This window comes from Jannaschia pohangensis (assembly GCF_900113875.1).
Lineage (GTDB): Bacteria > Pseudomonadota > Alphaproteobacteria > Rhodobacterales > Rhodobacteraceae > Jannaschia > Jannaschia pohangensis.
Genome location: NZ_FORA01000002.1, coordinates 495567 through 550679 on the forward strand (window position 1 = coordinate 495567; position 55113 = coordinate 550679).

58 protein-coding genes (2 of these 58 running past the window's edge) are annotated in these 55113 nt (G+C 66.2%); 36 read left to right on the forward strand and 22 right to left on the reverse strand.

The genetic code is table 11. The annotated features are described in order from the left end of the window. Positions 1–1295: the 3' portion of a serine hydroxymethyltransferase gene (locus BM002_RS09470; RefSeq protein ID WP_092779817.1), read on the forward strand. The gene continues 7 nt to the left of window position 1, outside the view; the window shows 1295 of its 1302 coding nt (coding positions 8–1302); its start codon lies beyond the left edge, outside the window; its stop codon occupies positions 1293–1295. A 13-nt stretch (positions 1296–1308) separates the two neighbouring features. Beyond that, positions 1309–2328, forward strand: coding sequence for an aldo/keto reductase (locus BM002_RS09475; protein ID WP_092779819.1), 1020 nt, complete (start codon positions 1309–1311; stop codon positions 2326–2328). A gap of 5 nt (positions 2329–2333) precedes the next feature. Here BM002_RS09475 and glpD read toward each other — a convergent pair whose 3' ends face one another. After that, the gene (gene glpD, locus BM002_RS09480; RefSeq protein WP_092779821.1) at positions 2334–3893 is read right to left on the reverse strand and encodes a glycerol-3-phosphate dehydrogenase; all 1560 of its coding nucleotides are present in this window, start codon (positions 3891–3893) and stop codon (positions 2334–2336) included. A 75-nt stretch (positions 3894–3968) separates the two neighbouring features. After that, positions 3969–4754 (reverse strand): phytanoyl-CoA dioxygenase family protein, encoded by a 786-nt coding sequence (locus tag BM002_RS09485; protein WP_425431839.1) that lies wholly within the window; start codon positions 4752–4754, stop codon positions 3969–3971. Positions 4755–4883: 129 nt separating this feature from the next. Here BM002_RS09485 and BM002_RS09490 point away from each other — a divergent pair, with 129 nt between their 5' ends. From BM002_RS09490 to BM002_RS09510, 5 genes are all read left to right on the forward strand, one after another. Continuing rightward, positions 4884–5342: a (2Fe-2S)-binding protein gene (locus BM002_RS09490; protein WP_092779823.1), complete on the forward strand. Its 459-nt coding sequence runs from the start codon at positions 4884–4886 to the stop codon at positions 5340–5342. Beyond that, entirely contained in the window at positions 5342–7576 is a 2235-nt protein-coding gene (locus BM002_RS09495; RefSeq protein ID WP_092779825.1) for a xanthine dehydrogenase family protein molybdopterin-binding subunit, read from the forward strand. The genes BM002_RS09490 and BM002_RS09495 overlap by 1 nt, the downstream gene beginning before the upstream one ends. Beyond that, entirely contained in the window at positions 7573–8097 is a 525-nt protein-coding gene (locus BM002_RS09500; protein ID WP_092779827.1) for a hypothetical protein, read from the forward strand. Before BM002_RS09495 ends, BM002_RS09500 begins: the two co-directional genes overlap by 4 nt. Next, complete coding sequence (gene gph, locus BM002_RS09505; protein WP_175484855.1) at positions 8094–8765, forward strand: phosphoglycolate phosphatase; 672 nt, start codon at positions 8094–8096, stop codon at positions 8763–8765. The genes BM002_RS09500 and gph overlap by 4 nt, the downstream gene beginning before the upstream one ends. A 68-nt stretch (positions 8766–8833) precedes the next feature. Next, on the forward strand, positions 8834–9337 hold the full coding sequence (locus tag BM002_RS09510; RefSeq protein ID WP_245749190.1) for an NUDIX hydrolase: 504 nt from the start codon (positions 8834–8836) through the stop codon (positions 9335–9337). A gap of 49 nt (positions 9338–9386) precedes the next feature. On the opposite strand, the gene BM002_RS19295 is transcribed toward BM002_RS09510, so the two are convergent. The 3 genes from BM002_RS19295 to BM002_RS09520 form a co-directional block, all read right to left on the reverse strand. After that, entirely contained in the window at positions 9387–9524 is a 138-nt protein-coding gene (locus BM002_RS19295) for a hypothetical protein (protein ID WP_175484856.1), read from the reverse strand. An 89-nt stretch (positions 9525–9613) separates the two neighbouring features. After that, a complete protein-coding gene (locus BM002_RS09515) occupies positions 9614–10420 on the reverse strand; it encodes a protein-disulfide reductase DsbD domain-containing protein (RefSeq protein ID WP_092779833.1) in 807 nt (268 codons plus the stop codon). A 58-nt stretch (positions 10421–10478) separates the two neighbouring features. Further along, positions 10479–11468 (reverse strand): L-threonylcarbamoyladenylate synthase, encoded by a 990-nt coding sequence (locus BM002_RS09520; RefSeq protein WP_092779835.1) that lies wholly within the window; start codon positions 11466–11468, stop codon positions 10479–10481. Between the two features lie 75 nt (positions 11469–11543). Here BM002_RS09520 and BM002_RS09525 point away from each other — a divergent pair, with 75 nt between their 5' ends. Genes BM002_RS09525 through BM002_RS09545 form a run of 5 tightly spaced genes read left to right on the forward strand, consistent with a single transcriptional unit; the run spans position 11544 to position 15627 of the window. After that, on the forward strand, positions 11544–13214 hold the full coding sequence (locus BM002_RS09525) for an acyl-CoA dehydrogenase family protein (RefSeq protein WP_092779837.1): 1671 nt from the start codon (positions 11544–11546) through the stop codon (positions 13212–13214). Between the two features lie 10 nt (positions 13215–13224). Beyond that, positions 13225–14277 carry an MBL fold metallo-hydrolase gene (locus tag BM002_RS09530; RefSeq protein ID WP_092779839.1) on the forward strand — a complete coding sequence of 351 codons (1053 nt, stop codon included), beginning with the start codon at positions 13225–13227 and terminating at the stop codon, positions 14275–14277. Between the two features lie 47 nt (positions 14278–14324). After that, positions 14325–14801, forward strand: coding sequence for a hypothetical protein (locus BM002_RS09535; protein ID WP_092779841.1), 477 nt, complete (start codon positions 14325–14327; stop codon positions 14799–14801). A 58-nt stretch (positions 14802–14859) separates the two neighbouring features. Continuing rightward, positions 14860–14997: an aa3-type cytochrome c oxidase subunit IV gene (locus BM002_RS09540; protein WP_092779843.1), complete on the forward strand. Its 138-nt coding sequence runs from the start codon at positions 14860–14862 to the stop codon at positions 14995–14997. A gap of 6 nt (positions 14998–15003) precedes the next feature. Next, complete coding sequence (locus BM002_RS09545; RefSeq protein WP_092779845.1) at positions 15004–15627, forward strand: hypothetical protein; 624 nt, start codon at positions 15004–15006, stop codon at positions 15625–15627. Between the two features lie 466 nt (positions 15628–16093). Here the strand turns inward: BM002_RS09545 and rpsU are convergent, their stop codons facing one another. Continuing rightward, positions 16094–16300 (reverse strand): 30S ribosomal protein S21, encoded by a 207-nt coding sequence (gene rpsU / locus BM002_RS09550; RefSeq protein ID WP_092779846.1) that lies wholly within the window; start codon positions 16298–16300, stop codon positions 16094–16096. 122 nt (positions 16301–16422) lie between these two features. Here rpsU and BM002_RS09555 point away from each other — a divergent pair, with 122 nt between their 5' ends. Continuing rightward, positions 16423–17118, forward strand: a complete 696-nt coding sequence (locus tag BM002_RS09555) for a COQ9 family protein (protein ID WP_092779848.1) — start codon at positions 16423–16425, stop codon at positions 17116–17118. On the opposite strand, the gene BM002_RS09560 is transcribed toward BM002_RS09555, so the two are convergent. Continuing rightward, positions 17115–17444, reverse strand: coding sequence for a hypothetical protein (locus BM002_RS09560; protein WP_092779850.1), 330 nt, complete (start codon positions 17442–17444; stop codon positions 17115–17117). The genes BM002_RS09555 and BM002_RS09560 overlap by 4 nt on opposite strands. 98 nt (positions 17445–17542) lie before the next feature. Here BM002_RS09560 and BM002_RS09565 point away from each other — a divergent pair, with 98 nt between their 5' ends. The 3 genes from BM002_RS09565 to BM002_RS09580 all read left to right on the forward strand — a co-directional run bounded on the left by BM002_RS09565 (position 17543) and on the right by BM002_RS09580 (position 21496). Next, complete coding sequence (locus BM002_RS09565) at positions 17543–18529, forward strand: NAD(P)H-quinone oxidoreductase (protein WP_092780568.1); 987 nt, start codon at positions 17543–17545, stop codon at positions 18527–18529. Positions 18530–18630: 101 nt separating this feature from the next. Continuing rightward, a complete protein-coding gene (locus BM002_RS09575; RefSeq protein WP_175484857.1) occupies positions 18631–19689 on the forward strand; it encodes a phosphatase PAP2 family protein in 1059 nt (352 codons plus the stop codon). Next, positions 19682–21496, forward strand: coding sequence for a S8/S53 family peptidase (locus BM002_RS09580; RefSeq protein WP_092779856.1), 1815 nt, complete (start codon positions 19682–19684; stop codon positions 21494–21496). The genes BM002_RS09575 and BM002_RS09580 overlap by 8 nt, the downstream gene beginning before the upstream one ends. Here BM002_RS09580 and BM002_RS09585 read toward each other — a convergent pair. Then, positions 21457–23085 (reverse strand): AfsR/SARP family transcriptional regulator, encoded by a 1629-nt coding sequence (locus tag BM002_RS09585; protein WP_139212326.1) that lies wholly within the window; start codon positions 23083–23085, stop codon positions 21457–21459. The genes BM002_RS09580 and BM002_RS09585 overlap by 40 nt on opposite strands. 140 nt (positions 23086–23225) lie before the next feature. On the opposite strand from BM002_RS09585, the gene BM002_RS09590 reads away from it, so the two are divergent. Next, positions 23226–24581 (forward strand): peroxidase family protein, encoded by a 1356-nt coding sequence (locus BM002_RS09590; RefSeq protein ID WP_092779860.1) that lies wholly within the window; start codon positions 23226–23228, stop codon positions 24579–24581. A 131-nt stretch (positions 24582–24712) separates the two neighbouring features. Continuing rightward, the gene (locus BM002_RS09595) at positions 24713–25858 is read left to right on the forward strand and encodes an alpha-hydroxy acid oxidase (RefSeq protein ID WP_092779862.1); all 1146 of its coding nucleotides are present in this window, start codon (positions 24713–24715) and stop codon (positions 25856–25858) included. On the opposite strand, the gene glpK is transcribed toward BM002_RS09595, so the two are convergent. The 4 genes from glpK to BM002_RS09615 form a co-directional block, all read right to left on the reverse strand. Further along, positions 25842–27320 carry a glycerol kinase GlpK gene (gene glpK / locus BM002_RS09600; RefSeq protein WP_092779864.1) on the reverse strand — a complete coding sequence of 493 codons (1479 nt, stop codon included), beginning with the start codon at positions 27318–27320 and terminating at the stop codon, positions 25842–25844. The two genes, BM002_RS09595 and glpK, sit on opposite strands and share 17 nt — an antisense overlap. Positions 27321–27474: 154 nt before the next feature. Then, on the reverse strand, positions 27475–27870 hold the full coding sequence (locus BM002_RS09605; protein ID WP_217641165.1) for a hypothetical protein: 396 nt from the start codon (positions 27868–27870) through the stop codon (positions 27475–27477). A gap of 5 nt (positions 27871–27875) precedes the next feature. Beyond that, a complete protein-coding gene (locus tag BM002_RS09610; protein ID WP_092779868.1) occupies positions 27876–28649 on the reverse strand; it encodes an FG-GAP repeat domain-containing protein in 774 nt (257 codons plus the stop codon). Next, positions 28649–28972 (reverse strand): 2Fe-2S iron-sulfur cluster-binding protein, encoded by a 324-nt coding sequence (locus BM002_RS09615; protein ID WP_092779870.1) that lies wholly within the window; start codon positions 28970–28972, stop codon positions 28649–28651. Before BM002_RS09615 ends, BM002_RS09610 begins: the two co-directional genes overlap by 1 nt. A 206-nt stretch (positions 28973–29178) precedes the next feature. On the opposite strand from BM002_RS09615, the gene BM002_RS09620 reads away from it, so the two are divergent. After that, positions 29179–29610, forward strand: a complete 432-nt coding sequence (locus tag BM002_RS09620; RefSeq protein ID WP_245749191.1) for a peptidoglycan-binding domain-containing protein — start codon at positions 29179–29181, stop codon at positions 29608–29610. After that, the gene (locus BM002_RS09625) at positions 29607–30326 is read left to right on the forward strand and encodes a heparan-alpha-glucosaminide N-acetyltransferase (protein WP_092779874.1); all 720 of its coding nucleotides are present in this window, start codon (positions 29607–29609) and stop codon (positions 30324–30326) included. The genes BM002_RS09620 and BM002_RS09625 overlap by 4 nt, the downstream gene beginning before the upstream one ends. A 62-nt stretch (positions 30327–30388) precedes the next feature. Here the strand turns inward: BM002_RS09625 and BM002_RS09630 are convergent, their stop codons facing one another. From BM002_RS09630 to BM002_RS09655, 6 genes are all read right to left on the reverse strand, one after another. Next, the gene (locus BM002_RS09630) at positions 30389–31831 is read right to left on the reverse strand and encodes a Do family serine endopeptidase (protein ID WP_245749192.1); all 1443 of its coding nucleotides are present in this window, start codon (positions 31829–31831) and stop codon (positions 30389–30391) included. 275 nt (positions 31832–32106) lie between these two features. Then, positions 32107–32979, reverse strand: coding sequence for a protease modulator HflC (gene hflC, locus BM002_RS09635; RefSeq protein ID WP_092779878.1), 873 nt, complete (start codon positions 32977–32979; stop codon positions 32107–32109). Further along, positions 32979–34157 carry an FtsH protease activity modulator HflK gene (gene hflK, locus BM002_RS09640; RefSeq protein WP_092779880.1) on the reverse strand — a complete coding sequence of 393 codons (1179 nt, stop codon included), beginning with the start codon at positions 34155–34157 and terminating at the stop codon, positions 32979–32981. Before hflK ends, hflC begins: the two co-directional genes overlap by 1 nt. 65 nt (positions 34158–34222) lie before the next feature. Next, positions 34223–35581, reverse strand: a complete 1359-nt coding sequence (gorA, locus tag BM002_RS09645) for a glutathione-disulfide reductase (RefSeq protein ID WP_092779882.1) — start codon at positions 35579–35581, stop codon at positions 34223–34225. 91 nt (positions 35582–35672) lie between these two features. Then, positions 35673–36461 carry a ribose-5-phosphate isomerase RpiA gene (gene rpiA, locus BM002_RS09650; protein WP_092779884.1) on the reverse strand — a complete coding sequence of 263 codons (789 nt, stop codon included), beginning with the start codon at positions 36459–36461 and terminating at the stop codon, positions 35673–35675. Positions 36462–36491: 30 nt separating this feature from the next. Continuing rightward, positions 36492–37283 carry a thiamine diphosphokinase gene (locus tag BM002_RS09655; RefSeq protein WP_245749193.1) on the reverse strand — a complete coding sequence of 264 codons (792 nt, stop codon included), beginning with the start codon at positions 37281–37283 and terminating at the stop codon, positions 36492–36494. Between the two features lie 24 nt (positions 37284–37307). On the opposite strand from BM002_RS09655, the gene BM002_RS19300 reads away from it, so the two are divergent. After that, positions 37308–39419, forward strand: a complete 2112-nt coding sequence (locus BM002_RS19300) for a hypothetical protein (RefSeq protein ID WP_245749194.1) — start codon at positions 37308–37310, stop codon at positions 39417–39419. Positions 39420–39519: 100 nt separating this feature from the next. Here BM002_RS19300 and BM002_RS09670 read toward each other — a convergent pair whose 3' ends face one another. Next, a complete protein-coding gene (locus BM002_RS09670) occupies positions 39520–39759 on the reverse strand; it encodes a DUF2842 domain-containing protein (RefSeq protein WP_092779890.1) in 240 nt (79 codons plus the stop codon). A gap of 14 nt (positions 39760–39773) precedes the next feature. Continuing rightward, positions 39774–41066, reverse strand: coding sequence for an adenylosuccinate synthase (locus BM002_RS09675; RefSeq protein WP_092779892.1), 1293 nt, complete (start codon positions 41064–41066; stop codon positions 39774–39776). Positions 41067–41262: 196 nt separating this feature from the next. Between BM002_RS09675 and secG the strand changes: the two genes are divergently transcribed. The 3 genes from secG to BM002_RS09690 all read left to right on the forward strand — a co-directional run bounded on the left by secG (position 41263) and on the right by BM002_RS09690 (position 44287). After that, on the forward strand, positions 41263–41622 hold the full coding sequence (gene secG, locus BM002_RS09680) for a preprotein translocase subunit SecG (protein ID WP_092779894.1): 360 nt from the start codon (positions 41263–41265) through the stop codon (positions 41620–41622). A gap of 161 nt (positions 41623–41783) precedes the next feature. Further along, positions 41784–43430, forward strand: a complete 1647-nt coding sequence (locus BM002_RS09685) for a CTP synthase (protein ID WP_092779896.1) — start codon at positions 41784–41786, stop codon at positions 43428–43430. After that, positions 43430–44287 carry a PhzF family phenazine biosynthesis protein gene (locus tag BM002_RS09690; RefSeq protein ID WP_092779898.1) on the forward strand — a complete coding sequence of 286 codons (858 nt, stop codon included), beginning with the start codon at positions 43430–43432 and terminating at the stop codon, positions 44285–44287. The genes BM002_RS09685 and BM002_RS09690 overlap by 1 nt, the downstream gene beginning before the upstream one ends. On the opposite strand, the gene BM002_RS09695 is transcribed toward BM002_RS09690, so the two are convergent. Continuing rightward, complete coding sequence (locus BM002_RS09695; RefSeq protein WP_092779900.1) at positions 44271–45056, reverse strand: MipA/OmpV family protein; 786 nt, start codon at positions 45054–45056, stop codon at positions 44271–44273. The two genes, BM002_RS09690 and BM002_RS09695, sit on opposite strands and share 17 nt — an antisense overlap. Positions 45057–45170: 114 nt before the next feature. Between BM002_RS09695 and BM002_RS09700 the strand changes: the two genes are divergently transcribed. The 9 genes from BM002_RS09700 to BM002_RS09740 all read left to right on the forward strand — a co-directional run bounded on the left by BM002_RS09700 (position 45171) and on the right by BM002_RS09740 (position 52156). After that, positions 45171–45944, forward strand: a complete 774-nt coding sequence (locus tag BM002_RS09700; protein ID WP_092779902.1) for a 23S rRNA (adenine(2030)-N(6))-methyltransferase RlmJ — start codon at positions 45171–45173, stop codon at positions 45942–45944. Between the two features lie 16 nt (positions 45945–45960). Then, positions 45961–46254 (forward strand): DUF1330 domain-containing protein, encoded by a 294-nt coding sequence (locus BM002_RS09705; RefSeq protein ID WP_092780574.1) that lies wholly within the window; start codon positions 45961–45963, stop codon positions 46252–46254. 24 nt (positions 46255–46278) lie between these two features. After that, complete coding sequence (locus BM002_RS09710; RefSeq protein WP_092779904.1) at positions 46279–46719, forward strand: tellurite resistance TerB family protein; 441 nt, start codon at positions 46279–46281, stop codon at positions 46717–46719. After that, positions 46716–47414 carry a PhnD/SsuA/transferrin family substrate-binding protein gene (locus BM002_RS09715; protein WP_092779906.1) on the forward strand — a complete coding sequence of 233 codons (699 nt, stop codon included), beginning with the start codon at positions 46716–46718 and terminating at the stop codon, positions 47412–47414. Before BM002_RS09710 ends, BM002_RS09715 begins: the two co-directional genes overlap by 4 nt. 96 nt (positions 47415–47510) lie before the next feature. Beyond that, positions 47511–48263 carry an ABC transporter ATP-binding protein gene (locus BM002_RS09720; RefSeq protein WP_425431841.1) on the forward strand — a complete coding sequence of 251 codons (753 nt, stop codon included), beginning with the start codon at positions 47511–47513 and terminating at the stop codon, positions 48261–48263. A gap of 53 nt (positions 48264–48316) precedes the next feature. Continuing rightward, complete coding sequence (locus BM002_RS09725) at positions 48317–49048, forward strand: transporter substrate-binding domain-containing protein (protein ID WP_092779908.1); 732 nt, start codon at positions 48317–48319, stop codon at positions 49046–49048. Positions 49049–49125: 77 nt separating this feature from the next. After that, a complete protein-coding gene (locus tag BM002_RS09730; RefSeq protein WP_092779910.1) occupies positions 49126–50007 on the forward strand; it encodes an ABC transporter permease in 882 nt (293 codons plus the stop codon). Continuing rightward, entirely contained in the window at positions 50004–50810 is an 807-nt protein-coding gene (locus tag BM002_RS09735; protein WP_092779912.1) for an ABC transporter permease, read from the forward strand. Before BM002_RS09730 ends, BM002_RS09735 begins: the two co-directional genes overlap by 4 nt. Continuing rightward, positions 50807–52156 carry a glutamine synthetase family protein gene (locus tag BM002_RS09740; RefSeq protein ID WP_092779914.1) on the forward strand — a complete coding sequence of 450 codons (1350 nt, stop codon included), beginning with the start codon at positions 50807–50809 and terminating at the stop codon, positions 52154–52156. The genes BM002_RS09735 and BM002_RS09740 overlap by 4 nt, the downstream gene beginning before the upstream one ends. Before the next feature lie 10 nt (positions 52157–52166). Here the strand turns inward: BM002_RS09740 and BM002_RS09745 are convergent, their stop codons facing one another. Next, positions 52167–52604 carry a CAP domain-containing protein gene (locus tag BM002_RS09745; RefSeq protein ID WP_092779916.1) on the reverse strand — a complete coding sequence of 146 codons (438 nt, stop codon included), beginning with the start codon at positions 52602–52604 and terminating at the stop codon, positions 52167–52169. Between the two features lie 132 nt (positions 52605–52736). Here BM002_RS09745 and BM002_RS09750 point away from each other — a divergent pair, with 132 nt between their 5' ends. The 3 genes in view from BM002_RS09750 to BM002_RS09760 are tightly spaced (each overlapping or abutting the next) and all read left to right on the forward strand, a layout consistent with a single transcriptional unit that may run on beyond the window. Further along, positions 52737–53435 carry a type 1 glutamine amidotransferase gene (locus BM002_RS09750; RefSeq protein ID WP_092779918.1) on the forward strand — a complete coding sequence of 233 codons (699 nt, stop codon included), beginning with the start codon at positions 52737–52739 and terminating at the stop codon, positions 53433–53435. Next, positions 53422–54783 (forward strand): glutamine synthetase family protein, encoded by a 1362-nt coding sequence (locus tag BM002_RS09755; protein WP_092779920.1) that lies wholly within the window; start codon positions 53422–53424, stop codon positions 54781–54783. The genes BM002_RS09750 and BM002_RS09755 overlap by 14 nt, the downstream gene beginning before the upstream one ends. After that, a protein-coding gene (locus tag BM002_RS09760; protein WP_092779922.1) for an NAD(P)/FAD-dependent oxidoreductase crosses the window boundary here: on the forward strand, positions 54780–55113 show its beginning. Its footprint extends 941 nt past the window's final position; 334 of the gene's 1275 nt are visible here — the first part of the coding sequence; it begins with the start codon at positions 54780–54782; the stop codon falls past the right edge of the window. The genes BM002_RS09755 and BM002_RS09760 overlap by 4 nt, the downstream gene beginning before the upstream one ends.

Genomic DNA, 55113 nt, shown 5'->3' on the forward strand with positions numbered 1-55113 from the left:
ACCTCGCCCCCCGCCCGTGGCTCCCCGCCCCGGTCCAGAGCCGCATCGACGCCATCCCCCTGCCCGCCGATCCCGCCACGCGGATCGAGGCACTGGCCCGGGCCGCGACCATCACGCATGACGTCACCGCCTTCAACCTGAACCCGGCGACCAACGTGATGAATCCCCGGGCCGAAGCGCTCTTGGCCTCGGGCATCGGGACGCGCCCATCGCTTGGCTATCCGGGCGAGAAATACGAGATGGGCCTGACCGAGATCGAGGAGATCGAGACCATCGCCGCGCGGCTGGCCTGCGATGTCTTCGACGCGACCCATGCGGAATTGCGCGTGCCGTCGGGGGCGATGGCGAACCTGATGGCCTTCATGGCGCTGGCCCGGCCCGGCGATGCAATCATCGCACCCCCGGCCAGCATCGGGGGCCACGTCACCCACCACGACGCGGGCTGCGCCGGGCTCTTCGGGCTGACCATCCACCCCGCCCCTGTCGATGCCGACGGCTATACCGTCGATGTGGCGGCGCTGGCCGATCTGGCGGCGCGCGTCCGGCCCCGGATCATCACGCTTGGCCAGTCGCTGAACCTCTTTGCCCATCCGGTGGCCGAGGTGCGGGCCATCGCCGATGCCGTCGGCGCGCATCTGATGTTCGACGCGGCCCATCTGTGCGGCATGATCGCGGGGCGCGTCTGGGACAACCCGCTGACCCAGGGCGCGCATCTGATGACGATGAGCACCTACAAATCGCTCGGCGGCCCGGCCGGCGGTCTCATCGTGACCCGGGATGCAGAGGTGGCCGAACGGCTCGAGGCCGTCGCCTTTCCGGGGCTCACCGCCAATTTCGACGCGGCAAAGACGGCGGCCCTGGGCGTGACCCTCCAGGATTGGCGCGTCTGTGGCCGCGACTATGCCCGCGCGATGGTGGACCTGTCGCAGGCATTGGCCCGGGCCGCAGTGAACGAAGGGCTGCCGGTCTTTGCCGCAGACCGGGGCGCGACCCACAGCCACCAGTTCGCGATCGAGGCGCGAAACTTCGGCGGCGGTCAGGCCATGGCCCGGCGGCTGGAGGTGGCGGGATTCCTGACCTGCGGCATCGGCCTGCCCCTGCCCGAGGTTGCGGGCGACATGAACGGGTTGCGTATCGGCACGCCGGAACTTGCTCGCCGGGGCGTGACGCCCGCCGATGCACCTGCCATCATGGCGCTGATCGCGCGGGCTTTGCGCGACGACCCGGCCAGTGTTGCCGCCGACACGGCGCGCCTGCGGGCGGGGTTCAAGGACCTGCTGTATACGGCACCCTGAAAGGACCGGCACCATGAAGACGCGGCATTGGGATCGTCTCGGAACCGGCGGTCTGACCCTGACGGAATTGGGGTTCGGCACCGCGCCCCTGGGCAACCTCTACCGCGCCATCACCGACGACGAGGCCCATGCCATCCTGGAGGCGGCCTGGGCGGGTGGTGTGCGGTATTTCGATACGGCCCCGCTCTATGGGTTCGGCCTGTCGGAGACGCGGCTGAACCGGTTCCTGCGGGGCAAGCCACGTGACGAATATGTCCTGTCGACCAAGATCGGTCGCCTGCTGACCCCCGCGACGGCGACCACCCGGGACGGCATCGGCAAGTGGTTCGACGTGCCCAACCGGCGCGAGGTCTATGACTTCAGCCATGACGGTGTCCTGCGGTCGGTCGAGGCCAGTCTGGAACGCCTGGGTGTGGACCGGGTCGACATGCTCTTTGCCCATGACATCGACGTGCCCAACCAAGGGAGCCGCGCCAATGTGAACGCAAAGGTCGATCAGTTGATGGCCGGGGGCTATCACGCGTTGGAGCGGATGCGCAGCGAAGGCGTCATCACGGCCTTCGGGGCGGGCGTGAACGAATGGGAAGTCTGCGAGCAACTTCTGGGGCGCGGCGATTTCGACATGTTCCTGCTGGCCGGGCGCTATACCTTACTCGAGCAGACGGCGCTGACGTCGTTCCTGCCGCTCTGCGAGGCACGCGGCGTGGGCATCATCAGCGGCGGGCCCTACAATTCGGGTATCCTGGCCACCGGGCCGGTCGAGGAGTCGTATTACAATTACGACCTTGCCCCTGCGCCCATTCGGGAAAAGGTGGCGCGGATCGAGGCGATCTGCACGGCCCATGACACGCGACTGGTCGATGCGGCCTTTGCCTTCCCGCTGCTGCACCCGGCCACGCTGTCGGTCATTCCGGGCGGTCAGGCGATGGCGGAGATGACGGGCAACCTGCGGGCCGCGGGCGCCGCGATCCCCGCCGAACTCTGGGCCGAATTGAAGGCAGAAGGGTTGATCCGGGCCGACGCGCCGACCTAAGGGGGTCAGGCGGCGGCCTGATGGCCCGCCATGAAATCGTCGAGCGCGGCCACCTGCGCCGTCGTCACTCGCAGGCCCAGTTTGGTGCGCCGCCACAGGATGTCTTGCGCCGTACGGGCCCATTCCTGCTCCATCAGCCAGATCACCTCTGCTTCGGTCAGGGTCGCGCCGAAATCGCGGCCCAGATCCTCGGCCGATGTCGCATCGCCCAGAACCAGATCCGCCTCGGTCCCGTAGGCCCGGACCAGCCGAAGCGCCCAATGGTCGGTCAGGAAGGGGTAGGCCGCCTTCAGCTTCACCACCTGCGCCTTCTGTCCATCGACCGGAAAATCGCCACCCGGCAGGGGCGCGTCATGGGTCCAGGGGCCGGATTTGGTGGGCAGATAGGTCTCGATCTTGTCCATCGCGTGACCGGCCAGCTTGCGGAATGTCGTGATCTTGCCACCGAAGATATTCAGAAGCGGCGCGCCCCCGTCGGCATCGACCTTGAGCACGTAATCCCGCGTCGCCGCCGTCGCCGATTTGGCCCCGTCGTCATAAAGCGGGCGCACGCCTGAATACGTCCAGACCACATCCTCGGGCGTCAGGTCGCGCTTGAAATAGCCGTTCGCGAAATCGAGCAGGTAATCCCGTTCCTCGGGCGTGCAGACCGGTTTCTGGTCGGGGTCGTGGTGTTCGGCATCGGTCGTGCCGATCAGGGTGAAGTCGTATTCATAGGGGATCGCAAAGATGATCCGCCCGTCGCTGCCCTGGAAGAAATAGCATTTGTCGTGATCGAAAAGCCGCTTCGTCACGATGTGCGAGCCGCGCACCAGCCGGACGCCCTCGCGGGCGTTGGAGCGCACGACCCCGCGAATGATCTCGCCCACCCAGGGGCCGCCGGCATTCACCAGCATCTTGGCGCGCACCTGCCCGCTGCGTTCCCCGTCCAGCGTGATCACCCACTCGTCGCCGTCCCGCTCCGCGCTGACGACGCGGGTGCGGGCCGAGACATCGGCGCCGCGATTGACCGCATCCCGCGCGTTCAGGATGACGAGGCGCGAATCCTCGACCCAACCGTCGGAGTATTCGAAGGCCTTGACGAACCGATCCTCCAGCGGTGCGCCCTCGGGCGTACCCACAAGGGAGATGGTGCGCGTGCCCGGCATGATCGTGGATTTCGCGAGGGTGTCGTAGGCCAGCAGACCCAATCGGATCAGCCAGTCGGGCCGCCGCCCCTTGAGCCAGGGCATGACCTTGCCCAAGAGGTTCGACGTGGGCGTGCCGCCCTCGAACCGCATGTCGGACGACAGCGGCAGGACGAAGCGCAAAGGCCAGCTGATGTGCGGCATGTTGCGGATCAGGACGTCGCGTTCGCGCAACGCCTCCCGCACGAGGCGCACTTCCCAATATTCGAGATAGCGCAAACCGCCGTGAAACAGCTTGGTCGAGGAGGAAGAGGTCGCCCCGCCGAAGTCGCCCATCTCGGCCAGTCCGACGGTCAAGCCCCGGCCCGCGGCATCGCGCGCGATGCCGCAGCCATTGATGCCGCCACCGATCACGAAGAGATCATAGGACTCGCGCATTGGCCCCCCAAACGAAAACTAACGCACATTTACGCTTTCCTTTTGACGCGATCAAGGAAAACTGCGGCGCCGGGATCAGGGCCAGACCTGCGGGAACCAATCATCGCGCAACCGGTCGCCGGGGTGCATCCCGTGGCCGGGAAACGGCGGTGACGTGGGGCCGGGGCGCGATGTGAACCGCGCATCATCGCCGAGGTATCGCAGCGAAAACGCACGGCGACGGGCCTGCGCCGTATTGCCGCGCGCGCCGTGCAACGTGTCGAACGAAAAGGCCACGGCATCGCCCGGCTCCATCGCCCATTCCAGGACCGTCATCCCCTCGGCGTCCGGGTCGGGCACCGGGCGGTAGTCGCCGGGAAAGAAGGCATCCTCCGACAGCCAGCGCGTCGGCAGGACCGGGCGGTCCCAGAGGTGCGACCCCGCCACGAGGCGCAGCGTCGCCTCTCTGACCGGATCGAGGGGGACCCAGAAGCTGACGGTCTGACGGCCCGCGACGAAGTAATAGGGGGCATCCTGATGCCAGGGCGTCGCCCGGCTGGTCCCCGGCTCCTTGACCAGCACGTGATCGTGGAACAGCTGCACGCCCTTGGACTGCATCAATCGGGCGGCCGTCCCGGCGATCTTCGGGTCGCGAGCCGCCGCCTCGAACGCGGGGATCCGCTGCCAGTTGACGTAATCGTCAAAGAAGCGCCCCGCCTCGCCCGCCCTGGTGTTCTCGGCGGCATGGGGCCCGGGCTCGGCCATGTTGCGGGCCACCCCGTCGCGCAATGCCTCCACATGGTCGGCAAAGAGGCCGCGGATCACCACGGCCCCGTCGCGGGCGAAGTCTTCGGTCGGAATGTGTTCCATGTCCTGAACCATGCCGCAGCACACAGTATCCGTCCACCGCTTCCGGAACAGCGCCGTGCCGCGACGAAAAGTGAACCAGACGGTTTGCCCCGGCGCGCCACAGGTCTATCGTCAGCAACGAACCAGCAGCAGGATGCAACGATGCGGATCACAGTCGACGGAACCCCCCATGAGCTGGATATCGAAGCGGACATGCCGCTTTTGTGGCTGCTGCGCGACGAATTGGGGATTCACGGGCCGAAATACGGCTGTGGCATCGCGCAATGCGGGGCCTGCACCGTGCATCTGGACGGTCTGGCCGTCCGGTCCTGCCAGATCACGGCGGGCGAAGCCGACGGCGCCGAGATCACCACGATCGAGGGACTTGGCACGCCCGAGGCCCTCCACCCCGTCCAGCAGGCCTGGATCGAGGAACAGGTGGCGCAATGCGGCTACTGCCAGTCGGGCCAGATCATGCAGGCGGCGAGCCTTCTGGTGCTGAACCCGAACCCCACCGACGACGAGATCGACGCGGCCATGTCGGGGAACCTTTGCCGCTGTGCGAGTTACCCGCGCATCCGCGCCGCGATCCGCCGCGCCATCCAGGCGGAGGGCGCGTGATGGGCCGCCTCAAGACAATCGCCCGCCGCACATTCCTGATCGGCTCTGCCGCTGTTGCGGGGGGCGTGGCCTTCGGCATCTATGCCTACCGCAAGCCGGTCGAAAACCCGCTGCTGGCCGATCTGCCCCCGGGCGCCGCGACGCTGAACCCCTATGTCCTGATCGACGCGGAGGGGGTGACGCTGATCACGCCGCGCGCCGATGTGGGCCAGGGGGCGGTGTCGATCCAGACCTATCTTCTGGCCGAGGAGCTGGACGTGGACCCCGCGACCATCCGCACCGATTTCGGCCCCGCCTCGGGGGCCTATTACAACGGCAAGGTCGCCGCCGAGGGGATGCCGCTGGCCGCCTGGGACGACGGCCTGGTCGCCCGCACGGGGCGCGGAGCCGGGGACGTGATCGCCAAGTTCCTGGGCCTGCACCTGACGGGCGGGTCGACCACCGTCCCCGACAGCTATGACAAGCTGCGCGCGGCGGGGGCCTCGGCCCGCGAGACCCTGAAGGAAGCGGCGGCGCAGCGCCTTGGCGTGGACCGCACTGCGCTTCGCACCGAAGACGGCGCGGTTATCGCGCCCGATGGCACGCGGATCACCTATGCCGACCTCGCGACCGAGGCCGCGACCCTCGATCCGGTCGAGGCCGCGCTGCGCGACCCCGCCGACTGGCGTTGGCTGGGCAAGCCGATGCGACGCACCGATATCGTGGCGAAATCCACGGGGACATTCCGCTATGGCGGCGACCTCGTGTTCGACGGGATGCTGCATGCGACCGTGGTCACCAACCCGGTCATGGGCGCGGGCCTCACCTCCATGGACACGGGCGCAGCGCTGGCGATGCGCGGCGTGGCCGCCGTTCTGCCGGTGACCGACGGGTTTGCGGTTCTGGCCGACAACACCTGGCGCGCGATGAAGGCCGCCCGCGCCGTCGTTCCGGTCTGGGGCACGGCCACGACGCATGCGGCCACCACCGACGAGATGTGGCAGGCCCATGCCGACGCCATGACCGAGGCCAACCGCGACAGCCGCTTTGCCGACGATGGCGATGTGGATGCCGCGCCCGGAACGCCGCTGGCCGCAGACTACCGCGCGCCCTTCCTGCATCACGCGCCGCTGGAGCCGGCCAACGCCACGGTGACCTATACCGCCGAGCGCACCGACATCTGGACGGCGACCCAGATCCCGACCTTCATCCGCGATGCGGTCGCGGGCATCACCGGGCAGGATGCGGATCAGGTGCATCTTCACAACCTGGCGTCGGGGGGCAGTTTCGGGCACCGGCTGGAGGACATCTGGGTCCGCCAGACGGCCGAGATCGCGATGCAGCGCCCCGGCACGCCGATCCGCATGACCTGGTCGCGCGAACAGGACATGGCCCACGGCTTCCTGCGGCCCATGGCGCTGGCCCGGGGGCGCGGCACGGTCGACGCCGGTCAGGTCCGCAGCTTCGATCTGTCGATTGCGGCCCATTCCGTGGGCGAGAGCCAGCTTGGCCGTCAGGGCCTGCCCGCCGCCGGACCCGACGTCGCCATCGTCGCCGCAGCCTGGGATGCGCCCTATGCGCTGCCCGACCGGCGGGTGACCGGCTACCGCGTGCCCGCCGGGGTGGGGGTCAGTTCGTGGCGCTCGGTCGGGGCGTCGCACAACGGCTTTTTCCACGAAAGCCTGATGGACGAGTTGATCCATGCCGCCGGGGCCGACCCGGTCGAGGAACGCCTGCGCCTGATCCACCACGCGCCCACGCGACAAGTGCTCGAGACGGTGGCAGATATGGCGTCATGGGATGGGCCCCTGGGCGACGGGCGCGGGCGCGGTGTGGCCGTCACCTTCGCTTTCGGTGTGCCCTGCGCCCAGGTCATCGAAGTCTCGCAGACCGACGCAGGCCTGCGCCTTGACCGGCTGTGGCTGGCGGCCGAAGTGGGCCGCGTCCTCGATCCCGTCAATATCGAGAGCCAGCTTTCGGGCGGTGCCCTCTTCGGTCTGGGCCATGCCATAGGGGCGGAAATCACCTTTGCCGACCACCGACCCGAGCAGTCGAATTTTCACGACTACGACAGCTTGCGTCTCTGGCAGGTGCCGCAGGTGGAGGTGCGGGCCCTTGGCACCACGGGCGAGATTCGCGGCGCGGGCGAGCCGGGGTTGCCCGCAGCGGCCCCCGCGCTGGCCAATGCCATCTTCGCGGCCACTGGCACCCGGTTGCGCGAGATGCCCTTCGCCAAGACGATGGTCTTCGCATGATCCGCGCCGCAGCCCTTCTGCTGGCGCTGGCCGGCCCCGCCGCAGCCCAGGATTTCGCCCCCGTCTATGACGTGCTCAGCCACCCGCGCTGTGCGAATTGCCATGTGGACGAAGCGGGCATCCCGCTTTGGTCGAACGACGACGGCACGACCCGGCCCCACGGCATGAATGTGCAGGCGGGCGAAAGCCGGATGGGGATCGAGACGCTGCCCTGCGCCACCTGCCACGGGACGCAGAACAATCCGCTGCCCGGCGGCGCACCCGGAGCGCCCGACTGGGCCCTGCCGCCCGCGGAGATGGTCTGGGCCGCGCGCTCCGCCCGCGAGATCTGCGAACAGCTGAAGGATCCGGAGCGCAACGGCGGCCGCACCCTGGAGGAGGTGGCCGATCACGTGGTGCACGATCCGCTGGTCCTTTGGGGCTGGACCCCCGGACCGGGTCGCGACCCGGCGCCCGGCACACCGGAAGAGACCGCCGCCGCGATCCTGGCCTGGGCCGAGGCGGGGTCGACCTGCCCTTGACCCGACCATCGCCCGCGCCCTTCGACGCCGTGGTCTTCGATCTGGACGGCACGCTCATCGACAGTGCGCCGGGGATGCGCGCTGCCGCCTGCGCCATGCTGGCCGATCTGGACCTGCCGCAGCCCGACCTCGCCACCGTGATCGGCTTCGTCGGGAACGGCGCGCCCAAACTGGTGGAGCGGTGCCTGCTGTGGGCCGGGGCCGTGCCCGAGGCGCATCCGGGGGCCTTGGAAGACTTCCTCGACCACTACACGCGCGATCCGCTGTCGGGGACCACGGTCTATGACGGGGCGCGTGACCTGTTGGCGGCTTTGGCGGCGCGGGGCACGCGCCTTGGGCTTTGCACCAACAAGCCGGAGGTGCCGACCCGCGCGATCCTGGATGCCTTCGACCTTGGCCCCTTCGCCAGCGTGGTCGGCGGAGATACCCTGCCGAAGCGCAAACCCGACCCCGCGCCGCTGCTGCGAGTGATCTCCGATCTGGGCGTCACGGCGGTGGCGACGCTCTATGTCGGGGACAGCATCACCGACTGGCTGACTGCCCGCGCCGCCGGAGTTCGATATGTCCATGTCGACGGCGGCTATCAAACCGGGCCGATCCCCGACTTCGAACCCTGGCTGCATGTGGCCAACCTGCGGGAGGCTTTGGAGTTTCTTTACCGACCCTGAATAGCTTTGTTTGCCAGCGAATCAGTTGTGTGGCATTGTCTCGCAGGCGAGCAAGTCAAAGATAAAAGATGTCGGCACCGATCCAATGGTGCCACGAAGGTAGCGAGATGCCAGAGGCAAAACAGCAAATTGCCGCCCTGCCCCTTCGGTGGGGCGCGGATGACAAGGTCGAGGTCCTGATGGTGACGTCCCGCGACACCGGTCGCTGGATCGTTCCGAAGGGGTGGACGATGAAGGGGGTGAAGCCCTGGGCCGCCGCCGCCATCGAAGCCATGGAGGAAGCGGGCGTCAAAGGTCACATCGCCCGCGAAGTCTTTGGAACCTACACCTACCGCAAGAAGCTGGACGACGGGCAATCGCTGCCCTGCGTCGTGCGCGTCTATCCGATGATCGTCGAGAAAGAGAAATCCGACTGGAAGGAACGCAAGGAACGGACCCGCAAGTGGTTTTCCCTGCGCAAGGCCGCCAAGCTGGTCAATGAGCCGGGCCTGTCGGAGATGCTGACGGAGTTGAGCGTCAAGCCGAAGAAAGCGCCTGTGGCCGGGCCGATGCTGCGACGCGCGGAGTCCTGAACCTCAGACTTCCGTGTCTGATTTGGGGTGAACGGCAGAGCCGGTTCGATCAGCGGGGACGACGGGGATCGTTGCGCACCGGGATCGGGATCGCGTCAGGCTGCGGCGCCAAAGAGCCGAGCAGGTCCGACAGTTTATCCGTCGCCTTGTCCCAGAGCTTTTCCAGAGTGCCGCGCTTGCCAGCCATTCAACCTCTCCTCATCTGATCTACAAGGTGGCGCGAACAGGCCTTGGCTTCAAGCCCAACAGTGCAAGATCGCGACAATTTGCCGAACTTCATCCCGTACAGCCCTCGATTTCGACGGCGCCACCAGTGCCGATCACGGTGATGCGGACCTGCGAGCGGTCCAGCGCAAAGCCCCCGCCCCCCGCGGCGATCAACTCGGATGTCGCGCGAAGTTCGCTGCCACGGCGGCTGACAACCGCATCGGTGACCCAGACCGAGGCATTCGGAACCTCGAACACCACGGCCTCGTTGCGACCTTGGGACGGCAGATCGATCTGGCTGGTCATGGCAAAACCGTTGTCGATGGGGCGCAGGTTGCAGCGCGCAGTGGCGTTCACGCGGCGCGGCCTGTCGGCGAGTGCTGCCTCGATGGTGAGATCGGGCGCGCCAGCCGCAGGCAGGTCGGCGCTTATCTCTACCTGGGCCGGAAGGCAGATATCGGCGCAGACGCCGATGCTCAGCTGACCGCGCAGTCCAATCGGGCCCGACCCCTGGGCCGGGATCAACAGGGGCAGGATGAAATCCCGATCGTAGCCGATCGACAACGCACCTTCGGTGCCGAACACCTTGGGCGTGGGCCATGCGGGCGTCACGGAGCGCAGGTTGCGCGACCCGCGCCAATCCATCTGCGGCGCGATGCCGACCGACCCGGCACTGCGCCAATAGGTCTTCCATCCCGGTTGCAGACGGACCCTGAGGGCGGCGACATGCACGCCGTCCGCGCGCCGCCAACCCGGCATCACCTCGAACTGGATCACCTCGGAGACCGAGGTCCATTGCGCCCGGACCGGCTGGGGGAAAGCGAAGCAGATGGCGGCGATGGCCAGAAAGGCCCATGCGGGAAAGCGGATTTTCATGCCCGACTGCTATCGCGCCCGAAGCGCCGGGGGAAATCACACCTGCGGCAGAGAGACGTTATTTCGCGGGCCGTGGCGCTGCGGCCCGGCGCAGGCGGTCGTTGATGGCACGACCCAGACCAACCTCGGGGATGGGGGCCACATCGATTCGCTGCTTGCCCGCCGTCCGGGCCAGCGCATCGGCGCGGTGCAGGACATCGAACAATCGCGCCGCCGCCGTCACCGGATCGCCATCTTCCGACAGGCTGACGTCGCCCGCAATTGCGCCGAACCCGATCATAAACGCGTCCGGGTCGGGGGTTGCAACGTTCAGGCGCACCGGCAGGTCGGGCGCGTAATGCGACGACAGTTGCCCGGGGGCCTGCACCTTGCCGGGGGTGGTATCGCGGGCCAAAGCGCCGGTGATCCGCTCGATCGCCTCGGTGGCAAGACCGCCTTCGCGCAGCAACGTCGGGGGATCGCTGCGCAGGATCGTCGATTCGAGGCCTACGCCACAGGGGCCGCCATCCAGCACGGCGTCCACACGGTCGCCCAGACCGGCGATTACGTGCGCGGCCCGCGTCGGCGACACGCGGCCCGATGGATTGGCCGAAGGTGCCGCGACCGGACGACCGACCGCCTGCAACAGGCGCTGCGCCAGCGGGGCGGCGGGCACGCGGATCGCCACGGTGTCCAGACCCGCCGTCACCAAGGGCGACAGGCCATGCCCGTCGCGCAGCGGCAGGACCAGCGTCAGGGGGCCGGGCCAGAACGCCTGGGCCAGGGCCTCGGCCATCGGATCGAACCGCGCCAGCACGCAGGCGGCGGCGACATCGGTCACATGGACGATCAGCGGGTTGAACGACGGGCGCCCCTTGGCGGCGAAGATGCGGGCCACGGCCACACCGTCCGTCGCATCGGCGCCGAGGCCATAGACCGTCTCGGTCGGGAAGGCGACAAGTCCGCCACGCCGCAGGATATCGGCCGCCGCATCGACATCGTCGGCGGAAAGGGCTTCGGACTGGCTCCCGGACGACGGGTTGTGACGTTGTGTTTCAGTTGATGCCATGGGGGGGCTGGCCCTAGGTTCGCGTTAAGCTCTTCGTCGCTATATTGCAGCTGTACCCCGAATGGGAGGTTTCCGATGCCCTACCGCGCCCCAGTTTCCGAAATCCGGTTCGTGCTCGATCACGTGGTCGGCTTTGATCGCGTCGCCGCAACCGAAGCTTTCGCCGAAGCCACACCCGAAACGGTCGAGGCCATCCTGACCGAGGCCGGCCGCATGTGCGAAGAGGTGCTGGCCCCGATCAACCGGGCGGGCGACCTGCATCCCGCGCATCTGGAAAACGGCGTGGTCCGCACCTCGCCCGGATATGCCGAAGGCTTTGCCGCGATTGCCGAAGGAGGCTGGATCGGCATGTCCGCCGACCCCGAACACGGCGGCATGGGCCTGCCCATCACGCTGACCATGGCCGTGAACGAGATGATCGGATCGGCCTGCCTCGCGCTGCAACTCAATCCCCTGATGACCCAGGGCCAGATCGAGGCGCTGGAGGCCCATGCCTCCGACGAGATGAAGGCGCTCTATATCCCCAAGCTGATTTCCGGCGAATGGTGCGGCACCATGAACCTGACCGAACCGCAGGCCGGGTCGGACGTGGGCGCGCTGCGCACCAAGGCGGAACCGAAGGGGGACGGCACCTATGCGGTGACAGGCCAGAAGATCTACATCTCCTGGGGCGATAACGATTTTTCCGAGAATATCTGCCACCTGGTTCTGGCGCGGCTGCCCGATGCCGGGCCGGGCACCAAGGGGATCAGCCTGTTCATGGTGCCCAAGCGCCTGCCCGATGCCGAGGGCAATGCAGGCGTCGCCAACAGCCTGAAGGTCGTATCGCTGGAGCATAAACTGGGCCTGCACGGCTCGCCCACGGCGGTGATGCAATACGACGGCGCGACCGGCTGGCTGGTCGGTGAGCCGCATCGGGGCATGGCCGCCATGTTCACCATGATGAACAACGCCCGCCTCGGTGTCGGCATCCAGGGTCTGGGCGTGGCCGAGGCGGCGATGCAGCACGCCGTGGGCTATGCCCTCGATCGCAAGCAGGGCAAGACCCCGATGGGCGAGGGCACGATCCTCGACCACGCCGATGTGCGCCGCATGGTCCTGTCGATGAAGGCCGAGACTTTTGCCGCGCGGGCCATCGCGATGGATTGCGCCGTCTCGATCGACATGGCGAAGGCGACGGGTGACGCTGGCTGGACGGCGCGCGGCGCGTTCCTGACCCCGATCGCCAAGGCCTATGGCACCGACATCGGGATCAAGGTCGCGGGCGACGGCATTCAGGTGCACGGCGGCATGGGCTTCGTGGAGGAGACGGGCGCCGCCCAATACCTGCGCGACGTGCGGGTCACGGCGATCTACGAGGGCACCAACGGCATTCAGGCGATGGATCTTGTCGGGCGCAAGCTGATGGACGGCGGAGCCGCCGCCTTCGCCCTTCTGGACGAGGTGGCGGCCCTGGGCGACGCCGAGCTGTCCGCCGCCGCCGGTGACCTTCGCGCGCTGACCGAATGGCTACTGACGCAGGACATGCAGGACCGTTTCGCCGGCGCCACGTCCTATCTGGCGGCCTTCGCACGCGTTCTGGGCACCCACGCCCATCTCAAGGGCGCCGCCGCCGATCCGGCCCGCGCGCCGCTCGCCCGCTTCGCCAAGAGCCAGATGCTGCCCGAGGCGCTGGCCGAAATGGCCAAGGCCCGTGCGGGCGCCGAGGGTCTCTATGCCGTGGCGACCGAGGTGATTGCCGCGTAGGGCGGCAGTCATGAAGGACCTCGACATCCCCGACGGCTATGCCGGCCTCGATTTCCCATGGGCGGACGCCCCGGCCGAGGGAGACGTGGTCGAGGTCGCCGACGACATCCTGTGGGCGCGCCTGCCGCTGCCGATGGCGCTGGACCATGTGAACATCTACTTCCTGCGCGAAGACGATGGTTGGGCGATGGTCGATACCGGGTTCGACACGAAGCGCACCCGCGCCATCCTCGACATCCTGCGCGCCGGTCCCTTGGGCGGCCTGCCGATCCGCCGTCTGTTTGTCACCCATCACCACCCGGACCATGTCGGCCTTGCGGGCTGGCTCCAGGGGCAGGGGGCCGAACTTCTGATGACGCGGACGGCCTGGCTCATGGCGCGGATGCTGACGCTGGATGAACAGCCGCGGCCCACGCCCGAGACGCTGGCCTTCTGTCGTCGGTGGGGCATGGACGCGGAGGTTCTGGCCAAGCGCGCCAACGAGCGGCCCTTCAACTTCGCCGATATCGTGGCCCCGATGCCGACCGGCTATACCCGCGTGACCGAGGGCGAGGAGATCGAACTTGGCGGTCGGCGCTGGCACGTCGCGCGCGGGGATGGCCATGCGCCGGAACACGCCGTCCTGTTCGAGGTGGGGGGCAATCTGGTCCTGGGGGGCGATCAATTGCTGCCCGGGATTTCGCCCAACCTCGGGCTTTACCCGACCGAAGCCAATGGCGACCCCGTGGGCGACTGGCTGGCGGCCTGCGCGCGTCTGACCCCGCTGGCGCGCCCGGACCAACTGGTGCTGCCCGGACACAAGACGCCCTATCGCGGATTGCCGACGCGGCTTGCGTCCTTGCGTCAGAACCACGTGGCCGCGCTGAACCGCCTGCACGACCATCTGGCCACGCCGCGCACCGGGGGCGAGTGTTTTGCCCCGCTCTTCAAGCGCGATGTCGGCGGCGATCTCTATGGCCTCGCGTTTTTCGAGGCGATTGCCCACCTGCAACATCTGTATCGGACCGGGCGCGCGGTGCGCGAAACCCGCGACGACGGCGTCTGGGTTTTTCGCGCGACCTGAGGTGGCGCGGTGTTGCACGACCCGCGCCCTGCCGCCAAGGTGCGCCCATGATGGAGAACCACACCACCGCCGACGCCATGGAGGCCGCCGCCCTGCCCCGCTGCGCCGAGTTGCGCGCCGACGGGTTGGACCATGCCGTCCCCGTCCCCGAGGCCATCGCGAAAAAGCAGAAACAGCTCAGCCCCGCCGAATGGGCCTATCAACGCGTCATCCTCTACCTCAAGGCCTTCGAGGAGAGCCTTGACGCCGAGCACGAGGCCGCCATGGGCTTTACCGGCGTGGCGGGCGGGCTGATGCGGATCGAAGGGATCGGATTTCACGCGCCGGACATCGTGACGTTTTCCGGCACGGACGAGAACGGGCTGCGCACCCAGTCCATCCAGCACGTCAGCCAGTTGAATGTCGTCCTCCGGGCCATTCCGCGCGCACCGGATCAACCGGAACCGCAGCGGATCGGGTTCCGGCTGGCCCGGGCGCTTGAGGAATCCGAAAATGCCGATGATGTCGCGGCCCCAGACACGTGACATGCTCCCCGCCATGAGCTAGACGACCGCCCAAAGCGATTACACCAGGAGACGAGACATGGCCGAAGAGCACAAGCATGGCAGCATGGACACCAGCGCGCAGGAAAAGACCTTTGCGGGCTTCATGAGCGTCACCAAGTGGACGGTGATCGCCATCCTCGCGATCCTCGTTTTCCTCGCCATCTTCCGGACCTGATCCAACATGATCCGTGCCGTCGTTTTCACGCTCCTGCTGTCTGTGCTCGGGGCCTGCGGAGCAGACTCTGTCTACGCGCCAATCGAAGAAGTGAACCGCCGCGCCTATCAGGCACCCGGTCCGACGACACTGACCCTGATGACGGCGATCAACAACCGGTCGGGGGCAGGCGGGCATTCGGCCCTGATGGTGTCGGGCAGCCAGCGGGTCATCTTTGACCCCGCGGGCACCTGGTGGCATCCGACCGCGCCGGAGCGCGGCGACGTGATCTATGGCATCACGCCACAGATCCTCGATTTCTACATCGATTACCACGCGCGCCCGACCTACCATATGGTCATGCAGGAGATCGACGTCTCTCCCGCGGTGGCGGAACGGGTGATCCAGTTGATGCAGGCACACGGACCCGCCAACAAGGCGACCTGCGGCCAGTCGGTGACCGGCATCCTGCAGGAGGCGGGGTTCACCTCGATCCGCCGCGCCTGGTATCCCGACCGCATCATGAAGAATTTTGCCCAGCTGCCCGGCGTCCGCGAGCGCAAGATCTTTGACGACACGGTCGACGAACACTCGCCCGAGCGCCCCGGCGTGCGCGCCGTCACCGATGACGGGATCGTCTTCGGCAACTGAGAAGGCCGGTCCCGTCAGGAAGGAGCTGTTCGCCTACGGCATCGTCGACTCATCTCCGCAATGGCGAAACGCGTCGGGTTCGACACGAGCCAGTCGATCGCTTGGAAACAAGGCAACCCGGGCAAGAAGGCCGCGACCAGACTCGCGCGCATTCGGATTGCCTTGCCACCTTGACCAAGGCGTCCCGTAGCGGATGGCGCGCCGATCTCGACGGGTCGCGCTTCCGGGCCATTCTCGTTCTGGCCGAATACGTCGTCTCACCCGAGTACTGATGCGCGGCAATGAAGCCTTGCCGGAGGCGACCCGTCAATTGCTGGCGACCATCACGCTCCACTCCCGGGTTTCCATCTACGTCGCGCGGATCGCCGAGGCTTGGCCCAACCCAAACACATGGTCCCAAACGAAAACCCCCGGCCGCATCTCTGCGACCGGGGGCTGATTCCTTGGCAAACGCTGCCGGGGTGACTTACATCATCCCTTCGCGCTGAGCCTTCTTGCGAGCGAGCTTGCGAGCACGGCGGACGGCCTCGGCCTTCTGGCGTGCTTTCTTCTCGGAGGGCTTCTCGAAATGCTGCTTGAGCTTCATTTCACGGAAGACGCCTTCTCGTTGCAACTTCTTCTTCAGAGCCCGGAGGGCCTGTTCGACGTTGTTGTCACGAACGCTAACCTGCATGTGGTTTTCACCACCTTTCTAAGTTTGTGTGGGGTCCGATAAATCGGTGCAGGAAGTGGCGCTATACCCAAGCGCCCCTATATTGTCCAGTATCCCGATCCCCTGACCCCGGAGGCCCAGACATGCCCGACCTCAAAGATCGCCTGATCGACGCCGCCCTGCCCCATGTCGCCTTCGACGGCTGGTCCGAGGCCGCGTTCCGCGCCGCCGTCACCGACGCCCAGGTCACACCCGCACAGGCGCGCGCCGCCTTCCCGCGCGGGGCGGTGGACATGGCACTGGCCTTTCACCGTCGGGGCGACGACGCCATGATGGAAAAGGTCCGGACGACCGACATGTCCGAGTTCCGGTATCGCGACAAGGTCGCCCATGCCGTGCGCCTGCGCCTCGAGGTGGCGGGCGAACACCGGGAGGCGGTGCGCCGTGGCATGACGCTGTTCGCGCTGCCGATGCACGCCGCCGACGGCCTGCGCGCCCTCTGGGGCACCGCCGATGCCATCTGGGACGCTTTGGGCGACCGCAGCCGGGACGTGAACTGGTACACCAAACGCGCGACGCTGTCCGGGGTCTATTCCTCGACCGTGCTGTTCTGGCTTGGCGACCAATCCGACGGGTCGCGCGACACCTGGGATTTCCTCGACCGGCGGATCGACAACGTCATGCAGATCGAGAAGGCCAAGGCTTCGGCCCGCAAATCGCCCCTGTTCCAGAAGCTGATGACCGGGCCGAACATGCTGCTCGACCGTATCAAGGCACCGGCCAAGCCCCCGCGCGGCGACCTGCCGGGGTTGTGGCGCACGCCGTCGTCCGACGCCTAACGGGCCAGCGTCCACAGCGTGACGGCATGGACGGCCACCACTCCGAGGTTGGCCATGACCACCGGATGCCCGATCCCCAGAAGCGGCACGGTCAGCAGTTTGTAGACCACCTGCACCACGAGAAGTCCGGGGATAAGCGCGGCCCCGCCACCCCAGACCATAAGCACGGCGCTGAGCCCCGCAATGGCCAGGTAGACCGCCACGAGGATGCGGCGCGCCGCCGCGTCGGGCCCGAACGCGTCGGCCATGCCCGGGCTGTTCGACAGCAGGCCGACCAACACGGGGACCAGCACGACGATATTCACGATCAGGGATATCTTTTCCATGATCGGCTTACGTTCCGGACCGGGAAACGGATCTCACTGCCTTGGAATCCCTGCGCGGCCTGATACCCATGGGCCATGCGACTTGCCGGAGCCTGCCCATGCCCCTTCCCGATACCATGCGCGCCATCGAAATCCGCGAACCCGGTGGCCCCGACGTTCTGGTCGAGACACGGCGCCCGGTCCCGACGCCCGGTCCGGGCCAGATCCTGATCGCGGTCGACCATGCCGGGGTGAACCGCCCCGACGCGCTGCAACGCGCGGGCGCCTATGATCCGCCCAAGGGGGCCAGCGACCTGCCCGGACTGGAGTGTTCCGGCACGGTCGTCGCGACCGGTCCGGGGGTCAGCCGTTGGCATGCGGGCGACAAGGTTTGCGCGCTGCTGCCCGGGGGCGGCTATGCCGAATATGCCACCTGCCCGGCGGATCACGCGCTGCGCATCCCCAAGGGCCTGTCGATGGTCGAGGCGGCAGCCCTGCCCGAGACCTATTTCACCGTCTGGACCAATGTCTTCGATCGCGGCGGCCTGCGCGCGGGCGAGAGGTTTCTGGTCCACGGCGGCAGCAGCGGCATCGGCACGACGGCGATTCAGCTTGCCCGCGCGCGCGGGGCCCGCGTCTTCGCGACGGCGGGGTCCGAGGCGAAGGTCAAGGCCTGCGTCGATCTCGGGGCCGAAGGGATCAATTATCGCGACGCCGACTTTGTCGAGGTCCTGCGCGCGGCGGGCGGCGCCAACCTGATCCTCGACATGGTGGGGGGCGACTACCTCCCCCGCAATGTCCGCGCACTAACCGACGACGGACGGCTGGTCCAGATCGCCTTCCTTCAGGGGCCCAAGGTCGAATTGAATTTCGCCCAGGTGATGATGCGTCGCCTGACGATCACCGGATCGACCCTGCGGCCCCGAACCGACCTCGCCAAGGCCCGGATCGCCCAATCCCTGCGCGACGAGGTTTGGCCCCTGCTCGATGCGGGGACCGTCGCTCCGGTCATGGATCAGACGTTCGACCTTCGGGACGCCGCCCAGGCCCACGCCCGGATGGAAGCCGGGGATCACATCGGAAAGATCACGCTTCGGGTGCGCTGACGACGACCTGCGTGATTTCTGCGTGAAGGGGTGCTGGCCCGCCGGGGGAACCCGTCCCCCAGTGCTAGCCTCGGGTCGCAAGGACCCTGGGGGAAGACGTCATGCCATTCGCGAACAACTCGAACAATTCCAATAACTCGAACAACTCCAATAATTCCAACAACTCCAACAACTCCAACAACTCGAACAACTCCAATAATTCCAACAACTCGAACAACTCGAACAACTCCAACAACTCCGGCGGAGAGCTCGGCCATGCCGGTCAGGGAACGTCGACGCAGCTCAGTATCGCGCTGGACAACACCGCCGTCTCCCTGTCGCTGCCACTCGATCCCGTTTCCCTGGCCGACGTCCCCCGCATTTCTGCCGAGACGAAACTTCGCCGCCTGAACGGACGCCACCTTCGCGCCCTTCTGGTGAGCGAGCTTTCCGCCGGTCTCGACATGGTCGAACGTGACGGGGCTGCCGTTCTGACCGAAGACGGCACGGACCGCGTCAGCCTCGTCTCGCCCTTCGCCAATGGGACCGACCCGGCGGTGCAGCTGCGACAGGTGCATGATGCCAAGTGGATTCGCGGGGACCGGATGGCCGAGATTCTGGAACAGCAAACCGATCAGCTCAGCTTTCTGGCCCTGGCCTATCCCATCGGCACCGGCACCCATCCCTGGTTGATGACCCTGCTGGATGCGGTCCATGGCGCGATCCAGGGGCTGGAGATCAAGGCCAAGTTCATCCTGTCGGTGCCCCGGCCCGCGGATCTGTCGCCGGTCATCAACCCGATCATCCAGACGCCCGCCCATTCCGCCACCCCGAGCGGCCACGCCACCGAGTCCTTCGGCCTGGCCATGGCGATGGAGAGCCTCATCTTCGGCGGCCCCAATCAGGAGCTGCGCGCCATTGCCGCCCGCATCGCCGACAACCGCGTGATCGCCGGGGTCCATTATCCCGCCGATGGCGTCGAAGGGCGCAAACTGGCCGAGGCGCTGGCCCCCATCTTCGCGGCGCGAATGGGCCTGTCGCATCCTGCGTCGGGCAGCGTCGGCTCGCTCGCCGATGACCGCCGTCTGGCCCGGACCCAGACGCCCCCGACGGGCACCGGCCCTTTGCACACCGCCGTGCGTCTGGCGCTTGCGGAAATCGGTCAGGCCGCCGATGCCTGAGTTCACCGCCGCCGATGTCGGCTCGGATCTGCCCGACAATTTCCTGCCCCTTGCCTTGTCGATCCTTGGCCGGGCGGCAACCCATGACGCCCTGCCCCTGATTGTCGAGGACGGCGCAGGCGGCCTTTCCGTGCACAGCATCGCGGGCCCCGACCTGCTGCCCGGCGGCGGTTTTGCCGACCGTCTTGCGAACTTGCGCGGGTCCGATGCCGATGGCAGCCTGCGCCGCGTGTTCCTTGGCCCGACCCTCAGAGAACGCTGCAACCTCGCACTGCCGGCCCTCCGCCCCGGAAAACCGGCGAAACACGGCAAGCATGACGCCTGCATCGGCGTGATCGACACCGGCATCGCCTTCTGGAACCCGGCGTTCCGCGACCGCGGTGCCAAGGGGTTCTCGGGCTTTGGCGCATTATCCTTTGCGGGCACGGACGGCGCGTCGCCTCTCCAGACCCTGTCACTCGAGGACTTGTCGCGCATGACCCGGCGCGGTGACCGCCCCGGCGGCGATCTGCGCAACCGCGCGGAACTGGGGCACCTCTTTGCCGACTGTGTCCACGCCCCCTATCGGGGCGGCCCACCCTTGCTCGTGCCGTCGGACTTTGCCCACGGCACCGCCATGGCCGCCCTTGCCGGCCGCGCGGCCGGCCCCGATGCCCCGCTCTTCGGGTTGGAACTTCCGGCCGCCGTCGTGGCCGATGCCAGCGGCGAGACCCTCAAGGGCCTTCTCGACCTCGCCGTGCGCAGCATGGTGGCGATGATCGCAGGCAGCGGCCCCGAATACACCGACCGCCCCATCGTGATCCTTCTGTCCTTCGCCTTTCTCGGGGGGCCACACGACGGCGCGCGCCCGATCCACAAGGCACTTGAACAGACCCTTGCAAGCTTTGCCGCCCAGGGCCTCGACGTGCGGATCGTGGTGCCCATGGGCAACCACCTGAACGACCGCGCCCATGCCAGGATCGCGCCGGATGCGCCCGACCCCGCCCTGACATGGCGGTTGATGCCCGACGACCATTCCCCCAATTCGGTGGAGCTTGTGCATCGCGACGCCTTTCCGACCCTGACGCTGACCACCCCGGGCGGCCTCCGCGTCACCCGTCCCGACGATGACGGGGCCGAACTGCACCTGCTGACCACCGATGGGCAGGTCATCGGGGCCAGCTGGACGCGCGATCTGGGGAACGGATGGTATGGCACGCGGATCAGCCTTGCGCCCACCACCCCGGCCGAGGGGTTCGCGGCCACCGCCGATGCCGGACCCTGGAAGATCGAGCTGGCCTCCCGCGATGAGGTTCAGGCCTGGATTCTCCGCGACGACACCGTGGTCGGCACCCGGCGCATCCCGCCCCGGCGTCAATCCGTCTTCGAAGACCCGGCCTACCGCGCCGAGGATGCGCCCGGCCATCCCGGCACCGACGACTCCGGTCATCCTGACAGCAAGATCCGCCGTCTGGGAACCGCATCGATTCTGGCCACCGGACGGTCCGAACGCCTCATCGCCGTGGGCAGCCATTGGTCCCCGCGCTGGCCCGCCGACCCCGATGACCGCAGTCGGCCCAGTCCCTATTCGGGCCGCCACCTCCCCGACGATCCCGAGCGTGGCCCGGCGATCGAGATCGTGGATTCGCCGCGCCCCTTCGAAGGCCAACTGGTCGTCGCAAACGGCACGCGGCGGCTCTTCCGGGTGTCGGGCACATCCGTAGCCGCCGCTCTGCATGCCGGTCGCCTGGCGCGCAAGTCGCCGGTCCGTAACGGCAAGGACACCGATCAGGCGGCGGTCGGAGGCAAGGCCAGGTCGCGCAAATAGCCGGTGCGATGAAGGGTCTGCGCCGGATAGTCCGGCCGACCCAGATCGCTCAGCTTGAACCCCGGCTCACGCAGGACCAGTTCGGCGGCGTATCGCTCCGACGTCGCCTGCTGGCCCGCGATCCGGTTCAGGGCCGTCAGATAGCGCAGGGCGGGGCGATAGTGCCGGTTGCCCGCATGGGCCGCCCGGGCCGCCGCCTCGGCCCCGGGCAGATCTTCGACACCCAGGGACGTCAGGCACAGCTGCATGTCCCAGCAATAGGCATGGGGCAGGCCTTCCGCCGTCTGGCGCGCCCGGATCGCAAGGTGATGGGCCTCGGCAAAGGCCCCCTCGAACAGCCGCGCCTGCGACAGCGCATGAAGACCGTAGGGGTTCTGATCGCAGGCCTTCACGCTCGCCTCGGCCAGATGGCGACCCCGGTCGATGTCCTGGCTCAGCTTGATCTCCACTTGCGCGGCAAGCGCCAAGGCCAGCGGATTGTCGGGGATCAGCACAAGCGCCTCGTCGGCGATGTCGCGCGTCTCCACGATCAGCCCCGTGGCCGTCTCGCCGAATTCCAGCGCGCGGGTAAGCCGGGCGAAGGCCTGCCAAGCCAGGGCGACACCCGCCCCCTCGCCCCCGGCCAGCTGTGACAGTTCTGTCTCGGCCAGGTCCAGATCCTCGCGCCGCGCCGTGAACAGCCGCCGGGCCGCCCGCTGCAACGTGATATAGGCCGAGCGATGCGCCAGACGGTAGCTTTCGAACCGGCTCGCGATCCCGGCAAGGGCGGCACTGACAAAGGCGGCCACGTCGCTGCCCTGATAGATCACCCGGAAATCCATAGGCAGCTCCAGCCGCCCGGACCACAGGAACATCCGCGACCGATCCGCAAAGGCCCGCAGATGGACGTGCCAATGACCACCCGCGACGACAGTCGACAGTTCGATCCGCAGGAACGCTCCGGCGGCGGCGATCCGCGGACTTGGGGGGTCGCGGCCGATATGAACCTCGACGTTGCCCTCGGCCATCAGCCGCGTGGACAGCGTGTCAGTCAGGAAGGACGTCAGGAACACCTCTTCGGAGTCAGACGATTCCGTCAGCGGCACGATGGACACCAGGGTCGCATCCGAGCCGCCGGTGTTGTGGATCGCAGGGACACCGGGGGCAACTCGCGTGGGTGCCGGTCGCGGTGCATCCGCCTGGCGCAGATCGCGCAACCAGTCGTCGAATTCCGGATCAGGCACATCCAGCCCCTCCAGAAGCACCAGATCATCACCGACGCTCTCCGGAGACTCGACCGCAAAGGTCCGCGTGAGCCACACGTCATAGCGGTCACTGGCAAGCCCATCGGCCAAGGGCCCAAGTGTCTTGCGCAGATCACAGAGCGCGCGGCGAAGGCTGGTGGCCGCCTGTTCGGGCGCACGATCCGACCAGAGCTTGTCCTTCAGCCACACCCGAGACCGGCGATGATCGGGCGACAGGGCCAGAAGGGCCAGAAGACCCCGTTCCTTGCGGCGGCGCGGCGTCAGGTCCGTGCCGTCCGTCTGCGTGACGGAAAAGCGGCCCCGCACCATGATCCGGGCCAGCGCGCCAGAATCGGGTCTTTTCAAGATCATGACTGCCCCCACCGTCGTTGACGTCAAGGTAACAGAGACATGCCAAGGGACCAAACACAACCGTCGGGCGGCTCACGCTGGAATCACGCTCGTCGCGCAAGGGTGACGTGGGGTGATTCGATTTCGAGGGTTCGATGCTTTTCTTCACTGGCCACGGCGTGCCGGGCCAACGGTTCGGCAAGGTTGATCCGAATGATGGGGTCGCGGCCACCGGCCTGGCGTCGGACGCAGGGCGCCGCCTGATCGCCACGGCCTGCGGATTTGCCAGCGAACACAGCGCGCCGGATCCCATGGAGGCGAACTTCGGGCCCCTCGATTTCGCCTTTCCGGACGCGCCTGTCGCGGCGCGGTCGCCGGACAAGACGGCAGCACCCGCCCCGCGCAGCGATCAGACCGGCTTCGGGCGCTTCGTCGCCAATGACATCCTCGCCATGACCGGCAGGTGCGCCAATGTGCCGCTGTTCGACGGTACCGACGCCGACCCCCTGCCCCGCGCCGAGGTGGTCCGACTGGTGGCGAACCTGCGGACAGGCGCGCTCGACCTCGACAGTGTCTACGGCGGGGCCGCGCTCACCGGGTCCTTCGGTCAAGAGATGATCGACAAGCTGCGCTGTCCCCGCGACCGGGCAAAGCTGGCCATGGGCTGCGATGCGGGCCGTCTCGACCTTCTGCGTCTGTCCCATCTGGTGGACCCCGCTCGGCCCCGCATCGACGCGGCCAAGCTGACGACGCTTCCCGCCGATCTGCGGGCGATGTTCCTGCGCGACGACGGCAGCCTGCAACACGACCGCGCCATCATCGCCGATGCCCGCAACGCCAATGACCCGGATCTGGCCCGCCTCCACCTCGCCTTTGCGCGGCTGCACAACCGCATCGTCGATCACGCGGACCCGTCCGAGACCGACCGCGAGGCGCTGTTCGACCAGACCCGCGACCGCGTCCGCTGGACCTACCAATGGCTGGTCGCGAACGCCTATCTGCCCGCGGTCTGCGACCCGGCCATCCTTGCGCGGGTGCAGGCCGGGGACACCGCGTTCTTCGGGGCGTTCCACGCGCGCGCCTCGCTGGGTGACGCCCGCCGAATGCCTCTGCCCCTTGAATTCACGCTGGCCGCGTTTCGCGACGGCCTGCCCGCATACGCGCCGAAGATCGCCCGCAGGTTCAACCTGCCCTCCGCCCAGGGCTGCCTCGACAGCCTGGCGCAATCCGGCACCACCCTCCCACGGCTCGACCCGGGCCAGATCCCCGAAGCAGCACCCCTGTCCACCTATATCGCCCATGAGGCCGCGATCCTGGGCCAGGGCACACGGCTCGGCCCCCTTGGCTCCTACCTCGTGGCCGAGGTCCTTCTGGGCCTGGTCGCGCGCGGCTTCGACACCTACGCCAACCGCCCCCACAGCGAACCCTGGCACCCGCGCGACATCGGGTTGCCGTCCGAGATGCCGGTGGACAGCCTGCCCGCGCTGATGCGCGTGGCGGGTCTGACCTGACTCGGCAGGGTCGTCGCCCTCTCCTCCCCCTCTCTCTCCCCGAGGGGGCGGCGACCCGAAATTCCCGACCGCACCCGACCGCCGCGCTTTGGCGTCTGGACAGACGGGGCCGCAACGTGCCTCCTGCGGGGATGGATCTCGACGTCACACATCCCGCCCTCTCCGACCTGCGTGCCCGCGCCAAACGCCGGATGCCGCATTTCGCCTTCGAATACCTCGACAGCGGGACGGGCCGCGAACTGGGCGTGTCGCAAAACCGCGCGGCGCTCGACGCGGTGCGCTTCCGCCCGGCCGTACTGCGGGGCGACATCACGCCCGACTTGACGCGCAGCACCCTGGGCCACAGCCATCCCGTCCCCTTCGGGATCGCGCCCATCGGCCTTGCGGGCATTCTCTGGCCCGATGCCGAACGCCACGTGGCCCGCGCCGCCGCCCGCCACCGCATCCCCTACGGTCAGAGCACCGTGGCCGCCGCCGCCCCCGAAGATACCGGCCCCATCGTCGGCGACCTGGGCTGGTTCCAGCACTACCCCGTCAACGACCCCGAGATTCGCCGCGACATGCTGGCCCGGATCAAGGCCTCGGGTTGGCGCGTTCTGACGGTCACCGTCGACGTGCCGGGCGAAAGCCGCCGGGAGCGCCAGCGCCGCGCCCATGTCTCCATGCCGCCGGTGATGACACCTCGGATCATCGCCTCGATCCTGTCGTCACCTGCCTGGGCGCTTGGCATGGCGCAAAAGGGGATGCCGCAGATGGTCTTCCCCGGCAGCTACATCAAGGCCGAGACGGGGGCCGACCATTTCACCCACGCGGGCCGCGTCATCCGCGCCTTCCCCGACTGGGACTATATCGCCGCCCTGCGCGCCGACTGGGACGGCCCGCTGGTCGTCAAGGGCGTGCAGGATCCGGGCGATGTCGACCGCCTGATCGACATGGGCGTCGATGCCATCTGGGTGTCGAACCATTCCGGGCGGCAATTCGAAGGCGGTCCCGCCGCGCTCGACGCGCTGCCGCCGGTGGTCGAACAGGTCGCGGGCCGGGTGCCGGTCTATTATTGCTCGGGGATCGCGGGCGGCCTCGACATCCTGCGGGCACTGGCGCTCGGGGCCGACTTCGTCTTTCTGGGCAAGGCCTGGTATTTTGCGCTCGCCGCCTTCGGGCCGCGCGGCCTCGACCACCTGATGCACATCCTGACCGCCGACATGACGGCGAACATGACGCAGATCGGGGCCAGCTCCCTCGACGATCTGGCGGGCCGCCTTATCCCTGCCGGGTAAGGGTCCGGCGCACGGCGTCCTGCCACCCGGCATAGCGGGTGTCGCGGTCCTTGGGCTCCATCTTCGGCTCGAACCGCTGTTCCAGCGCCCAGGACCGGGAAAATTCCGCTTGCCCCGGATAGACTCCGGCCCGCATTCCGGCCAGCCAGGCCGCGCCCAGGGCCGTCGTCTCCAGCACCTTCGGGCGGTCCACCGGCGCGCCCAGAATGTCCGACAGGAACTGCATCGACCAATCCGACGCGCTCATCCCGCCGTCGACCCGCAGGACCGTCTCGCCAAGATCGCCCACATCGGCCTTCATCGCCTCGAGCAGGTCGCGCGTCTGGTAGCCGACACTCTCCAGCGCCGCCCGCGCGAATTCGGCCGGCCCCGATCCGCGTGTCAGGCCAAAGATCGCGCCGCGCGCGTCCGGGTCCCAGTGCGGCGCGCCAAGCCCGGTGAACGCGGGCACGAGGTAAAGCCTTTGCTGCGGGTCCGCCTTGTCGGCAAGCGGCTGCGTGTCCGACGCCTGCCCGATGATGCCCAACCCGTCGCGCAGCCATTGCACCACCGCGCCCGCGATGAAGATCGACCCTTCCAACGCATAGGTCGGCTTGCCGTCCAGCTGATAGGCGATCGTGCCCAGCAACCGATGGGTCGAGGTGACGGGCGTGTCGCCGGTGTTCAAAAGGGCAAAACACCCCGTCCCATAGGTCGACTTCAGCATCCCCTTGTCGAAACAGGCCTGCCCCACGGTCGCCGCCTGCTGATCCCCGGCGACGCCCAGGATGGGGATCTCCGGCCCCAGAAGGTCGGTCGTGCCGAACTCCGCCGCGCAATCGCGCACCTCGGGCAGCATCTCCATCGGGATGTCGAAGAGACCGCAGATCTCCGCGTCCCACTGCCCCTCGTGAATGTTGTAGAGCATCGTGCGCGCCGCATTCGTCGCGTCGGTCACATGTGCCCGCCCGCCGGTCAGCTTCCAGATTAGATAGCTGTCGACCGTCCCGAACATCAGCTTGCCCGCCCTGGCCCGCGCCCGCGCGCCCTCCACATTCTCCAGGATCCAGCGCAGCTTCGTCCCCGAGAAATACGGGTCCATAAGCAGACCTGTCTTCGCGGTCAGCATCTCCTCCTGCGGCTTCATCCCACGGCAGAAGGCGGCGGTGCGCCGATCCTGCCAGACGATGGCGCGGTGCACCGCCTCGCCCGTGTCGCGGTCCCAGACCAGCGTCGTTTCCCGCTGGTTGGTGATGCCGATGGCGGCGATGTCCTTTGGGTCCACCCCGGTCCTGGCGACCACGTCGCGGCAGGTTTCGGCCACGGTCCGCCACAGGTCGTCCGCCTCATGCTCGACCCATCCGCTATCGGGGAAATGCTGGGTGAACTCCTGCTGCGACGTGGCGACGATCCGAAGGTCCGCGTCGAACAGGATCGCCCGGCTGGACGTCGTGCCTTGGTCGATGGCGAGAATATGGGTCATGGGGTCCTCCGCTCTGTCGCCCTCCGGTTTGGCGGATCGTGTCGGCGCGGGCAAGCGGGCGGCGGCCCGGGGTCGAAATCACGTCGGACGCAGATCACCCGTTGGTCACCCGTTCCGAATACATGGAATCCCGGGCCATTTTGGCCCCGCGCCGTCAGGACAGGGGAACGATCTCGCACTCGGCATCTGCGGGTTCCGCGTCGCGCATCAGCTGCACTTCGCCCGTCAAGGTCGAGCGATAGCCGACGTCCGGCCCCTCCTTGAAAGGGAGCCAGCAATGCGCGACCGACGGTTCATCTTCATAGCGAAAACAGAGTGTTGGCCCTTCGACATAGACGTCGCCGCGCACGCATTTTCCATTTTCGTCCCGCCATTGGCTCTGGCTGCGCGACAGGAATCGCTCATAGCCCACGACCGCCCCGGTTCGCCGGTCGACGAAGGCCATGGTCCGCCCCTCGATCCGCCCCAGAAGAACCTCGGGCGTAATCGGCCGCTCCTGCGCCCAAACCGCCCCCCCACTGGCCAAAAGGCCCATCAGGATTGCCGCCAAGCCTCTCATGGGAAAGAACAATTCATCGCCTCCTGCATCGCGGTCGGGGTATTGGTGCCAAGGCGTCTGGCCTTGATTTCGCGCCCGTCAAAGCGCAGGGCCAGCACCTCGGTCCAGTCGGCCGAAGCCAGGATCATCTCGGGCCCGCCATCGCAGGTCCGCAAGCCGCCATGGATGATCTCATCCCCGATCCGGTGGTTGGTCACCCCCGACGCCGCCGCCACCTCGGTCAGGGCGCCGTCCGAAAATCTCCATATTCGCAAGGTCTTGGCCAGGTGCGGACGGTCGACAAAGGCAATCTCCACGGCCCCGTCCCCATCCAGATCGGCCCAGGCCGCAGGCGCCAGCCACCGGTTGCGCCGCCCGATATAGGGCGTTTCGGCCAGCACGGTCAGACGATCCTCCGGCCCCTCGGCGTAAACCACCAACTGCGCCCCCTGCGTCACGCTGGAGCGCACGGCGATCACCTCGGGGATGCCGTCCCCCGTCACGTCCACCAGGCGTGGTGCCGTATCCTCGAACACATGTCCGTCGCCCGCCGCAACGCTGAACACGCCGCAACTGTTGGCGCTACGGGGTGACGCCACCACAAGGGTCAGGGCATCGGGGATATTCCCCATGATCCCATGGCCATAGATGTCGGTCGGATCCCGGTACCAGGCCGCCTGATCCCCGCTCTGCGTCATGCTCCCGGCAATCGCCTGCGTCTCGGGCGACACCCGACAGGCCTGCGCCCCGGTGGCCGCAAGGACACAGACAAGAGCCGCGCGCAGGATCATCAGATCTGCTTTTCGGGCATCCGCACCACAAGGCCGTCGAGCGCGTCCGACACCTTCAACTGGCACGTCAGCCGCGAGGTGGTCGGGTCGGCCTCATAGGCGAAGTCGAGCATGTCCTCTTCCATGGCGTCCTTGGCCGGAAGCTTGTCGACCCAGGCCGGGTCCACATAGACGTGGCAGGTCGAGCAGGCGCAGGCCCCGCCGCAATCCGCTTCGATCCCGGGGATGTTGTTGTCGCGCGCGCCTTCCATCACGGTCAGGCCGGTCGGGACGTCGACGACATGTTCGGTGCCGCCGTATTCGATGTAGGTGATCTTCGCCATTGGACCCTCTGATTGTCTGTCCTCCGGGTTAGCGGCGCGGTGGCCGCTGCGCAACATTCCACGGGCAGATAAGAGCCGAAGTCGCGGCACGACCCTGCGGGACGTTTCGCCGCACAGGCCAGATCGGTTAGGGTATCGCGGACGGGCGGGCCCCAAGACCGCGCCCCGGATTGAGGCCGATGCTGCGAACCGCATTCCCATGGTTGATGCTTGCCGCCACCGCGGCCTGTGTTCCCGCGTCCGGCCCGGCGGTCGGGCGTGCCGATAGCCCGGTGAACGCGCAGCCGGGGCTCTGCTATGCCTTGGGCAGCCGGATCTCCCCTGCGCTCGACCTCACCCCCGAAAGCCCCGATGCGCCGCCGCCCCTTGTCCGGACCAGCGATTTGGAGGAGAGCCCCGAATACTGGTTCGAGACGCCCTGCGCGCTGCGGGCGGGCAGCCGTGATTTCATCGAACAGATCCAGCGCGCCCTGGCCGCGCGGGACTTCTACGACGGCGAGATCACGGGCATCTATGACACCGCGACCCGGGCGGCCGTCGCGGCCTATCAGTCCGAACAAGGGTTGGAGAGCGCGACCCTGTCGACCGAGTCCGCCAAGGCCCTCGGCCTTGTGGCCTTGGGGCGAGACGGCGTTTGACCCATCGGCTGATCGCCCTCGACTGGCTTCGGACCGCCGCCTTCGTCGCCATGGCGGTCTTCCACTTCGGACGCGATTTCGAGGTTCTGGGACTGGTGCCGCCGGGGACGACCTTCGGCGGCCTCTGGGATCTGTCGGCGCGGACCATCGCGTCGAGTTTCATTTTTCTGGCCGGCTTCTCGATCTGGCTGGCCCATGGCAAACGCTTTCGCCCCCGGTCCTTCGGCAAACGCCTGGGGCTGTTGGCCGTGGCGGCCGGCGGGGTCAGCTTGGCCACGTATTTCGCGGTGCCGGGGGCCTGGGTCCGCTTCGGCATTCTGCATTCCATCGCCCTGAGCAGCGTCTTCGCCCTCATGTTCCTGCGCGCCCCGTGGTGGTCGACCGCGCTGGCCGCCGCAGCGGTGCTCTGGGTCGGGCCCCAGTTGCGCGCGCCGACCTTCGACGGCGTCTGGTGGCTGTGGTCCGGGTTGGGCACCTCGACGCCCGCGATGATCGACTATGAACCGATGGTCCCCTGGCTGGCCCCTTGCCTTGCTGGCCTCGCCTTCGGACAGGCGGGCGGCGCGCGACTTCTCGACTGGGGGCCTGCGGTGCCGGGCCCGGTGGCGCGGGCATTGGCTTGGCCCGGCCAACATGCGCTGAGCCTCTACCTGCTGCACCAGCCGATCCTGATCGGGCTGATCCTGGCGGGGGCCTGGATTTCGCAACGCATTTGACTGCAGGCCGAAACGAAACGGGCGCCACGAAGGGCGCCCGGTTCTTCATTCAAGGGATCGCGTCACTCCGTGTCGAGCGGCAGCGCCACGAAACGGGCGTCGCCACCACGCCGGATCAGCAGCAGGAACGATTTCTGGCCCGCGGCCTTGGCCTCTTCGACGCGCTCTTCGAATTCGGCGATCGTCGAGACGCTGACCTGTCCGGCCTCCTCGATCAGATCGCCGGTCCGCAGGCCCTTCTGATAGGCCTCCGAGCTTTCGTCGATGTCCGACACCACAAGGCCCGTGGCATTGTCGTCGAGACCAAGCTGGCCGCGCAGCTCATCGGTGAGCGTCGAGACCGTCAGGCCGAGGAGCGTGCTGTCGGAGGGTTCGTCCGACGGGGACTCGGAGGATGCGGGAACCGCGCGCTCCGCGTCTTCGCGGCGCCCCAGGGTCACCAGCAGGGTCTGTGTCGCGCCATCGCGGAAAATCACCACGCGAACGGCCTTTTCGACGGGCGCATTGCCGACTGTGCGGACCAGTTGGTCGCTGTCGCCGATTTCGGTGCCGTCGAAGGTCAGGATGACGTCGCGCGGCTCGATCCCGGCGTCCTTGGCGGGACCATCGGGAACATCGGTCACAAGCGCACCGCGCGCCCGCTCCAGCCCCAGGGCCTCGGCCAGTTCCTGATCGACGTCCTGGATCCGCACGCCGAGCCAGCCGCGGCGGGTTTCGCCGAATTCCTGCAACTGGTCGACGACGCGGGTCACGACATTCGACGACATGGCAAAGCCGATGCCGATGGATCCGCCGTTGGGCGACAGGATGGCCGTATTCACGCCGATGACTTCGCCGTCCATGTTGAACAGCGGCCCGCCCGAGTTGCCCCGGTTGATGGCCGCGTCGGTCTGGATGTAGTCGTCATAGACGCCCTGCAGTTCCCGCTGGCGGGCCGACACGATGCCCGCGCTGACCGAGAATCCCTGACCCAGGGGGTTGCCCATGGCCATGACCCAATCGCCGGTGCGCACGACTTCGCTGTCGCCGAAGGGGACGAAGGGCAGCGGCTCGTCGGTTTCGACCTTGAGGACGGCGATGTCGGTGTTCGGATCGGTGCCGATCAGTTCGGCGGGCAATTCCTCGCCCGAGAAGAATTCGATCAGGATTTCGTCGGCGTTTTCGATCACGTGGTTGTTGGTGACGATATAGCCGTCTTCGGAGATGACGAAGCCGGACCCGAGGGCAGAGCCGCGACGGGTCGGCGGTTGCGGCGCGCCGTCAGGACCGCGATTGCGGTTGCGGAATTCGTCGAAGAAATCCTCGAGCGGGTTGCCGCTGTTGGGGCCGCGCTGTGCGGCGGTGATGGTCGTGTTGGTGGTGATGTTGACCACGGCACCCGAAACCTGATCGACCAGGTCCGCGAAGGTATCGGGGCGCTGCTGTGCCGCTGCGGTCAGGGTGGTGGCGATGGTCATCGCCAGCCCCAGAACGACGGCCATGACCGCGCGATAGGCGGTCGGCATTGGTCGTTGCAAATCGGAGTTCATCGGCAGGTTTCCCTTTCTGAAAAACGAGTCGCGGGCGCAGGACCCGCCAGTGTCTGCCCGCCCGATGTTTGCACCCTGCGCCGCACATTCAACGCGTCGAGCCTCACATGGGCGTGACTTCCCACGACAAAGGTAGTGCGCGGAGACCCGGTTGAACAGGCACAACCTGCGTGTCCGCGAAGCTTGGGCGCAAAACGAAGGGGCCCCGCGATGCGAGGCCCCCAAGGCTATCGAATGCTGCCGGGTTTTGATCAGCGATCCAGACGATCCGTTTTCAGGTAATCGAAGAATTCGCTGTCGGGCGACAGGACCAGCGTCGAATTCGACCCCTGCAGCGCACGGGTGTAGGCCGTGAGCGAGCGGTAGAATTCAAAGAACTCCGGATCGCGCGAGAAGGCGTCGGCGAAGATCGCGTTGCGGCGGGCATCGGCCTCACCGCGGGCGATTTCGGCGTCCCGTGCCGCATCCGACGTAAGCTCAATCACGGTCCGGTCGGCCTGGGCGCGGATCCTTTGCGCGGCTTCTTCACCCCGGGCGATTTCGTCCGCGGCTTCGCGTTCGCGCTCGGCCCGCATCCGGGCGAAGGTCGCATCGAGGTTCTGCGGCGGCAGGTCGGTCCGCTTGAGACGCACGTCGATGATCTCGATCCCCAGGGCCCGCGCTTCGTTACGCGATGCGGTGGCGATGCGGAGCATCAGGGCGGCCCGGTCCTCGGACAGGATGTCGTTGGAAGACACCGACCCCAGAACCTCGCGCAGTTCCGAGCGCAGGATCGTGTCGAGCCGCTGTTCGGCGGCGGGGATGCCACCGGTGCCGACCGCCTGCCGGAACTGCTCGACGTTCACGATGCGGTAGCGGGCGAAGGCATCGACGACCAGACGACGGTCATCGGAGGGCGTGACTTCCAGCGGGTCGATGTCGCGGCTCAGGATGCGGTCGTCGTAATAGACGACTTCCTGAATGAGCGGTAACTTGAACGACAGGCCGGGCTCTTCCTTGACCGAGACGATCTGACCGAATTGCAGGACCAGCGCTTTCTGGCGTTCGTCCACCACGAAGATCGAAGACAGAACGCCAATCACGACCACGGCGGCAATCGGCAGAAGATATGCGGAACGCTTCATCAGTTGTTCCCCCCTTGGCCAGAGCGTCCGCCCCGGAGTTCGTTGAGCGGCAGATAGGGGACGATGCCCTGTCCGCCGCCTTCGCCGCCCAGACCACCGTCGACGATGATCTTGTCGACGTCGCCCAGAACCTGCTCCATCGTCTCGAGGTAGAGACGTTTGCGCGTCACTTCGGGCGCGGCCAGGTATTCGGTCAGAACGGCCGAGAAACGGCTGGCCTCACCTTCGGCTTCGTTGATGACGCGGGCGCGGTACCCCTCGGCCTGTTCCAGAAGCTGCGCCGCTTCACCACGCGCGCCGGCCAGGACGCGGTTGGCATAGGCATCGGCCTCGGATTGCAGGCGGTCGCGCTGCTGCTCGGCGGCCTGCACTTCGCGGAAGGCGTCGATCACGTCCTCGGGCGGATCGGCCCGGTCGAAGTTGACGCGCAGGATGGTGACCCCGGCGTCATAGCTGTCGAGCGTGCTCTGAACCAGCTCCAGAAGCCGGTCGGCGATGATGCCGCGATCCCGGTTCAGGATCGGCGCCAGATCCGATTGCGCCACGATTTCGCGCATCGCGGATTCGGACACGGCCCGGATCGTCGCCTGCGGATCGGCGAGGTTGAACAGGAAACCGGCCGGATCGTTGATGTTCCAGACAACCTGGAAGTCGATGTCGACCACATTCTCGTCGCCGGTCAGCATCAGCCCCATTTCAGAGCGATTGCCGGTCCGCCCGACGCCGATGTCCACCGTGCGCTCGGTCGTGACCTGCACGACTTCGGCGGTGACGATGGGCCAGGGCGCGAAGTTCAGGCCGGGTCCGCCGGTCGAGGAAAACTCGCCCAGGAACAATTCGACCGACTGTTCTTCGGGTCGCACCGTGTAGAACGACTGCAAACCCCAGGCCCCGATGGCCAGAAGGGCGATGATGCCGATGGTCAGCCGGTTCAGTTCGAACCCGCCGCCGCCCGGGCCGCCATCGCCGCCGCCGTTGCCACGATTGCCCCGACCGCCCATGAGGACGCGGAGTTGATCCTGGCCCTTTTTCATCAGCTCGTCGATTTCGGGCACGCCTTGCGGACCACGGTTCGGGGGCTTGCGCCCGCCGTTCGGTCGATCGGAGCCGCGGTCGTCGTTGCCGCCCCCGCCACCTGAATTGCCGCCGCCCCCCCAGGGGCCTCCGGTGCCTGCCATGTATTCCGTCCCTTCAGTTCTCGGTCGTCAGTGTTCAGTCTAAATTGGCCTTTGCGCGCCCATGTTCAAGCAAGGACGCGCACTGGGTCCTTCAAAGTCACCAGTTCTTCGGCCATCGTCGGGTGAACCGCACAGGTGCGGTCGAAGTCGGCCTTGGTCGCGCCCATCTTCAGCGCGACCCCGACAAACTGGATCATCTCGCCCGCGCCGGGGCCCACGATATGGACTCCGAGGACCTTGTCCGTCTCCCTGGAGACGAGCATCTTGAAGAGCACGCGCTCCTCTCCGCCCGCAAAGGCCTGCTGCATGGGGCGGAACGCGGCCGCATAGACCAGCGTCGGCTCCTGCGCCTCGGCCTCCTCTTCGGTCAGGCCCACGGTTCCCATTTCGGGCTGGGTGAAAACGGCGGTCGGGATCAGGTCGTGATCGACGGGGGTCTTTTCGCCGTGGAACACGGTCTTGTTGAAGGCCACGCCCTCGCGGATGGCCACGGGCGTCAATTCGACGCGCCCCGTGACATCGCCGATGGCATAGATCGAGGGCACGTCGCTCTGGCTGTACGCGTCGACGCAGATCGCGCCATGCCGGTCCAGCTTCACGCCGATTTCCTCGAGGCCGAGGCCAGTGCTGTTCGGCTTGCGCCCCGTGGCCCAGAGAAGACAGTCGAACTCCTCCGTGTGCCCGTTGGAGCCCTTGACCCAGATGCGGTCGCCGCGCTTTTCGACTTCCATCGGGGCACAGCCGGTGTGGATGGTGATGCCGCGCTGCTGCATCGCGTCGGAGACATGGCCCCGCGCCTCCTCGTCGAAGCCACGCAGGACGTTTGCGCCGCGCACGAACATGCTGACCTCGGTCCCGAGACCGTTGAACACACCCGCGAATTCGCAGCCGATGTATCCTGCCCCGACGATCAGCATCTTCTTGGGTAGCTCAGGCAGGTGGAACACGTCGTCCGACACGATCCCGAGGTCCGCATTCTTCATCTCGGGCCGAACCGGGCGTCCCCCGGTCGCGATCAGGATGTGCTTGGCCGTGAATTCCGTCCCGTCGGCCAGGGCGACGGTATGCGCATCCTTCAGGACCGCGCGCTGTTCATGGATCGTCACACCCGCCTTGGTCGCATTGGTGTGATATGCCTTCTCCAGCCGATCCAGTTCGGAATGCAGATGGGTTCTGAACCCGTCCCAGTCGAAATCCCCGACCTGAGCGGTCCAACCATAAGTCCGCGCCTCGGCCACGGCCCCCGGATAGGTCGAGGCATAGACCATCAGCTTCTTGGGCACACAGCCCCGGATGACACAGGTGCCGCCCATCCGACTTTCTTCGGCCAGCCCGACCTTGTGCCCGTCCATCGCGGTCAGCCGTGCCGCCCGCACGCCACCCGAGCCGCCGCCGATGACGAAGAGATCATAGTCGAAATCCATGTAAGTCCTTTCCAGCCGGGGGCTGTGCGATGTTGCTGTCCCAAGTCCGTGCGTTGCGGGCAGACGTCCTCTGGGCGTGCGACAGGGCGGGTTAGTCCCCGATGGCGACGAAAATGTTGTCTTCCTCGCGCAGATCGATCCGTTCATGGGTCACGGTGCCGTTGTTGATATCGCGCACCTCGACCGAGCCATCGGCCCCCCCCATGATGACCACGTCACAGATATCGAGGAACAGTCCGTTCTCCACCACCCCGGGGATCTGGTTGAGGACCAGCGCCAACTGCCGCGGGTTGCCGATGCGGCGCAAGTGCAGGTCGAGGATCATGTTCCCCTCGTCCGTGCGATAGGGCGCATCGCGGTTCAGGCGCAGCGTGACCGACCGGCCCGCGACGTCCATGCCGATCAGGCTTTCCTCGATCAGGGCCTTGGTCGTCTGCCAGCCGAAGGGAATCACCTCGACCGGCAGGGGGAAGGCGCCCAGATGATCGACCTGCTTGGACTTGTCGGTGATGACCACCATCATGTCCGACGCGGTCGCCACGATCTTTTCCTGCAACAGCGCGCCGCCGCCCCCTTTGATCAGGCTCAGGTCGGGGTCGAATTCGTCCGCGCCGTCAATGGTCAGGTCCAGCCATTTCGCATCTTCTAGGGTGGCGACGGGCACGCCGCATTGCCGGGCAAGCTCTGCGGTGCGCGCCGAGGTCGGCACGCCGGTCACGCGCAGGCCGTCCTGGCGCACCATCTCGCCCAGGCACCGCACCATCCACGCCGCCGTCGACCCGGTGCCAAGGCCGATCCGCATACCGTCCTGGACATAGTCCAGCGCGCGACGGGCCGAGACGTATTTGGCCATGTCGATCGGGTTGGGTTTGGTGGTCATGTTCGGTGCTCCCCTTCGGCCGTCGCCGTCTTATAGCGGGGCGGATGCCCGGGGACGAGGGGCACTGTCCAGCGATTTCAGCAGAACCGTCAGCGCGGTCGCCGGAAGGATCAGGACCATGGGCCCACCCGACAGGGTCAGCGTGACGGGGCCGAGCGCTTCGTTCGAGGTGCCGACCCGTGTCGTGGGCGACATGGCGATCCCGTCGATGGGCCAGCGCAGGCCCGTGCTGGTCCCCGTGACGGGACCAAGGGGCCAGAGGGACACGCGCGTGCCTGCCTCTAGGTCAAGCTGCATGTCGTCGAGACAAACGCAAAGGCAGTCATCGTCACCCAGGAGGATACAATTCGCGCCATTGCGGGCAATTTCAGTCAAATTCGCAAGAAAATGGTCAACCCGTGCCCCGATAAAGCCAACTCCTATCGTCAAACTCGCGGGACAGGTTCTGAGTGCCTTGGCGAAATCCGTGCTATCCTGCTCGGCCAGGTGACACAGCCTGTCGGAAAAGGCCTCGCGGGCCGCAGCAGAGATTGAATCAAGGTCTCCGATCACCAGGTCCGGGACCAGGTCGAAGGCCAGCGCCGTGTCCGCCCCACCATCGGCGGCGATAAGGCGAGGCGCGTGGCTTAAGGCTTCATCAAGGGTTGTCCTGCTAACAGGCACCCCACCGACGAGGGTTTGAGGTATGGTATCATTAAGGCTGAGCTGTTTCGAATCTGGCAAGAATTCGCCCTCGGTATCGTCAAATGGTCCCGAACTTGGCACGATTTGACTGGATTCGCGTGATTGTATGCAAGGTGAAGTGAAACAGGATTCCCGCACGGGAAGAAAGTGATGGTGCCCCCAATGGTCCCGAACAACAAGATTCTCACGGTCGCCTACGGGACCTTCTCCTGCACTCTGGAGGGGTTCGACGATCCGTTTTCCGCAATGACCGAGATCGCGGAATACTTCCGCGATCTTGCCGCCGACGACAGGTTCTTCGGCGCGGAACCCCCGACCCCCGATATGGTCACCCTGCGCTCCATCGCGGAAGCCCGGGCCAAGCATTCGGTCGAAGCCCGCGAGGACGGCAAGGGTGTCACGCTCCGCCCGGCCGCCGCTGCGGTGACGCAGGCTGCCCCGGTCGTGGCAGAACCCGATATCGCCGACGACGCCCCCGAGGCACCCGTCGAGGCACCCCAGGAAGAGATCGTCGCCGACGCCCAGGTGGTCGAGGACGAGATCGTCGCCGTCGAGGAGATCGAGGTCGAGGACCTGGAGGGTGACGAGATTTCCGATGTTGAAGCGATGCTGGATGACATGGCCGCATCCGGCTCGGAAGAGGACAGCGCAGAAGACGAAGTGTCGGAGAGCCACGACGTGGTCGAAGCCGATCTCCAGCCATCTTCGGACTCGGACGAGGACGAGGACGAGGACGAGCATGTCGACGACATCCTGAACGCGGACGCGATCGAGGATGACGCCGAAGAAGTCGTCGAAGATATCGTCGATCGCGAAGATACGATCGAGGCGGATGTCGCAGCCGCGATGAACCTGTCGGCCTTCGCAGCGGACGATCAGGCCGACGACGAAGCCGACGAGATGTCGGCTGACGAGATGCTCGACGCTGACGAAGATGCCGTGGCCGAAGTGGAAATGGCGGAAACCGAGGAAGTTGCGGTCGAAGACGTCGAAGAGGAGGCTGCGGTCGAAGACGTTGCCGAGGATGTCGCCGAAGCAGCCGAGTCGGACGCAGAGGAAGTCGCCAAGGCTGAGGCTGAGGCTGAGGCTGAGGCTGAGGCTGAGGCTGAGGCTGAGGCTGAGGCTGAGGCTGAGGCTGAGGCTGAGGAAGCCGACGCGGCGGATGAAAAGAAACCCCGTTTCTTCCGTATTCGCAAAATGCGCCGTGCCAAGACAGACGCAGTCGCCGCCACCACCCAGGACGATGCGCAAGAGGCTGTCGCAGAGGACGCAGCGGAAGCGGACGATCTGATGGCCGCACTTTCCGATGAGTCCGACGACGACCTGATGGAAGCGCTTGCCGAAGACGAGTCGGACGACGCCGAAGCAGAGGCCGCGGAAGACGAAGACGATCTGATGGCCGAACTGGCTGCGATCGAGGCCGAATTGGACCGCGATCCCATCGGCTCCGCCATCAACGACACCGAGGATGATGTCTCGGCTGTCCTTCAGGACGATGACGAGGACGAGAGCGACGATCTGATGAGCCAGTTGGCCGCGATCCGTGCCGAAGACGACGACGACGAGACCGAAGAGGTGTCTTCGAAGGCGGACGCCGATCTGTCGGACGATGACGACGAAGAAGAAGGTTCGGTTCCGTCCGATCCGGACATGGAGCGGCTCTTCGCCGCTACCGATAGCCGCCTGTCGGGCGAAGACACGTCGCGTCGCCACGCGAATATCTCGCACCTCAAGGCGGCCGTTGCGGCACGTCGTGCTGATGGCCCGATCGAGCCCAAGGACGACTCGGACACCGATCCCTATCGTGCGGATCTGGCAAGTTCGGTGCGGCCGCGACGTGCCCCGGCCCCGGCCGAGGAAGCCCGGACATCCCGTCCCGAGCGCCCCTCACCGCTGGTTCTGGTGTCCGAGCAACGGGTCGAGCCGAAGCCCGAAGCCGATACCTCGGAAGACATTCCGCAGGTCGCCGCCTCTGATGGGGCCGACGGTGAAGATTTCGAGCTGTTCGCAGCCGAAGTCGGGGCCTTCGACCTGCCGGACGTGCTGGAAGCGGCCGCCGTCTACAGCACCAAGGTCTTGGGCCAGGACAGCTTCTCGCGTCCCCGGCTCCTGCACCTTGCCTCCGAGGCGTTCAATGACCTGAGCCGCGAGGACGGACTGCGGGGCTTCGGTCAGCTTTTGCGGGATGGCAAGATCCGCAAGGTCAACCGCGGAACCTTCGCGCTGGCCATCGAGTCGCGCTACACCGCCGAGGCAGAGCGCCGCGCCGGCTGATCCGGTCGCAGACCAAAGACAAAACCCGCCACATCACTGTGGCGGGTTTTCTTGTTTTCCGCCTGATCACCAGGGCCAGGGTCAGATATCGATCTTCGGTTCATTCATCGGGCGACGCGTCCGGATCTTCCCGACTGGTGCCCAGAAAGATCGGCTTGAGCGGGAAGAACGCCACGACGCCCAACACGATGTAGATACCCAGTTCGATCAGCAAGGGCGGTTGCCCGAACCGGTCATAGATGATCCCCATGACCCCCACGACGAAGCCGATGTAGAGCGGCAGTCCGATCAGCAAGATGAACAAGGACAGTCGCTTGCGTGTCTTGTGGCTGAGCGCCATTCCATGTCCTCCGGTCAATCCTCGAACGGGTCGGTCACGAGGATCGTGTCCTCCCGCTCGGGCGAGGTGGAAAGTAGCGCCACCTGGCACTGGATCAATTCCTCCACGCGCCGCACGTATTTGATCGCATTGGCGGGCAGATCGGCCCAGCTCCGCGCGCCCTCGGTCGATTCCGACCAGCCCGGCATCTCTTCGTAGATCGGCGTGCAGCGGGCCTGCGCATCCGCCGCGAACGGCAGATGGTCCAGCTGTTCGCCATCAAGATCGTATCCGACGCAGATCTTCAGCGTCTCGAACCCATCCAGAACATCCAGTTTGGTCAGGGCGATGCCATTCATCCCGGAGGTCGCGCAGGTCTGGCGCACCAGCACCGCATCGAACCAGCCGCACCGCCGCTTGCGCCCCGTCACCGTACCGAATTCGTGACCCCGTTCGCCAAGACGCTGACCATCCGCGTCGTGCAATTCGGCCGGGAACGGGCCTTCTCCGACACGCGTGGTATAGGCCTTGACGATGCCCAACACGAAATCGATTGCGCCCGGCCCGATCCCGGTGCCCGTCGCCGCCTGCCCCGCGATCACATTCGACGAGGTGACAAAAGGATAGGTCCCAAAGTCGATGTCGAGCAGCGCGCCCTGCGCCCCTTCGAAAAGGATGCGTTTCCCGGCGCGGCGCTTCTGATCCAGCACACGCCAGACGGGTGCGGCGTATTCCAGAACGGTCGGCGCGACCTTGGCCAGTTCGGCAAGCAGAGCGTCGCGGTCCACCGGCTCCATGCCCAGACCACGCCGCAGCGCATCGTGGTGAACCAATGCGCGGTCGACCCGCGCGGCCAGCGTGGCCGCATCGGCCAGATCGGCCACCCGAATCGCGCGGCGCCCGACCTTGTCTTCGTATGCGGGGCCGATGCCTCGACCGGTCGTACCGATTTTCGCGACCGAGTTCTGGTTTTCGCGCGCGCGGTCCAGCTCTCCGTGGATCGGCAGGATCAGCGGCGTATTCTCGGCGATCATCAGGGTCTCGGGCGTGATTTCGACACCCATCTCGCGCAACAGCGCGATTTCCTTGACCAGATGCCACGGGTCCAGAACCACGCCGTTGCCGATGACGGACAGTTTACCCCCGCGCACGATGCCCGAGGGCAGCAGCGACAGCTTGTAGACCTTGCCGTCGATGACCAGCGTGTGCCCCGCGTTGTGACCGCCCTGGAACCGGGCGATGACATCGGCCCTTTCGCTGAGCCAGTCCACGATTTTGCCCTTGCCCTCGTCGCCCCACTGGGCGCCGACCACTACGACGTTGGCCATGCGCTGGTCCCTTCCCCTGCGTTTGAACGGCGCCTCCTACCGCGTCGGCCGACAACATGAAAGCCACAACGCAGAGCCCGTGCCGACGATGCTGCGGCGGAAGGGTCGCATTGCGGGCCTGTGGCGGCGGTCGGGGCTTGCGACGGGGTGCTTGCGTCTCTAGGTAGCCCCCTGATCGCACAGAACGGGCCCGCCCATGGAAAACGTCATCCTCATCATCCACCTGATCTTGTCCGTTGGCCTGATCGGCGTCGTGCTGCTTCAGCGCTCCGAGGGTGGTGGGATGGGCCTGGGCGGTGGTGGCGGCGGGGCCGTGACCGGACGTCAGGCGGCGACGGCGATGACCAAGGTGACCTGGGTTCTGGCCATTGCCTTTCTGTGCACGTCGGTGTCGTTGACCGTCATCGCGGCGCGCAACGCCGCGGGCGGATCGGTGGTCGATCTTCTGCCGCCGGATTCGGCGACCGAAGAGGTCCTGCCCTCCCTGCCGAGCGGCGAGAGCCTGATCCCCCCGACATCGGATGACGCGCCGGTCGCGCCACCGCGGTCCGAATAAGCCAGCCCGAAACAGGCACATCTAGACGAAACGGTGTTTTCGGTCTCAGGATGTAGCGGGGTGCGGTTGCGGCCCGCCCCGTCTTCCTGTTACTCTCAAATCCCGTGATTGGTGATTCCCGGCAGGCTGGAATCAAGACGACTTCGCGGGGGCAATCGAACATGGCACGTTTTATATTCATCACCGGTGGTGTGGTGTCGTCGCTTGGCAAGGGTCTGGCATCGGCCGCGCTTGGGGCGCTGCTGCAAGCGCGGGGCTATACCGTCCGCCTTCGCAAGCTCGATCCCTATCTAAACGTCGACCCCGGAACGATGTCGCCTTTTGAGCATGGCGAAGTTTTCGTGACGGACGACGGGGCGGAAACCGACCTCGACCTTGGCCATTATGAGCGGTTCACCGGCGTTGCCGCGCGCAGCACCGACTCGATCAGTTCGGGTCGCGTCTATTCCAACGTCCTGGAAAAGGAGCGGCGCGGCGACTATCTGGGGAAAACGATTCAGGTGATCCCGCACGTCACCAATGAGATCAAGGATTTCATCAAGATCGGCGAAGACGAGGTCGATTTCATGCTCTGTGAAATCGGCGGCACGGTCGGGGATATCGAGGGCCTGCCGTTCTTCGAGGCGATCCGCCAATTCGCGCAGGACAAGGACCGGGGTCAGTGCATCTTCATGCATCTGACGCTCCTGCCGTTCATCAAGGCGAGTGGCGAGTTGAAGACCAAACCGACGCAGCATTCGGTCAAGGAATTGCGGTCCATCGGTCTTGCCCCCGATATCCTTGTCTGCCGGTCAGAAGGCCCGATCCCGCAGAAGGAACGCGAAAAGCTCGCGCTTTTCTGCAATGTGCGCGCCGGGAGCGTGATCGCCGCACAGGACCTCAAGTCGATCTACGAGGCACCGTTGGCCTATCACCGTGAGGGGATGGATCAGGCGGTGCTGGACGCCTTCGGCATCTCGCCCGCGCCCAAGCCCGACTTGTCCCGGTGGGAAGATGTCGTCGACCGCACACACAACACGGATGGCACCGTGAACGTGGCGATTGTCGGCAAATACACGCAGCTCGAAGACGCCTATAAATCCATTGCCGAGGCGCTGACCCATGGCGGGATGGCCAACCGGGTCAAGGTCGAAATCGAGTGGATCGATGCCGAAATCTTCGAGCGCGAGGACCATGGGCCGCTGCTGGAGCGGTTCAACGCGATCCTCGTGCCCGGCGGGTTCGGGGAACGGGGGACCGAAGGCAAGATCAAGGCCGCGCAATTCGCCCGCGAAAAGGACATCCCTTATCTGGGTATCTGCCTTGGCATGCAGATGGCCGTCATCGAGGCGGCGCGAAACATGGCCAACCTGGGCGACGCCGGGTCCGAGGAATTCGATCACGAGGCCAAGGACGCCCGCCGGTACACCCCGGTCGTCTATCACCTGAAGGAATGGGTTCAGGGCAATCACAAGGTCACCCGCAAAAGCAGCGACGACAAGGGCGGCACGATGCGGCTTGGGGCCTATGACGCCGTGTTGACCAAGGGCTCGCGCGTCGCCGAGATCTATGGAACCACCGCAATCGAAGAGCGTCATCGCCATCGCTACGAAGTCGACATCCGGTTCCGGGAGCAGTTGGAGGAGAAGGGCCTGATCTTTTCGGGCATGTCTCCCGATGGCCGCCTCCCCGAAATCGTCGAGGTCAAGGATCATCCCTGGTTCGTCGGCGTGCAGTTCCATCCCGAGCTGAAGTCCAAGCCCTTCGCGCCGCATCCCCTGTTCGCCGACTTTGTCAGGGCAGCGAAAGAGCAATCCCGGCTGGTGTGATGGGCGACCTGACGTTTCACGTCTGGGATGTCTTCACGGACCGCCCCTTTGCCGGAAACCCGCTTGCCATCGTCGAGGGGGCCGACGATCTGAGCGACGGGCAGATGCTGACGCTGGCGCGCCAGTTCAACCTGTCCGAGACGATCTTCCTGATGGCGCCCCGGAACGCGGCGCACACGGCCCGCGCGCGCATCTTCTTTCCGACGGCGGAAATTTCCTTCGCGGGCCATCCGACGAGCGGCGCGGCGCTGTTTCTGGCGGCGCAGCATGGCTTGACGGACATCACCCTGGAAGAAGAAGCGGGGCTGGTGCCGGTGCGCGTCACGGATGGCACGGCGCAATTCACGGCGCCGGTCATTCCGCATCCCCATGGCGGCACGCTTGATCCAGACCTCTGCGCGCGGGCCATCGGCCTCACGTCCTCTGGCCTCGGGCCGCATCGACCGGGCGCTTTCGCCGGTGGTCCGGCCTTTGTCTATCTGCCCGTGCGTGACAGGAAGACATTGGCGCGCGCGCGCCCCGTTGAGCCGCATTGGTCCGACCTGATGCAGTCCGCAAACGTCGACAGCGCCTGGGTTTACGACCCGGACCTCAACGCCCGAATGTTTTCACCCACGGCGGGTATCCCCGAAGATCCCGCCACCGGGTCGGCCAGCGCGATCTTGGCGGCGCAACTGCTGGCCAACGCCGCATTGCCAGAGGGCACGACGACTTTGACCCTGCACCAAGGCGAAGACATGGGCCGACCGTCGACGATCTGGTTCGAGGCGGATGTCGCGGGAGGTCGGATCAAAGCCGTCAGAATTGCCGGTCAGGCCGTTCCGGTCGCCATGGGGAAGATCAGAATCCCAGGCTGAAGCGCCGCGTGATCCCGATGGAGGCCGAGACGCTGGAGTCATTCGTCGTGATCGGGCTGCGGGCGGCATCGTTCTGCAACCGGTCATAGGACACCGTTGCATCGATCCCCCAATTATCGCTCAGCTGATAGGCCGCGCCAAGCTCGACCCCTGCCGACAGAAGGCCGCCGCTTGCATCGAATTGACCGAAAGCCGAGGTGCCGGCCTCAGCGGCGGTGACGCCGAAATAGGTCGCGGCATAGTCGCTGTCACCGAACAGAAGGCGGGGCCCCGCGCGCAGGGTCAGGCGGTCGGTCGGACGCGCCAGGGCGTCTGCGCCAAGTTCGCCGACAAAGCTCTCGTGGCCGATGATGCCGTAACGGATGACGCCGAACACCTGATAATCCTGCGTGGCATACCGCAAGCCGCCACCGATCTCGAGCGAGGCATCGACATCGGCCAAGCCGGTCAATTCAGGGTAATCCGCCGCCTCACGCTCGCCGATATAGCGGAACGATCCGGTGAAGCCGAAACCTTCGGGATAATAGAGCGGGTCTGGACTGCCGAAGGTGTAGCCGCCCAGTCGAAGGTAGTTCAGTTCGAACCCCAGAGCCGGTCCGGTTTCATTGTCAGACGACCCGAAGTATTCCGGCGTCGTCTGGACGCCGCCACGCAACGTGAACCCGATGGCCGCGCCCTGGCTCTGCGACGAGACGACGGGCGCATCCAGTGTCTGCGCCGAGGCGGCAGCGGTGGTCAGGGCAAGGGCGACGAAGGTCAGGCGAAGCATTTCGATTCTCGGTATATGTGAGTTACCTATCAGTTAGCACGGTCGAACGCCCCCGTCAGATCAAAGTTCCGACATCGCTTGCAAGGCTGCGTTTCGCTGGTTAGCGACACCGTCATGTTGTCATATCAACACGCTTTTCACGCGGGGAACGCCGCGGATGTCCACAAACACGCCGCGCTTGCCGTGGCGCTCGACTATCTGACGGCGAAAGACAAGGCGCTCAGCTATCTTGAGACGCACGCCGGGCGGGGTCTTTACGATCTGACCGATGCTGCCGCGACCAAGACCGGCGAGGCCGCGCAGGGCATCGACCGTCTGCTGCCGCGCTTTCCGGCGGACCACCCCTATGTTCGCGCCCTCGCAAGCCTGCGCGATATCCACGGGCCCGACAGATATCCCGGATCACCGCTCATCGCGGCACATCTGTTGCGTGCTTTCGACCGGATCGATCTGGCGGAACTGCACCCGGCGGAACACGAGGCCCTGACGCAGGCGATGCCGGTCAACCCGAACACCCGTCTGCACAAGCGCGACGGACTGGAAATGGCCCGGGCCCTTACCCCGCCCGACCCGCGCCGCGGCCTGATCTTGATCGACCCCTCGTGGGAGCTGCGGGATGACTATGATCGGATGACGCGCCTGCTGCCGCTCCTGCATCGCAAATGGGGGGTGGGCGTGGTCATGCTCTGGTATCCGCTGCTGGCCGACCGCCGCCATGTGCCGATGATCCGCGATCTGCGGGAGGCCCTGCCCGAGATGATCGTCCACGAAGTCGGCTTCCCCCCGGCACGGCCGGGACACGGCATGATCGGGTCCGGTCTTGCCATCGTGAATGCGCCCTGGGGTTTGCAACAGGCCTTGCCTGCCCTTTCGAAGATCTTTGACTGACCAGAAGGACGACACCATGCCGAAGGGATACTGGATCGCACATGGCCGCGTGGATGACGCGGTGAAATACGACCTCTACCGGGCCGCGAATGCGGCACCGCTGGCCGAGTTCGGCGCGCGGTTCCTGGTGCGGGGCGGGGCCCGCGAACTGGTCGAAGGGTCGGCCAAGCCCCGGACCGTCGTGATCGAATTCCCGAGCTATCAGGCCGCGCTCGATTGCTATGCCAGCCCGGGCTATCAGGCGGCGCTCGCCCTGCGGCAAGGGATCAGCGAAAGCGATCTGGTCATCTGCGAGGGGTGGGAAGGCTGAACCGGTCGCCCTATATGTCTGACCATGTTTGCTGATCTTCTGCGCCGCCTGACGGCCCCCGCCCCCGAACGCCTTCCCGAACCGGATGCGCGCCTTGCGCTTGCCGCCCTTCTGGTGCGCGTCGCGCGTAGCGACGGCCACTATGCGCCCGCCGAAGTGGACCGCATCGACCGCATCCTGAAACATCGTCACGGGTTGACCGACGGCGAGGTCTCTGCCTTGCGCGCCCAAGCCGAGACGCTGGAGGCCGAGGCCCCGGACACCGTCCGCTTCACCCGTGCTTTGAAGGACGCCATCCCGCTCGAAGACCGCATTGCCGTGGTCGAGGCGCTCTGGTCCGTGGCCCTGGCGGATGGGGCGCGCGATGCCCACGAGGACGGGTTGCTGCGCCTTCTGGTCAACCTTCTGGGTGTCAGCGATGTCGAAAGCGGCCTTGCGCGCAAACGGGCCGAGGGTCAGGCTTGATCGCAAGTCTGGCCTGGTATCCCGCCGCCCGACCTGCGTGGGAGGCACTTTGGCAGGACATCCGACGTCATCTTGGCGAGGGGCCGGAGGTCCTGCACTGGCCCGAGGATTTCGCCCGCCATTGGCGGTCGCGCGACCTCCTTCTGTCCATGACCTGCGCGCTGCCCATGAAACTGGGCCTGGCGGATCACGTGCATGTGGTCGGAGCGCCGGTGTGGGATGTCCCCGGTCTGCCCCTGCCGCGCGGAACCTATGCCTCCCATTTCGTGACGCGCGTCGATGATCGTCGGCCTCTGGCGCGCGCCGCCGAGGGTGGGCTGGCGGTCAACGCGGGCGACAGCCAGTCGGGATGGGGCACGCTGGTGGCAGCGGGGCTCGAGGGGCCGCGGATCGTCACCGGAAGCCATGCGGCGTCGATGCGGGCCGTTGCCGAGGGTCGCGCGGATCTCGCGGCCATCGACGTGGTCACATGGGCCCTGGCGCCCCACCCCGGTCTGCGCATCCGGGTGACCACGCCGCCGACACCGTCCACCCCGTTCATCACCGCATTTCCCGAGATGGTCCCGCGCCTTGAAGACGCACTACGCCGCGCCATTGCGGGGCAGAACCGGGCAAACGCCTTGGCCACACGTCTGAGCGGGTTGGTCCAGATGCCGGTGGACGCCTATGCCGTCAGCTATCGCAAGACGGCGTGACGGCGCGTCCGGCATTGCATTCCAATGTTTTTTCCGGCGTAAACGAGGCTGTTGCTCAAAACCGCGAGTCCTGCCTTGGCTTTCGCCCCGCCCGTCTTGGAGATTAGAGGCCTTCACAAGGCCTACGGCCAGCTTGAGGTTCTCAAGGGAGTCGATCTGACGGCGCGGCAGGGACAGGTGATCTCGCTCATCGGATCGTCGGGGTCGGGCAAGTCAACGCTGCTGCGCTGTGCCAATCTGCTGGAAGACAGCCAGCAGGGTGACATCCTGTTTTGCGAGGAGGCGGTGCATTGGCGCGGTGCGGGTCACAACCGCCGGCCAGCAGACGCTGCACAGATCACCCGCATCCGCACGAATCTTTCCATGGTGTTCCAGAGCTTCAACCTCTGGTCTCACATGACGATCCTGCAAAACGTGATGGAGGCGCCGGTCCAGGTGCTGCGTCGCGATCCCAAGGAAGTAGAGGCCAAGGCCCGCGACTACCTTGAGAAGGTCGGCATCGGTGACAAGGCGAACGCCTGGCCCGCCGAACTGTCGGGTGGCCAGCAACAGCGCGCCGCCATCGCCCGCGCCCTCTGCATGGAGCCGAAGGCGTTGCTTTTCGATGAGCCGACCAGCGCGCTCGACCCCGAACTGGAACAGGAGGTGATCCGCGTGATCAAGGCCCTCGCCCAGGAGGGTCGGACCATGGTCATCGTTACCCACGACATGAACCTGGCGCGCGACGTCAGCGATCACGTCATCTTCCTGCACCAGGGCCTGATCGAGGAAGAGGGCGCGCCTGACGCCCTGTTCGGGTCCCCGAAATCGGAGCGTCTGCGCGGCTTCCTGTCCGCAACGTCCCACTGACTTTACCCCGCCAAACCCGGAGCAAACCGGGGGGCACAACACGGAGAGAGACCATGAAACTGATCCTGACTGCCGCCGCGCTCGCGGTTGCCGCCACGGGTGCTATGGCCGATGGCCACGCCCAGACCGTCCGCATGGGCACCGAGGGCGCCTATGCCCCTTACAACTTCCTCAACGATGCGGGCGAAGTCGACGGCTTCGAGCGCGAGGTCGGCGATGAGCTTTGCGCCCGGGCCGAGCTGACCTGCGAGTGGGTCACCAACGAGTGGGACAGCATCATCCCGAACCTGACCTCGGGCAACTACGACACGATCATCGCGGGCATGAGCATCACCGACGAACGTGAGGAAGTCATCGACTTCACCCAAAACTACTTCCCGCCCGCCGCCTCGGCCTATGCTGCCCTGTCGGCCGATGCCGACCTGACCGGCGGTGTCATCGCCGCGCAGACCTCCACGATCCAGGCGGGCTATGTCGCCGAGTCCGGCGCGACCCTGCTGGAATTCGCCACCTATGACGAAACCGTCGCCGCTGTGCGCAATGGCGAGGCCGATGCCGTTTTCGCCGACAAGGACGCCCTTGCCCCGACGGTCGAGGAATCGGCCGGTGACCTTGTGTTCGTGGGCGACGATGTCCCCCTCGGCGGTGGTATCGGCCTTGGCCTGCGCGAAAGCGACACCGAGCTGAAGGAAAAGTTCAACGCCGCCATCCAGTCCATGAAGGACGACGGCAGCTTGAACGAGCTGATCGTCAAATGGTTCGGCGAAGACGCCAAGACGTTCTGATCGACCATGTGGGGGCCGCACACCATGCTTCGTCGCAGGTTGCGGCCCCCGTTTGCCGTTCGGCGGGGGGATATGTGATGTTCGCCTGCGCCGCCCCCGATACCCTTTCCGGCCTTCACTGGCTTGCCTGCTACCTGACCACTGGCAAGCACCTGGCGTTTTACGGCGCGTTCGGAACCGTGCTGCTCCTTCTGGCCATAACCGCGCCCACGGCCATGGCCTTCGGCTTTGGCGGCGCGATGGCCGCGCGGTCGCGGGTGGCGCCACTGCGGTGGTTCGGCAAGATCTATATCGCGATTGTGCGCGGCGTGCCCGACATCGCGTTCTTCCTGTTCTTCGTCATCGCCCTCGACCAAGGCATCGAATACCTGCGCCACAAGGTGAAATGCCCCGATTGGGACGCGCCCATCCGGCAGGGCAGCGACTTTCTGGTCTGCGCCCAGGCCAAGATGCCGCTCGGGTCATCGCCGCAGTGGGTGCATGAAACCTATGGCTTCGCTCTGGCGGTTCTGACGTTCGCGATCGTCTTCGGCGCCTTCGCCGCCAATATCCTGTTTGGCGCGATTCGGGCCGTGCCCCGCGCCCAGGTGGAGACCGCCGAGGCCTACGGGATGAGCCCGCGCAAGACGTTCTGGCGGATCATCGTGCCGCAGATGTGGGTCTACGCCCTGCCCGGCCTCGGAAACCTGTGGATGGTCCTGATCAAGTCGACGCCCCTGCTCTTCCTTCTGGGGGTCGAGGATATCGTCTATTGGGCGCGCGAACTGGGCGCGGCCAAGACGCCGCGCTTTTCGGACTATCCGCATCCCGACTGGCGGATGTGGTATTTCCTGGCGCTCCTGGTCTTCTACCTGGCCTTCACCCGCGTCTCCGAGATCGTCATCGCGCGCCTGTCGCGCCGGTTGAGCCTGGGTCAGGCCACGACAGCCGGCGAAGCCCTGCGAAAGGCCGGCGCATGAGCTGCGCTGCGACCATCGCAGACTATGGCCTGCGCTCGCTCGGCTATGGCGAGCGTCTGCTGCCAAGGGGCGATTTCACGCTCTGCCAGCAATTCACGCTGATCGGGTCGGGGATGATCTGGAACGTCTACTTCGGCGTTCTGGCCTTCGTCGTCGGCTTCACGCTCGCCACCCTGCTGGCGGTCGGCAAGGCGTCGGCCAACCCGCTGTTCCGCAAGCCGGCGGAATGGTTCATCTTCGTGTTCCGCGGCTCACCGCTCTTCATCCAGTTCTTCTTCGGATACTTCCTGTTTTTGTCGCTCAAGCAGGTCGCCCCCGTCTTCGACCCCCTGTCGTCGGCCTGGGCCGGGGCCTTCGTGGTGCTGTTCCTGAACACAGCCGCCTATTCCGGTGAGATCTTCTATGGCGCGTTGCAGACCGTTCCCAAGGGCGAGAGCGAGGCCGCGTCGGCCTATGGCATGACCGGCTGGCGTCGGTTTCGGCGGATCACATGGCCAACCATGCTGCGCCTCGCCTGGCCCGCCTATACGAACGAAGCCATCTTTCTGTTCCACGCCACGACGCTCGTGTTCTTTTCCGGGTTTCCGGCCGTGCAGCAAAAAGGCGATGCGCTCTATTATGCGTCCTATTTTGCGGACAAGACCTTCAATCCCTTCGTGCCCTACCCGATCCTGGCAGGGTATTTCATCCTTCTGACGCTCTGCATCATCGGACTCATGGGGCTGGTAAACCGCCGCCTGAACCGGCACCTGCCAGAGGGCGCAATCCGCCGACCGCGACTTCTGGGACAAATGATAAGATGAACGCCGACAAAACCGCCAACTGGCTTCAGGCGAACCCTGATATCACATCCGTCCGGGTTGCCGGTTGCGACCTGAACGCCCAGGCCCGCGGCAAGCGGTTCCCGCGCCGCTTCGCCCACAAGCTCGAGGTGGAGGGGACGCGGTTTCCGTTTTCGGTCCTGAACCTCGACATCTGGGGCGAGGATATCGAGAACAGCCCCCTGGTCTTCGACAGCGGGGATGCCGACGGTCTGCTGCGCCCGACCGAGAGGGGCTTTGTCCCGATGCCCTGGCTGGCTACGCCGACGGCGCTGCTGCCGGTGTGGATGTATCATCAGGACGGCCGCCCCTATGCGGGCGATCCGCGCCATGCCCTGGCTTCGGTGCTGGCGCGCTATGCCAAGCGCGGGCTGACCCCGGTGGTCGCGACCGAGATGGAATTCTATCTGGTGGATGACAGCATGCGGCAGTTGCGCGTGCCCAAATCGCCCAACTCCGGAAAGCGGCGTCCCGGGGCCCAGACCCTTTCGATGCGGGCACTGGACGGCTTCGACAAGTTTTTCACCGAGCTTTACGATGCCTGCGAGGCGATGGATATCCCGGCCAATTCCGCCATCTCCGAAGCCGGAATCGGCCAGTTCGAGGTCGACCTTGCCCATCAGCCGGATGCGCTGAAGGCGGCGGACGACGCGTGGTTCTTCAAGCTGCTGTTGCAGGGGCAGGCGCGAATGCATGGCTTCGCGGCCAGTTTCATGGCAAAACCCTATCCCGAATACGCGGGCAACGGGATGCACGTGCATTTCTCGCTGCTCGACAAGGCCGGCAGGAACGTCTTCGACGACGGCACGGCGCATGGCTCGGACATGTTGCGCCATGCGGTCACCGGTCTGATGAAGGCGGCACCTGCCTCGACCCTGATCTTCGCGCCACATCTCAACAGCTATGACCGGCTGGTCCCGGGCGCGCACGCGCCGACCGGCTTGGGATGGGCCTATGAGAACCGGACGGCGGCGATCCGCATTCCGGCATCCCCCCCCGTCGCGCGCCGGATCGAACACCGGATCTCGGGCGGAGATGTGAACCCCTATCTGTTGCTGGCCGTCATTCTGGGCGCGGCACTGGCCGGGATCGAGGACGAGGTCGAACCGACCGATCCGATCACCGGGAACGCCTATGCCCAGGACCTGCCCCGAATCCCCACATCCTGGAGCGAGGCCATCGACCGGTTCGAGACCGACCGCTGGACCCCGCGCCTCCTGCCCGCCCAGTTGATCGAGAACATGCTGCTGACCAAGCGGCAGGAGTTGCGCGACATCGAAGAGCTTTCGGAAGAAGAGCGGATCGACCTCTACCTCGATACCGTGTGACGGCGCGGGCTCAGCAGGGCCCGGCAAGGACCATGGCCCACCAGAGCCGACCATTCCGGTCGCGGACGGCGGCCACCGCCCCGTCGGTCATCCGCCCGTTCAGGATATTCTGCCGATGCCCGTCCGAGCCCATCCAGCTGCGCGTGACCGCAGCCGACGTGCGTTGACCGGCGGCGACATTTTCCGCGCCATAGCAGCCCTGGTACCCGGTCGCGCGGATCCGGTCCCCGAAGGAAGACCCACCCGGTCCGACATGGCCGATCCGCCCCTCGCGGGCCATGAAGGTCGCCTGAACCTCTGCCGCGGCGGCCAGACGCGGATCGTGGCGCAAGGCCGACAGGCCGACGCGCGCCCGCTCCCGCGAGGCGAGGTCAAGGGCATCGGCCATGGGTGCGGCGTCGACCGGCAGGGCCGCCAGCAGCATCAGGACAAGAACACGCAAAAACATCCGGACCTATCCAACACTCATATCCGCGCCACCCCTAGGCATTTTTTCTCAACATCCGCTTAACGTCTCCCATCTTGCGGCGGCCTGCGCCGCGCCGTAGCCTGCAGGCGCAATCAATCCCGCAAGGTTCCCATGAAAATCGGCATTCTCCAGGCCGGCCATACGGCCGAAGACCTGCGCCCCACCCGGGGCGATTTCGACGCGATGTTCCAACGACTGCTTGGTGGCCACGGCTTTGATTTCGTCGCCTATGACGTCGAGAACATGACATTTCCCGACAATGTTCATGACGCCGATGGCTGGCTGATCACCGGATCGCGCCACGGCGTCTATGAGGATCACGCCTTCATCCCCCCGCTCGAAGACTTCGTCCGACAGGTCCACGAGGCGGATGTCCCGCTGGTTGGCATCTGCTTCGGGCATCAGATCATCGCGAAGGCCCTGGGCGGACAGGTCGAGAAGTTCGACAAGGGATGGGCCATCGGGCGCCATGATTACGATATGCCCGACGGCACCCGCATGGCCTTGAACGCCTGGCACCAGGATCAGGTGCTGGTCGCGCCCGAAGGCGCCACCTGCCTTGCCAGCAGCCCGTTCTGCACGAACGCCATGCTGAGCTATGGGCACAAGGCCTTTACCGTTCAGCCACATCCGGAGTTCGACGGACCACTGATCCACGATATGATCCAGATGCGGCGCGGCACCGGCACGTACCCCGACGACCTGATGCAGAGCGCATTGTCAGACGTCGACCGCGCCAACGACAGCGACCGGATGGCCCGGATGATCGCGAATTTCTTTTTGACAAGGCAGACCGATGTCCACGCATGACTGGGTCGAAAAGGCCCCCGACCACGTTGCCGCCTACCTGAGTGAACGGCGATTGGACGAAGTGGAATGCATTGTCGCCGACCTTTCGGGCATTGCCCGGGGCAAGGCGATGCCGGCGGCGAAATTCGCCACGCAGACGCATTTCTACCTGCCCAACTCGATCTTCCAGCAGACGATCACCGGCGAATGGGCCGACGATGGCGACAGCGATTTCCTGGAACCCGACATGGTCCTGAAGCCGGATTTCAGCACCGCCTGTGCTGCGCCCTGGACCGCCGACTGGACCATGCAGATCATCCACGACATGTTCGACCAGCAGGGAGAGCCGATGCCCGTCGCACCGCGCAACGTGCTCAAGCGGGTCCTGGGGCTCTATGAGGCGCGGGGGTGGAAGCCCGTGGTCGCGCCCGAGATGGAATTCTACCTGGTCGCCCGAAACGTCGACCCGTCCAAACCGGTCGAGCCGCCGATGGGTCGTTCGGGGCGTCGCGCCGCCGCGCGGCAGGCCTATTCCATGTCGGCCGTCGACGAATACGGGCCAGTCATCGACGATATCTACGATTTCGCCGAAGCCATGGGGCTGGAGATCGACGGCATCCTCCAGGAAGGCGGCGCAGGCCAGGTGGAAATGAACCTGCGCCACGGCGACCCCGTCAAGCTGGCCGACGAAATCTTTTATTTCAAACGGATGATCCGCGAAGCCGCGCTGCGTCACGACTGCTATGCGACCTTCATGGCCAAGCCCATTCAGGACGAACCCGGATCGGCCATGCACATCCACCACTCGGTGATCGACAAGGCCACGGGGCAGAACATCTTCGTGAAGGATGACGGGACCGAAACACAGGAGTTCCTGCATTTCATCGGCGGGATGCAGCGGCACATGCCGTCGGTCATCGCTTTGCTGGCCCCCTATGTGAACTCCTATCGTCGCTACGTCCGGGACTTCGCCGCGCCGATCAACCTGGAGTGGGGCCGCGACAACCGCACCACGGGCCTGCGCGTGCCTGTGTCGGAACCCGCCGCCAAACGCGTCGAGAACCGGATCGCAGGGATGGACTGCAACCCCTACCTCGCCATCGCCGCCTCACTCGCCTGCGGCTACCTCGGTCTGGTCAACAAGCTGGACCCGGCCGCGCAATTCACCGGCGACGCCTATGACAGCGCCGACGGCATTCCGCGCGACCTGACCTCCGCGCTCGACCTGTTCGAGGCGGCAACCGAGATCCAGGAGGTGCTGCATCCGCATTTCGCCTCCATCTATACGGCGGTCAAACGGATGGAGGTAAACGCCTTCCTGCAAGTCATCTCACCTTGGGAGCGGGAGCATCTTCTGCTGAACGTATGACCAGCTGGCTGCATGCCAACGGCGACCGGGGCGTCTGGCCGGGCACCTGGTATCGCGACGGCGTGACCCTGCCCGACCCCTTCACGCCGCTGCGCGGACATGTGACAGCAGATCTCTGCGTCATCGGGGCCGGGATCACCGGCCTGTCGGCGGCGCTTCTTGCCGCGCGGGCGGGCCGGTCGGTCATCGTGCTCGAGGCGCAGCGGGTCGGATGGGGGGCGTCGGGGCGCAACGGCGGGCAATTGGGCAGCGGCTTCAACTGGTCGCAACGCAAACTCGCGGCGAAACTGGGGGATGACGCGGCCCGCGCCCTCTGGGATCTGGCGGAGG

What these genes read in the sequence shown, in the direction of transcription:
- BM002_RS09475 (WP_092779819.1), top strand. Translation starts at nt 1,309, where the DNA reads ATGAAGACGCGGCATTGGGATCGTCTCGGAACCGGCGGTCTGACCCTG.
- glpD (WP_092779821.1), bottom strand. Translation starts at nt 3,893, where the DNA reads ATGCGCGAGTCCTATGATCTCTTCGTGATCGGTGGCGGCATCAATGGC.
- BM002_RS09485 (WP_425431839.1), bottom strand. Translation starts at nt 4,754, where the DNA reads ATGGTTCAGGACATGGAACACATTCCGACCGAAGACTTCGCCCGCGAC.
- BM002_RS09490 (WP_092779823.1), top strand. Translation starts at nt 4,884, where the DNA reads ATGCGGATCACAGTCGACGGAACCCCCCATGAGCTGGATATCGAAGCG.
- BM002_RS09495 (WP_092779825.1), top strand. Translation starts at nt 5,342, where the DNA reads ATGGGCCGCCTCAAGACAATCGCCCGCCGCACATTCCTGATCGGCTCT.
- BM002_RS09500 (WP_092779827.1), top strand. Translation starts at nt 7,573, where the DNA reads ATGATCCGCGCCGCAGCCCTTCTGCTGGCGCTGGCCGGCCCCGCCGCA.
- BM002_RS09510 (WP_245749190.1), top strand. Translation starts at nt 8,834, where the DNA reads ATGTCGGCACCGATCCAATGGTGCCACGAAGGTAGCGAGATGCCAGAG.
- BM002_RS19295 (WP_175484856.1), bottom strand. Translation starts at nt 9,524, where the DNA reads ATGGCTGGCAAGCGCGGCACTCTGGAAAAGCTCTGGGACAAGGCGACG.
- BM002_RS09515 (WP_092779833.1), bottom strand. Translation starts at nt 10,420, where the DNA reads ATGAAAATCCGCTTTCCCGCATGGGCCTTTCTGGCCATCGCCGCCATC.
- BM002_RS09520 (WP_092779835.1), bottom strand. Translation starts at nt 11,468, where the DNA reads ATGGCATCAACTGAAACACAACGTCACAACCCGTCGTCCGGGAGCCAG.
- BM002_RS09525 (WP_092779837.1), top strand. Translation starts at nt 11,544, where the DNA reads ATGCCCTACCGCGCCCCAGTTTCCGAAATCCGGTTCGTGCTCGATCAC.
- BM002_RS09530 (WP_092779839.1), top strand. Translation starts at nt 13,225, where the DNA reads ATGAAGGACCTCGACATCCCCGACGGCTATGCCGGCCTCGATTTCCCA.
- BM002_RS09535 (WP_092779841.1), top strand. Translation starts at nt 14,325, where the DNA reads ATGATGGAGAACCACACCACCGCCGACGCCATGGAGGCCGCCGCCCTG.
- BM002_RS09540 (WP_092779843.1), top strand. Translation starts at nt 14,860, where the DNA reads ATGGCCGAAGAGCACAAGCATGGCAGCATGGACACCAGCGCGCAGGAA.
- BM002_RS09545 (WP_092779845.1), top strand. Translation starts at nt 15,004, where the DNA reads ATGATCCGTGCCGTCGTTTTCACGCTCCTGCTGTCTGTGCTCGGGGCC.
- rpsU (WP_092779846.1), bottom strand. Translation starts at nt 16,300, where the DNA reads ATGCAGGTTAGCGTTCGTGACAACAACGTCGAACAGGCCCTCCGGGCT.
- BM002_RS09555 (WP_092779848.1), top strand. Translation starts at nt 16,423, where the DNA reads ATGCCCGACCTCAAAGATCGCCTGATCGACGCCGCCCTGCCCCATGTC.
- BM002_RS09560 (WP_092779850.1), bottom strand. Translation starts at nt 17,444, where the DNA reads ATGGAAAAGATATCCCTGATCGTGAATATCGTCGTGCTGGTCCCCGTG.
- BM002_RS09565 (WP_092780568.1), top strand. Translation starts at nt 17,543, where the DNA reads ATGCCCCTTCCCGATACCATGCGCGCCATCGAAATCCGCGAACCCGGT.
- BM002_RS09575 (WP_175484857.1), top strand. Translation starts at nt 18,631, where the DNA reads ATGCCATTCGCGAACAACTCGAACAATTCCAATAACTCGAACAACTCC.
- BM002_RS09580 (WP_092779856.1), top strand. Translation starts at nt 19,682, where the DNA reads ATGCCTGAGTTCACCGCCGCCGATGTCGGCTCGGATCTGCCCGACAAT.
- BM002_RS09590 (WP_092779860.1), top strand. Translation starts at nt 23,226, where the DNA reads ATGCTTTTCTTCACTGGCCACGGCGTGCCGGGCCAACGGTTCGGCAAG.
- BM002_RS09595 (WP_092779862.1), top strand. Translation starts at nt 24,713, where the DNA reads ATGGATCTCGACGTCACACATCCCGCCCTCTCCGACCTGCGTGCCCGC.
- glpK (WP_092779864.1), bottom strand. Translation starts at nt 27,320, where the DNA reads ATGACCCATATTCTCGCCATCGACCAAGGCACGACGTCCAGCCGGGCG.
- BM002_RS09610 (WP_092779868.1), bottom strand. Translation starts at nt 28,649, where the DNA reads ATGATCCTGCGCGCGGCTCTTGTCTGTGTCCTTGCGGCCACCGGGGCG.
- BM002_RS09615 (WP_092779870.1), bottom strand. Translation starts at nt 28,972, where the DNA reads ATGGCGAAGATCACCTACATCGAATACGGCGGCACCGAACATGTCGTC.
- BM002_RS09620 (WP_245749191.1), top strand. Translation starts at nt 29,179, where the DNA reads ATGCTTGCCGCCACCGCGGCCTGTGTTCCCGCGTCCGGCCCGGCGGTC.
- BM002_RS09630 (WP_245749192.1), bottom strand. Translation starts at nt 31,831, where the DNA reads ATGCCGACCGCCTATCGCGCGGTCATGGCCGTCGTTCTGGGGCTGGCG.
- hflC (WP_092779878.1), bottom strand. Translation starts at nt 32,979, where the DNA reads ATGAAGCGTTCCGCATATCTTCTGCCGATTGCCGCCGTGGTCGTGATT.
- hflK (WP_092779880.1), bottom strand. Translation starts at nt 34,157, where the DNA reads ATGGCAGGCACCGGAGGCCCCTGGGGGGGCGGCGGCAATTCAGGTGGC.
- gorA (WP_092779882.1), bottom strand. Translation starts at nt 35,581, where the DNA reads ATGGATTTCGACTATGATCTCTTCGTCATCGGCGGCGGCTCGGGTGGC.
- rpiA (WP_092779884.1), bottom strand. Translation starts at nt 36,461, where the DNA reads ATGACCACCAAACCCAACCCGATCGACATGGCCAAATACGTCTCGGCC.
- BM002_RS19300 (WP_245749194.1), top strand. Translation starts at nt 37,308, where the DNA reads ATGGTCCCGAACAACAAGATTCTCACGGTCGCCTACGGGACCTTCTCC.
- BM002_RS09670 (WP_092779890.1), bottom strand. Translation starts at nt 39,759, where the DNA reads ATGGCGCTCAGCCACAAGACACGCAAGCGACTGTCCTTGTTCATCTTG.
- BM002_RS09675 (WP_092779892.1), bottom strand. Translation starts at nt 41,066, where the DNA reads ATGGCCAACGTCGTAGTGGTCGGCGCCCAGTGGGGCGACGAGGGCAAG.
- secG (WP_092779894.1), top strand. Translation starts at nt 41,263, where the DNA reads ATGGAAAACGTCATCCTCATCATCCACCTGATCTTGTCCGTTGGCCTG.
- BM002_RS09685 (WP_092779896.1), top strand. Translation starts at nt 41,784, where the DNA reads ATGGCACGTTTTATATTCATCACCGGTGGTGTGGTGTCGTCGCTTGGC.
- BM002_RS09690 (WP_092779898.1), top strand. Translation starts at nt 43,430, where the DNA reads ATGGGCGACCTGACGTTTCACGTCTGGGATGTCTTCACGGACCGCCCC.
- BM002_RS09695 (WP_092779900.1), bottom strand. Translation starts at nt 45,056, where the DNA reads ATGCTTCGCCTGACCTTCGTCGCCCTTGCCCTGACCACCGCTGCCGCC.
- BM002_RS09700 (WP_092779902.1), top strand. Translation starts at nt 45,171, where the DNA reads ATGTTGTCATATCAACACGCTTTTCACGCGGGGAACGCCGCGGATGTC.
- BM002_RS09705 (WP_092780574.1), top strand. Translation starts at nt 45,961, where the DNA reads ATGCCGAAGGGATACTGGATCGCACATGGCCGCGTGGATGACGCGGTG.
- BM002_RS09710 (WP_092779904.1), top strand. Translation starts at nt 46,279, where the DNA reads ATGTTTGCTGATCTTCTGCGCCGCCTGACGGCCCCCGCCCCCGAACGC.
- BM002_RS09725 (WP_092779908.1), top strand. Translation starts at nt 48,317, where the DNA reads ATGAAACTGATCCTGACTGCCGCCGCGCTCGCGGTTGCCGCCACGGGT.
- BM002_RS09730 (WP_092779910.1), top strand. Translation starts at nt 49,126, where the DNA reads ATGTTCGCCTGCGCCGCCCCCGATACCCTTTCCGGCCTTCACTGGCTT.
- BM002_RS09735 (WP_092779912.1), top strand. Translation starts at nt 50,004, where the DNA reads ATGAGCTGCGCTGCGACCATCGCAGACTATGGCCTGCGCTCGCTCGGC.
- BM002_RS09740 (WP_092779914.1), top strand. Translation starts at nt 50,807, where the DNA reads ATGAACGCCGACAAAACCGCCAACTGGCTTCAGGCGAACCCTGATATC.
- BM002_RS09745 (WP_092779916.1), bottom strand. Translation starts at nt 52,604, where the DNA reads ATGTTTTTGCGTGTTCTTGTCCTGATGCTGCTGGCGGCCCTGCCGGTC.
- BM002_RS09750 (WP_092779918.1), top strand. Translation starts at nt 52,737, where the DNA reads ATGAAAATCGGCATTCTCCAGGCCGGCCATACGGCCGAAGACCTGCGC.
- BM002_RS09755 (WP_092779920.1), top strand. Translation starts at nt 53,422, where the DNA reads ATGTCCACGCATGACTGGGTCGAAAAGGCCCCCGACCACGTTGCCGCC.